Here is a 57,671-nt window from a genome sequence, read left to right on the forward strand (position 1 = left end):
GCTTTTTCTTGGGCAGTGAAATCGGCATGATTTGTGCCCTTGTCGACCCTGCCTTTTAAGGTTATTGCATTGGCGCTAAACAGTAATGCTTCGAGTAAAGAAGATTTGCCTGCGTTGGTGTGACCCATTACAGCCAAATTACGGATTTGCTCAGTGGTGAAATCAGCCATTGTGGCCTCCCTTTATCACATAGTTAATCAATCCATTTCGCTTTAAGCACTGTTAGCTTCACATGTTTAGCTGTAATAACTCAATCTCAGTAAAAGTATGCCGACAGGATTAACTGATTAGTCAGTGAAACCTTGCTGTTCACCTTTTAAGAGCCTGTCCGCCTTGCAAATCAAGTGAGATAATTCATGTCATTTAAAGCAAGTGCCTAGCGCTATTTAAATTCAGTATAGAACTGTAACTATGATTAAAAGTTGACCTAGATCAGGCTTTAACTCACCAATTAAATTTCATAACAAATACTCATTTGAGCTTACAACTGCTCGCTAGTTATGGTCTGATCTGTGAATAATCAGTCTCGGGTGATTGTATCGACCCGAAACCTCAGGTACTCTGCTTGCTCGATTGTGCTAAAACGATGATTATGAAGATTAACTATTGTTCATCTTTACTAGTCCCAACAGATTGTATTGCAAAAATACAGACCAAGGTTAAGCCTTAATGACAGTAGCATTATATAAATGACAGCAGAGCCAAGCGCAAAAGCTGCGATAAAGAAATCAGTGACGGCAGACACTAGCACGCCAGTGGTGCGTCACCGTAATGCCACCACCACCCCTGAAATGCGTCAGTTCATTCAAACGTCTGACTTTAGCGTGAGCCAATTAGCTAAAATCCTCAATATTTCAGAGGCCACCGTGAGAAAGTGGCGTAAGCGTGATTCTGTCAGCGATACCCCCACCACGCCACATCACCTCAAAACCACATTGTCGCCAATGGAAGAGTATGTGGTGATCGGTTTGCGCTACCAATTAAAAATGCCGTTGGACAGACTGCTTAAGGTAACCCAGCAGTTTATTAATAAGGATGTCTCTCGCTCAGGGCTTGCCCGCTGCTTAAAACGCTACGGGGTATCAAAGCTTGATGAATTCGAAAGCCCCTATGTGCCCGAGCGCTATTTCAACCAGTTACCTATTGTTCAAGGCACTGATGTCGCCACTTATACTTTGAACCCAGAAACCTTAGCCAAAACCTTATCCTTACCTGAAGCCACTCAAGACAATGTGGTGCAAGTGGTGTCACTGACGATTCCACCACAATTAACGGATAAAGAAAGTTACTCGATTTTACTGGGTGTTGATTTCGCAACTGACTGGGTTTATCTCGACATCTATCAAGACAGCCATACCCAAGCGACTAATCGCTATATCGCTTATGTGTTAAAGCACGGCCCGTTTCATTTAAGAAAATTACTCGTAAAAAATTACCACACTTTTTTAGCTCGCTTCCCGGGCGCTAAAACCATGCATGCTTCGGAAGCAGCACACTCTACAAATAATTCAGCTATGGATAGACTGAACAACGGAGACTCAAAATGAGCCAAGAACCGACCCCACAAGAGTTAGTTGAAGACAAACGACTCAATAAGCGTCTTAAAGATATGCCTATCGCCATTGTCGGCATGGCAAGTATCTTTGCTAATTCGCGTTACTTGAATAAGTTTTGGGACTTAATCAGTGAAAAAATTGATGCCATTACTGAAGTACCTAAGTCGCACTGGCGCCCTGAAGATTACTTCGATGCAGACAAAACAACCCCAGATAAAAGTTACTGTAAGCGCGGTGGTTTTATCCCTGACGTTGACTTTAACCCTATGGAGTTTGGCCTACCGCCAAATATCCTAGAGCTCACTGACACCTCACAATTATTATCATTGGTTATCGCCAAAGAGGTGCTTGCCGATGCGGGTGTAACACCTGAATATGACACCGATAAAATCGGTATTACGCTCGGCGTGGGCGGCGGTCAAAAAATCAATGCTAGCCTAACTGCGCGCCTACAATATCCTGTACTTAAAAAGGTATTTAAAAGTAGCGGCTTAAGTGATGCAGACAGCGATATGCTGATCAAGAAATTCCAAGACCAATATGTTCACTGGGAAGAAAACTCATTCCCGGGGTCTTTAGGTAATGTTATCGCTGGTCGTATTGCTAACCGCTTTGATTTAGGTGGCATGAACTGTGTGGTTGATGCAGCATGTGCAGGCTCACTAGCCGCTATGCGTATGGCATTAACAGAGCTGGTTGAAGGCCGCAGTGAAATGATGATCACCGGTGGTGTGTGTACTGATAACTCACCTTCTATGTATATGAGTTTCTCTAAAACGCCTGCATTTACCACTAACGAAACCATTCAACCATTTGATATCGATTCAAAAGGTATGATGATCGGTGAAGGTATCGGCATGGTGGCGCTGAAGCGTCTTGAAGATGCTGAACGTGATGGCGATAGAATCTACTCTGTTATTAAAGGTGTGGGCGCGTCATCAGATGGTAAATTTAAATCAATTTATGCGCCACGCCCAGAAGGCCAAGCAAAAGCATTAAAACGAGCTTATGATGATGCCGGTTTTGAGCCTCACACTGTTGGTTTAATTGAAGCACATGGTACAGGTACTGCTGCAGGTGACGTAGCTGAATTTAACGGTCTTAAGTCCGTTTTTGGCGAGTTTAATGACACTAAACAACACATTGCTTTAGGTTCAGTTAAGTCTCAAGTGGGTCACACTAAGTCAACAGCTGGCACGGCAGGTGTTATTAAAGCAGCCCTAGCCCTGCATCATAAAGTGCTGCCACCAACCATAAACGTGTCTAAGCCTAATCCCAAACTAAATGTTGAAGATTCGCCGTTTTTCTTAAATACCGAAACCCGCCCTTGGATGCCGCGCCCTGATGGCACCCCGCGTCGTGCTGGTATTAGCTCATTTGGTTTCGGCGGTACTAACTTCCATATGGTGCTTGAAGAATACACAGCAGAACATGCTCGTGATGCGAAATACCGTCAACGCCAAGTACCTCAAAGTGTGTTAATTAGCGCCGATAATAAAGCGGCACTTCAAACTGAAGTTAGCACGTTAATCGCTGCCATCGCTAAGCTAACTGATACTGACAACACCAGTATTGCTCAAGCTGAACTTACCCGCATTGCTAAGCAATATGCCGTTAGAACATTAGATGTAAACGCGCCACGTTTAGGCTTAGTTGCTGCGAATTTAGCAGAGCTAACGGCTCAATTACAATTGGCATTAAAACAGCTTGAAAGCCAAAACAGTGATGCTTGGCAATTGCCGTCTGGCACTAGCTACCGCTCTGCAGCATTGATAACTGCTGCTAAAGCTAGCAAGTCTGCTAATAGTCCAAAAGTCGCTGCGTTATTTGCAGGTCAAGGTTCTCAATACTTAAACATGGGTATTGAAGTCGCTTGTCATTTCCCAGAAATGCGTCAGCAGCTTAACAAGGCTGATAAAGTCTTCGCTAGCTTTAACAAAACGCCGCTTTCACAAGTATTATTTCCAATCCCTGCATTTGAAAAAGCAGGTAAAGAGGCTCAAGCAGCGTTACTGACGAGCACTGATAACGCCCAAAGCGCCATTGGTGTCGTCAGCATGAGTCAATACCAGTTATTCACTCAAGCAGGATTTGCTGCTGACATGTTTGCGGGTCACAGCTTTGGTGAGCTTTCTGCATTATGTGCAGCGGGTGTTATCTCTAATGATGACTACTACCAATTATCTTTTGCACGCGGCGAGTCAATGGCAGCATCTGCTGTTGATAAAGACGGTAATGCACTTGATAAAGGCACCATGTACGCCATTATCTTGCCAGCAAATGATGCTGACGCGGCCAATGCTGAAAATATCGCAAAATTAGAAAGCTGCATTAGTGATTTTGATGGCGTAAAAGTGGCTAACTACAACTCAGCGACTCAGCTTGTTATTGCAGGTCCTACTGAAAGTTGCGCAGCTGCGGCTAAAGCCATTAGCGCATTAGGCTTTAAAGCAATTGCACTGCCAGTATCTGGCGCCTTCCATACTCCGCTTGTGGGTCATGCACAAAAGCCATTTGCTAAAGCGATCGATAAAGCCAAATTTAGCGCAAGTAAAGTGGCCTTGTTCTCAAATGCTAGCGGTGAGCAACACCCAACAGATGCTAAATCAATTAAAGCGGCATTCAAGCAACATATGCTGCAATCAGTGCGCTTTACTGATCAGCTAAATAATATGTATGACGCGGGTGCACGGGTATTTGTTGAATTTGGTCCTAAGAACATTCTGCAAAAACTGGTACAAGCCACCTTGGGCGATAAAGCTGAGTCAGTTTCTGTTGTCAGCATAAACCCGAATCCTAAAGGTAATAGTGATACCCAGCTTCGCATTGCAGCAATACAGTTAAGTGTATTGGGCGCACCATTGACTGAAATTGATCCATACCAAGCTGACATTGCAGCGCCTGCTAAACCTAAAGGCATGAACGTCAAACTGAATGCATCGAACCATATTAGCGCGCCAACCCTTGCAAAAATGGAAAAATCATTGGCGACAGGTCAAGTAACATCACAAGTGGTTGAAACCATCGTTGAGAAGATTGTTGAAAAGCCAGTTGAGAAAATCGTAGAAAAGATTGTGGAAAAAGAAGTGATAAAAACTGAATATATTGAAGTGGCCTCAGCCAATGCCAACGCACCAGCTGTTAGCAATACAGTAACCACTGCGCCTGAAGCTGGCAATGCACTAGCGCAACCTGCTGCAGGAACTGGTAGCTTAGAAGCATTTTTCAATGCCCAGCAACAAGCTGCAAACTTACATCAGCAGTTCTTGGCTATTCCTCAACAATACGGTGATACCTTTACTCACCTGATGACAGAGCAAAGCAAAATGGTTGCGGCAGGACTCGCTATTCCTGAGAGCTTACAGCGCTCAATGGAGCTATTCCACCAGCATCAAGCACAAACACTACAAAGCCATACATTGTTCCTTGAGCAGCAAGCACAATCAAGCCAGTCTGCCCTTGCTATGCTAACAGGCACTTCGCTGCCAGTTCAGCCGCAGACAGTAGCAACAACAGCAGCTCCAGCAATGACTCAGGCTGTTGCAGCAACAGCGACAGTTCAAACGCCAACTCAAGTACCTGCGCCTGTTGCAGCGCCAGTAGCAAAAGCTCCGGTAACACAATCACAGATAGCACAAGAGCCTGCAGCAAAAGTAACAGCCCCATTAGCACCAGCAAGAACCGTTACTGCAGAACCTATTTCAGCGTCAGCAGCTCCAGTGCAATTAATGCCTGCTGGTTTATCAGCAGAAACAGTCTTGAACACTATGTTAGAAGTGGTTGCTGAAAAAACTGGCTACCCCACTGAAATGCTAGAACTTGGCATGGATATGGAGGCGGATTTAGGTATCGATTCAATCAAGCGTGTTGAAATCTTAGGCACGGTACAAGATGAGCTACCTGGTTTACCAGAGCTTAGCCCAGAAGATTTAGCTGAGTGTCGTACCCTTGGCGAAATCGTAGCTTATATGAACAGCAAACTGCCCGCCGCGGGCGCTATGAACTCTGCGCCACCAGCAATTTCAGTAGCTCAAGCCGCACCAGTAGCTTCAGGTTTATCTGCTGAAACCGTATTGAATACCATGCTCGAAGTGGTTGCTGAAAAAACTGGCTACCCAACTGAAATGCTAGAACTTGGCATGGATATGGAAGCGGATTTAGGTATCGATTCAATCAAGCGTGTTGAAATCTTAGGCACGGTACAAGATGAGCTACCTGGTTTACCAGAGCTTAGCCCAGAAGATTTAGCTGAGTGTCGTACCCTTGGCGAAATCGTAGCTTACATGAACAGCAAACTGCCCGCCGCGGGCGCTATGAACTCTAAGTTACCCGCTGAAGGCTCTAAGTTACCCGCTGAAGGCTCTAAGCTACCAGCGGAAGGCTCTAAGCTACCAGCGGAAGGAAACGTTACAGCTGCAGCTGCGCCAGTTGCTTCTGCTGTAGTTTCAGGTTTATCGGCTGAAACAGTATTGAATACCATGCTAGCAGTGGTTGCTGAAAAAACCGGTTACCCAACTGAAATGCTAGAACTTAGCATGGATATGGAAGCGGATTTAGGTATTGATTCAATCAAACGTGTTGAGATTTTAGGCACTGTACAGGATGAGCTACCAGGCTTACCTGAACTTAACCCTGAAGATTTAGCTGAGTGTCGTACTCTTGGCGAAATCGTATCTTACATGAACTCTAAACTGCCTGCCGCTGGAGCCGTTACAGCTTCAGTTGCGCCAGTTGCTTCTAATGTCGTTTCAGGTTTATCGGCTGAAACTGTATTGAATACCATGCTAGCAGTGGTTGCCGAAAAAACCGGTTACCCAACAGAAATGCTAGAACTTAGCATGGATATGGAAGCGGATTTAGGTATTGATTCGATCAAACGTGTTGAGATTTTAGGCACAGTACAAGATGAACTACCGGGCTTACCTGAACTTAACCCAGAAGATCTAGCTGAGTGTCGTACCCTTGGCGAAATCGTTTCTTATATGAACTCTAAGTTACCCGCTGAAGGCTCTAAACTGCCAGCCGCAGGCGCTATGAGCTCTGAATCACCAGCGATTTCTGCCGCTGCTGTAGCTTCTGGTTTATCCGCTGAGACAGCCTTGAGCGCCCAACAAATTCAAAGCACTATGATGTCAGTTGTTGCAGAGAAGACTGGTTACCCAACAGAAATGCTAGAACTTAGCATGGATATGGAAGCAGACTTAGGCATCGACTCAATCAAACGTGTAGAAATTTTAGGGACTGTTCAAGATGAGCTACCAGGCTTACCTGAGCTTAACCCAGAAGATTTAGCTGAGTGCCGTACCCTTGGTGAAATCGTTTCTTATATGAACTCTAAGTTACCAGTTGGTTCTGCTACTGCGTCAGCAACTGCAGCTCAAGTGGCACCTGTCGCTTCTGGTTTAAGTGCAGAACAAGTACAAAGCACCATGATGTCAGTGGTTGCTGACAAAACTGGTTACCCAACTGAAATGCTAGAACTTAGCATGGACATGGAAGCAGATCTGGGTATCGATTCTATCAAGCGCGTAGAGATTCTTGGTACGGTACAAGACGAGCTACCAGGCTTGCCGGAGCTTAACCCAGAAGATTTAGCAGAGTGTCGCACTCTTGGTGAAATCGTATCTTATATGAACTCTAAACTCGCCACAGGCGCTATAAACAGCAAGCTATCAGCTGATGTAGTTTCCAACACGACAACGACAACGGTATCTGATTTAGCAACTGACTTACCTCCACATCAGGAAGTCGCGCTAAAAAAGCTACCAGCGGCGGATAAGTTAGTTGATGGTTTTTCAAAAGACGCGTGTATCGTCATCAATGATGATGGTCATAACGCAGGCGTTCTCGCAGAAAAACTCACCGCAACAGGCCTAACCGTCGTCGTTATTCGTAGTCCAGAATCAGTCACTAGCGCACAATCACCGCTAAGCAGTGATATCAAAAGTTACAACCTAACGGCTGTAAATGATGACGCGATTAGTGATGTCATTGCACAAATCAGTAAAGCCCATAAAGTGGCTGGCTTTGTTCACCTACAACCACAACTTGCCACTGCGAACAATGTCATGCCGCTAAGTGATGCAGGTTTTGTTGCTGTTGAACAAGCTTTTTTAATGGCTAAGCACCTGCAGAAAAGCTTTACCGAATTAGCAAAAACTGAACGTGTAAGCTTTATGACGGTTAGTCGTATTGATGGTGGTTTTGGTTACTTAAACAGTAATGAACTCGCCACTGCAGAGTTAAATCAAGCAGCGCTTTCAGGTCTAAGTAAAACCCTTAGCCATGAATGGCCAACAGTGTTTTGTCGAGCATTAGATATCGCCCCAAGCTTTGAAGCTGTGGACCTTGCTGATGCCGTTATTGCTGAGTTATTTGATGTTAATTCTGCCAATCAGATTGTTGAGGTAGGTATTAGTAGCGAAGGCCGTCATACATTAACAGCGACCACAACCGCGAAAACGCGCTATCAAACTACTACCCTTGATAGCAATGATACTGTGTTAGTCACAGGCGGTGCTAAGGGGGTTACATTTGAATGTGCGCTTACACTTGCTAAACAGACAAAGTCTCACTTTATCCTTGCCGGCCGTAGCCAACACCTTGGGGCAAACTTGCCAACATGGGCGCAAGGCAAACAAGCTAAAGAATTAAAAGCGGCTGCAATTGGTTTTATTCAATCTCAAGGTAACAAGCCAACGCCAAAACAAATTGACGCGTTAGTATGGCCAATTACCAGTAGTTTAGAAATTGACCGCGCCTTAGCAGCATTCACAGAAGTGGGCGCAAGTGCTGAATATATCAGTATGGATGTCAGTTCAGATGATGCCATTAAGCAATCGCTTTCAGCTTTCAAATCAATTACCGGCATCATTCATGGCGCAGGTGTATTGGCTGATAAGCATATCCAAGACAAAACCTTAGCTGAATTAGGTCGTGTATACGGCACTAAAGTCACCGGCTTTGCAGGTATCATTAATGCCATTGATGCCAGTAAATTAAAGCTGGTTGCTATGTTTTCATCTGCTGCTGGTTTCTACGGCAACACCGGACAAAGTGACTATTCAATGTCCAATGAGATCCTCAATAAAACCGCATTACAACTTGCCAATAACTATCCGCAAGCCAAAGTAATGAGCTTTAACTGGGGCCCTTGGGATGGCGGAATGGTCAGCTCAGCATTGAAGAAGATGTTTGTTGAACGTGGCGTTTACGTTATTCCGTTAGACAAAGGCGCAAACTTATTTGCCCACAGTCTGTTATCTGAAACCGGTGTTCAAATGCTGATTGGTTCGAGCATGCAAGGTTCAGATTCTTCAGCACAAGCAACTGGTTCAGCTGTAAAAAAGCTTAATGCGGACTCTGCGCTAAATGCTGAGAGTTCGCTGACATTATCTTTTTTAAATACTGTATCTAACAGTGCAACTGCAGCAGATAAGCCTCGCAGCTTATCTGTTGTAAGAGTACTTAATCCGGTTGCAATGCCCTTCATTGAAGATCATTGCATCGCGGGTAATCCAGTACTGCCGACAGTGTGCGCCATACAATGGATGCGTGAAACAGCGCAAAAGCTATGTGGTTTACCTGTAAGCACCAAAGATTATAAGTTACTTAAAGGCATTATTTTTGAGTCGGCCCAGCCACAAGAGTTAACTCTGCAGTTAACTGAAACCGCTGAAGGCTTAAAAGCATTGATTTCTAGCCGGGTACTTGACGGTAACAGTGATGCTAACGCGTTATTAAGACCGCAATACCAAGCGAACTTAATCGTCAACAGTGCATTACTTAATGAAGTTGCCACTACAGCAACCGATAAAATGGCTCAGTTAGCGTCAATCATTGATAAGGTTAAAAACAACAAGGCCATTAGTACTGACAGTGAACTTTATTCAAACGGCAGCTTATTTCATGGCCCACGTTTACAAGGGATCAAGCAAGTATTGGTTGCAAATGATAGCCAGCTTATTTGTAAAGTGACCTTACCAGAAATTGAACAAACTGATTGTTTAGGTTTTGAAGCGCAACTTGAAATCGGTGGTAGTCAGGCATTTGCAGAAGATCTACTGCTACAAGCAATGCTAGTGTGGGCGCGAATAAAGCATGACGCAGCAAGTTTGCCATCAACCATTGGTGAGCTAACCACTTATGCGCCATTTGCATCAAATGACCAAGGTTATTTAGTGCTTAATGTCGTAAAAAGTACTAGTCGCTCTTTGACTGCTGACATTGCGCTTTACCATGAAGATGGTCGCTTAAGTTGCACCATGACAGCGGCAAAAACAACCATTAGCAAAAGCTTGAATGAGGCTTTTTTAGCCCCGGCTAAAGCACTTGCTGATTTGCAGGAGTCGGTGTGAGCAATCAATCAACTTCTGTGATGTCAAAGCCTGAGCCAACAAAAGTTGCATCAGTAAAAAGCATGCGCATCGCCTTAAAACTGATTGCCAATGATGCTGCATCATTGGCGCAAGCTGCTAATGGAGCTAATGGTTCCTTGCATACAAATAACAATGCATTTGCTGCTATCAAACCTTGTTCATTGGCTGAAACATTAGGCGCGACAGCCATCCCGCTTGAAATTGATGTGTCGTCATTAGATGGCACATCAAATACCGCCACAAACTTAAACATGAGTTTTCGCGACTATTTAGCTCAAGCGATTGAACGTATTGAGCAACAACAAACGGTATTGCTAAGCCATCCAGCTTTGCCATACCGCCTGTTAATGATGCCAGCCATTGTTGCAGCAAAACATCGATGTCATCCCCATGCCTATTTAACCGGTATGGGTGAAGGCCACGAGTTATCAGATGCCGTGCAACAAGCACTAACGCAAGCCAAACGGGCTCATGTTAGCCCAACTCAAATCGATGCGACTCATTGCACTAGCTATAAAGATAAGTTTTTTGAACTGATTCAGTTGATTGGCCACCTTGCGACTCGTAGCTTGCCAACAACGAATGACAGTAAGAATAACAGTACGAATAAACAGTATTGGTTTAGTGAAATGCACCAAAGCCGTGTAGCCAGTTTCAATTTTATTGAAGCCGAAATGCAACACGCAGTGGTATTCGTTCAGGGAACTGAACTTGCTCAGGCAAGCTCATTACTGGATAACACTAGGTTGTTTTTCCCAATATCTGCCAGCACAGTCTCAGGTATACAGCAGCAACTAACGCAGTTACAAAGCCAGTTAAACGCTATTATTAATACAAATACCAGTGCAGCAATCAATGTTAACCACAGCACGCTGTTAGCACTGATGTTGAACAATCTAAACCAGTTTGATCACCAAGCAGGTAAAGCTGCGGTGATCATGGGCAATTCAATTGAAACTGCATGCAGCGAGATTGAAACCATGTTGGCGATGCTAAGTACTTCAGATACATTAGCAAGCTCGCCATCGGAAGTTGAATACAAGACCCCATCAGGTAGCTGTTTGATACTCACGGCCAATGAGCCATTGGGCACGAATGGTCTTTGTTTCGTCTACCCGGGTGTCGGCACAGTATACCCACAGATGTTCAGTCAACTGCCACGCTTCTTCCCTGACTTATATGCTCAGTTAGAGCGTGATGGTGATGTAAAAGCCATGCTTCAGGCGGATAGCATTTATGCTGATAACGCTAAAGTCACTGATATGAGTTTGGGTGAGCTTGCAATTGCAGGTGTTGGTGCAAGTTATATCTTAACCAAAGTGCTTAGCGAATATTTTAATGTAAAACCTAACTTTGCCATGGGTTACTCCATGGGCGAAGCGGCGATGTGGGCAAGTCTTGGTATTTGGAAGCAACCCCACAGTATGATTGAGGCGACGCAAACCAGTACTATTTTTACTACCGATATTTCAGGTCGTTTAGATTGTGTGCGCCAGGCATGGCAGTTGAATCAAAGCGACGATATCGTGTGGAATAGTTTTGTGGTTAGAGCAACCCCAGCCGATATTGAAGCGGTTTTAACCCAATATCCTCGTTGTTATCTCGCTATCATTCAAGGTGATACTTGCGTGCTGGCAGGATGTGAAGCCAGTTGTAAAGCGCTGCTAAAACAAATCGGCAAACGCGGCATTGCAGCAAATCGCGTGACCGCAATGCATACTGCGCCAGCCATGCTAATTCATCGCGAAGTGGCTCAATTCTATCAACAAGCGCTTCACCACAATGAGCAGCTTGAACAAACTGCACAGATAAAATTTATCAGCGCAGCAAGTTCACAACCGATTAATGTCAGCAGCCTTGATATTGCAACCTCAATCGCTGACACCTTTTGTCAGCCGCTTAACTTTACTGAGTTGGTTAACAACGCACGTAAATTAGGCGCGAAACTTTTTGTTGAAATCGGCGCCGATCGCCAAACAACCACCTTGATTGATAAAATTGCTCGCACAAGTCCTACAGTTTCAGAGCCTTGCCAAGCCATTGCCGTCAATGCCAAAGGTGGAGACGATCAAACTGCGCTGCTTAAATGTATTGCCCAGCTTATCAGCCACAAAGCACCTGTTTCGCTGACCTGCCTTACACAAGGGTTAGCGAATTTGTTGGCTAGCACACTTAAGTTTGAAGTGAACAATCTTCAAGCGGATGCTACTTTAGCCCCACAATTAGAAGGAGAACAATCTTGAGTTCTCAATCGAATATGAAAAATATTGCCTCTAGCGATGCTAATAAAAATAACGCTGGCAGCGTCCCTAAAATCGCAGTCGTCGGCTTAGCCACCCAATATCCTGACGCTGACACGCCGGTTAAATTTTGGCAAAACCTGCTGGATAAAAAAGATTCTCGTAGCACCATTAGCAGTCAAAAACTGAATGCTAATCCGGCCGATTATCAAGGTGTACAAGGTGAGTCAGACCGTTTTTATTGTGACAAAGGCGGCTACATTCAAAACTTCAGTTTCAATGCTGAAGGATACCGAATTCCAGCGCAGCAATTTAGCGGCTTAGACGACAGCTTTTTATGGGCTACCGATACTGCCCGTAAAGCACTGGTTGATGCCGGCGTAGATATTAATAATGCTGAGCACAATCTAACGCTTAATCGCACCGGTATTGTCATGGGAACCTTGTCGTTCCCAACAGCAAAATCAAATGAATTATTTGTACCGCTATATCACAGCGCAGTTGAAAAAGCCTTGCAGCATAAATTGCAGCAACCCAACTTCAATTTACAATCATTTGATAGTGAAGGCTTTAATCAACAACCAATCCCAGCATCACTGTCAAATGGTGCCATTGCCCATAACGCGTCCAAACTGGTTGCTGATGCACTGGGTTTAGGCGCGGCGCAATTAAGCCTTGATGCAGCCTGTGCTAGTTCAGTTTACTCGTTAAAACTTGCCTGTGATTACTTACATACTGGTAAAGCTGACATGATGTTAGCGGGCGCTGTATCAGGTGCCGACCCATTCTTTATTAATATGGGTTTTTCCATATTTCACGCTTACCCAGATCATGGTATTTCAGCGCCTTTTGATAGTAATTCTAAAGGTCTGTTTGCTGGTGAAGGTGCTGGCGTATTAGTGCTAAAACGTCTTGAAGATGCAGAGCGTGATGGTGACCATATATACGCTTTAGTGAGCGGTATTGGACTATCTAATGACGGTAAAGGCCAATTTGTACTAAGCCCAAATAGCGACGGCCAAGTAAAAGCCTTTGAACGTGCTTATGCTGATGCGGCTATGCATGATGAAAGCTTTGGCCCTGCCAATATTGAAGTGATTGAGTGCCATGCAACGGGAACCCCACTAGGTGATAAAGTTGAACTGACCTCAATGGAGCGCTTCTTTGAAGATAAGCTTAATGGCACTAATACGCCATTAATTGGTTCGGCTAAATCAAATCTAGGTCACTTATTAACGGCTGCCGGTATGCCAGGGATCATGAAAATGATTTTTGCCATGCGCCAAGGCGTGTTACCACCGAGTATCAATGTCAGCGCACCCATCAATTCACCAAACAGTACTTTTGGTAACACTAACTTGCCAAGTGATGTACTGCCTTGGCCTGATAAGGCAGGGAATAATGCTCGCCATGCGGGAGTCTCGGTATTTGGATTTGGTGGTTGTAACGCGCATTTATTAATTGAGTCTTATCAAGGTAAAGCTCAAACGATTGATTCGAAGACTAATGCTTCTACGACTCAAGCTTCTACAATCAATGCCCAAGCGCCAATGCACATTACCGGTATGGCGGCTCATTTCGGGCCACTATCAAGTATTAATGCCTTTGCTAAAGCCATTGACGCTAAACAATCGGCGTTTACAGCCCTGCCAGAAAAACGTTGGAAAGGCTTAGATAAACACCCAGAATTATTATCACAGTTTGGGATCAACCTTGAAGGTGAAGCCGCGCCAAAAGGTGCGTACATCAATCAGTTTGATTTTGACTTCTTGCGCTTCAAAGTGCCGCCAAATGAAGATGACCGCTTAATCTCGCAACAATTGCTATTAATGAAAGTCGCAGATGAAGCCATTCATGACGCAAAGCTTGAATCTGGCAGTAAGGTTGCTGTGCTAGTCGCCATGGAAACAGAGCTTGAATTACATCAATTCCGTGGACGCGTTAACTTGCATACGCAAATAGCGGCAAGTCTTAAAGCTCATGGCGTTAACTTGTCAGAGTCTGAATACCAAGCCCTTGAAACCATTGCGATGGATAGCGTGTTAGATGCGGCGAAGTTAAATCAATATACCAGTTTCATTGGTAATATTATGGCATCGCGCATCTCATCACTTTGGGACTTCAATGGCCCTGCTTTCACGATTTCTGCCGGTGAGCAATCGGTTAACCGCTGTATTGATGTGGCGCAAAATCTACTGGCGATGGAGTCTCGCCAAGAGCCTTTAGATGCGGTGATTATTGCTGCTGTAGACTTATCAGGTAGCATTGAGAATATCGTCCTTAAAACAGCCTCGCTTGCTCAAGCGGGTGCTAATGATCACTTAAGTGCTCATACTAGTGCAAGTCAGTCGTTATCAATTGGTGAAGGTGCTGGTGCTATCGTATTGCAGGCTACTAAAGCAAACGCTTCCAATGTGGACTTGATTCATCAAGCCCTAGGCGCGCTTTCTGATCAAGATATGACTGATGAAGGTACAAGTGAATCTGGCTTTGCTGGCAGTTACGGCACCATTGAAAGCCTTGAATTTGGTTATAGTGAACAAATCGGCTCAATCGCTGATACCTTGCTGACTCAAACTGGATTAAGTAGTACGGATATTAAATTAGTAGAATTAAACCAAGCACCTGCTTGTTTAAACACGTCAAGCATCAAGGCTTCGCAAGCCTTATCGCAGTTGTTTAGCCAGTCCCTAAGCACTACTGCTCAATCTTGTATTGGCCATACCTTTGCTGCATCTGGAATCGCCAGTTTATTACATGGTTTGTTAGCACTTCCGAGTAAATCAGCTGCGCCTCAACATGCCGTCATAGCCACATTGAGTGAAAACCAATGTTCACAGCTATTGCTGAGTCAAACTTCACAGCAACAAGGTGCGAGTCAGCAGCGTTTAGACATCGATATCCAGCAGCAAACAGCCAAGAAGCTCAGCTTAGTTAAGCAAGTTAGCCTTGGTGGCCGCGATATTTACCAACATATTGTCGATGCGCCACTGGCTGAGATTAATAGCATCCGAGCTAAAACAGCCCAAATAAAACCCTTAGCGTCTGCTGCTGTCACAGCAATGACGAGCCGAGGACATTTTGAAGCACCTCAAATGAGTGAGCAGCAAAATACTTCAACGACTAAACAAGCGATGGTGAATTCACCATCAACAATAATAGAGTTCCCTATGCCGTTTTCAGATCGTTCTACCCAGTTCAGTCCTGCTAAACAGGAACCTGCATCTTCAGTGCAAACACCTTCGCTTGCACAAGCTCAAGCACAAGTTCCGCCAGCACATCTAACTGCTTTTGAACAAAACCAGTGGTTAGCACATCAAGCGCAACTGGCATTCTTAAAAAGCCGTAATGAAGGTTTGAAAGTTGCTGATGCACTGATGAAGCAGCAACTTGCGCAGGCCAATGGTCAGTCGTACGCTTTACCAGTACAAAGCGCCCCGACTCAAGCAGTAAACGTGCTAGCTCAGCCAGTTGCAGTTGCGCCGATACTTCGCCCTAACCATGCCAGTGTGCCACCGTATATCGCGCCTATCCCTGCGGATAAGCCATGTATCTGGAATTATGCTGATTTAGTTGAATACGCTGAAGGCGACATCGCCAAGGTATTTGGTCCTGATTACGCTGTTATTGATAACTACTCACGCCGCGTACGCCTGCCTACCACTGATTACTTATTGGTCTCGCGCGTCACTAAATTAGATGCCACCATGAACCAATATAAGCCATGTTCAATGACCACTGAATATGATATCCCAGTTGATGCGCCCTATTTAGTTGATGGCCAAATACCTTGGGCTGTAGCGGTTGAATCTGGTCAATGTGACTTAATGCTGATCAGTTACTTGGGCATTGATTTTGAAAACAAAGGTGAGCGCGTTTATCGTTTACTTGATTGTACGCTGACCTTTTTAGACGACTTACCACGCGGTGGCGACACGCTTCGTTATGACATTAAGATTAATAATTTCGCTAAAAATGGCGACACCTTATTATTCTTCTTCTCTTACGAGTGTTTTGTTGGCGATAAGATGATCCTGAAAATGGACGGTGGTTGTGCAGGCTTCTTTACTGACCAAGAACTTGATGATGGTAAAGGCGTAATTCGCACCGAAGATGAAATTAAACTGCGTGAAGATGCGTTTAACAACCCGAATAAGCCACGTTTTGAGCCATTATTGCATTGCGCTCAAACCCAGTTTGATTATGGTCAAATCCATAACTTACTGCACGCCGATATCGGCGCTTGTTTTGCGGGTGAGCATCAAAACCATCAACTGGCTTCAGGTAAGCAAGATTCATTATGCTTCGCCTCTGAAAAATTCTTAATGATTGAGCAAGTTGGCAATCTAGATGTTCATGGCGGCGCATGGGGCTTAGGCTTCATTGAAGGTCATAAAACACTGGCACCTGATCACTGGTATTTCCCGTGTCACTTTAAGGGCGACCAAGTCATGGCTGGCTCACTAATGGCTGAAGGTTGTGGTCAATTACTGCAGTTCTTCATGCTGCATATTGGTATGCACACCTTAGTTGAAAATGGTCGTTTCCAGCCACTTGAAAATGCCTCGCAAAAAGTGCGTTGTCGTGGTCAAGTTCTGCCACAACACGGTGAACTGACTTACCGCATGGAAGTGACTGAGATTGGTATTCACCCTCGCCCATATGCCAAAGCCAATATTGATATTTTGCTTAACGGTAAAGCTGTGGTTGATTTCCAAAATCTGGGTGTGATGCTTAAAGAAGAGAGCGAGTGCGCGCGATATATTAACGATACTGTTATTAACGACACTGCGACTGTTTCGAGTACTGAGACGAGTAAAGCTAGCGGCCAAGCATCAAAAAATGCACCGTTAATGTCACAAATACCTGACCTATCTGCAGCAACCAATAAAGGCGTGATTCCGCTGCAACATGTTGAAGCGCCGCTTATTCCTGATTACCCAAACCGCAGCCCTGATACGCTACCATTTACGCCATACCACATGTTCGAATTTGCAACCGGCAACATTGAAAACTGTTTTGGCCCAGACTTCAGCATTTACCGCGGCTTTATACCACCACGTACCCCATGTGGCGATTTGCAGCTCACTACGCGAGTGGTCGATATTCAAGGTAAACGTGGCGAACTTAAAAAGCCGTCATCGTGTATCGCTGAATACGAAGTGCCTGCAGACGCTTGGTACTTTACAAAAAACAGCCACGCTTCAGTGATGCCTTACTCGGTATTAATGGAAATTTCTCTGCAACCTAACGGCTTTATCTCAGGCTATATGGGCACCACACTAGGTTTCCCGGGCCAAGAGTTATTCTTCCGTAACCTAGATGGTAGCGGTGAGCTATTACGTGATGTTGATTTACGCGGTAAAACTATCGTCAATGACTCAAAGTTATTATCCACCGTGATTGCAGGTAGTAACATCATTCAAAGCTTTACCTTTGAATTAAGTGTTGATGGCGAGCCATTTTATAAAGGCAGCGCAGTATTTGGTTACTTTAAAGGCGACGCCCTTAAAAACCAATTAGGGATTGATAACGGCCGTATTACTCATCCTTGGCATATTGATAATAATGTCGCCGCTGATATTACTGTCGATTTACTCGATAAGCAGTCGCGAGTATTCCACGCCCCTGCTAACCAGCCACATTATCGCTTAGCTGGCGGTCAGCTTAACTTTATCGACAAAGCTGAAATCGTTGATAAAGGCGGTAAAAATGGTCTAGGTTACCTATCGGGTTCACGCACCATTGACCCAAGCGATTGGTTCTTCCAGTTCCATTTTCATCAAGATCCGGTTATGCCTGGCTCATTAGGCGTTGAAGCTATTATCGAGTTAATGCAAACTTACGCCATCAGTAAAGACTTAGGTAAAGGCTTTACCAATCCGAAGTTTGGCCAGATTTTATCTGACATAAAGTGGAAGTATCGCGGTCAAATTAACCCGCTGAACAAGCAAATGTCATTAGACGTGCATATCAGCGCCGTGAAAGATGAAAACGGCAAGCGCATCATTATTGGTGACGCAAACTTAAGCAAAGATGGCTTAAGAATTTACGAAGTAAAAGATATCGCAATCTGTATCGAAGAGGCATAAGGATTAATAATGACAATTAGCACTCAAAACGAAAAGCTATCTCCATGGCCTTGGCAAGTTGCCCCAAGTGATGCCAGCTTTGACCCTGCCGCTATCGGTAATAAATTAAAAGAGCTTTCCCAAGCTTGTTACTTGGTGAGCCATCCTGAAAAAGGCTTAGGGGTTTCTCAAAAAGCCCAAGTGGTCACAGAAAGCATTAGCAGCGGCCAAGACTTACCTGTCAGCGCTTTTGCACCCGCACTTGGCACCCAGAGCTTAGGCGATAGTAACTTCCGCCGTGTACACGGGGTTAAATACGCATACTATGCTGGCGCAATGGCTAATGGTATATCATCTGAAGAATTAGTTATCGCCCTCGGTCAAGCGGGCATCTTATGTTCGTTTGGCGCTGCGGGCTTAATTCCTTCACGGGTAGAGCAAGCCATTAACCGCATTCAAGCGGCGCTGCCAAACGGCCCATACATGTTTAACTTAATTCACAGCCCAAGCGAGCCAGCCCTTGAGCGTGGTAGCGTTGAGTTATTTTTAAAACATAAAGTACGCACCGTTGAAGCATCGGCTTTCTTAGGCTTAACACCGCAAATTGTTTACTACCGCGCGGCAGGTTTAAGCCGTGATGCTAGCGGCAATGTGGTTGTTGCTAACAAAGTTATCGCCAAAGTGAGCCGCACCGAAGTCGCGATTAAGTTCATGCAACCTGCGCCAGTTAAAATACTGCAAAAATTGGTTGATGAAGGCTTAATCACCCCCGAGCAAATGGAGCTAGCTCAGCTTGTTCCTATGGCTGATGATATTACTGCAGAAGCTGACTCTGGCGGTCATACCGATAACCGACCTTTAGTGACGTTACTGCCGACTATCTTGGCCTTAAAAGACAAGGTACAAGCTGAATACAACTACAACCCGCCTATTCGTGTCGGTTGTGGTGGCGGCGTGGGTACCCCTGATGCCGCGCTGGCGACCTTCAATATGGGCGCAGCTTATATTGTTACCGGCTCTATCAACCAAGCGTGTGTTGAAGCAGGCGCCAGTGAACATACTCGTAAACTGCTTGCCACCACTGAAATGGCTGACGTGACCATGGCACCCGCTGCGGACATGTTCGAAATGGGCGTGAAACTGCAAGTGGTTAAACGCGGCACGTTATTCCCGATGCGCGCGAACAAGCTTTATGAGATTTATAGCCGTTATGAGTCAATTGAAGCGATTCCAGCAGAGGAGCGTGAAAAACTTGAAAAACAAGTATTCCGTTCAAGCCTTGATGAGATTTGGGCAGGAACAGTGGCGCATTTTAACGAACGCGATCCTAAGCAAATCGAACGCGCACAAGGTAATCCAAAACGTAAAATGGCGCTTATTTTCCGTTGGTACCTTGGCCTTTCAAGTCGCTGGTCGAATTCAGGTGAAGTTGGCCGTGAAATGGATTACCAAATTTGGGCAGGTCCAGCACTTGGCGCGTTCAATGAATGGGCAAAAGGCAGCTATTTAGATGATTATACCCAGCGAAATGCGGTAGACTTAGCAAAACACTTGATGCACGGCGCAGCTTATCAAGCACGTATTAATCTACTGACCGCCCAAGGCGTAGCAATACCAGTAGCATTACAACGTTGGAGCCCGCTTGATCAGGTCAAGTGATTAAGTGCTGTAATCAAGCTAAGACAATTTTCATATAGGTAGCGGTAATGAGCGAAACACAAAAACTGGATTTTTCAGCGGTAAATGGCACCACACAAGAGTCATTTATCCAACAAAAGAACTTGATAAAGCGCATGCTGAAAGGCAACAGCGCAGAATGCAGTGAATGTAAAAAACCGCTCACGCTGCAATTACCGCCTAATACTAAAAAGGCGAAGCCGACAGACAAAGCACCAGGAATATATTGTGCCAAAGGTTGTACTGATATAGAACTGGATATGGAAGCAGTGGCGTTGTTGAAATAACCTTTAGTTATTTCGGGTTTAAAGCTAAAAAGAAAAGGCATCGAAAGATGCCTTTTTTGTTGGTTTTTTTAGGTTTTAACATCTGGCTGGAGTTGGGGATTGCATTTAAGCCCCAATTACCTGCCGTAGGGGCAGTATAAGATACAAATATCACGATCACATGGATGTGAAAGGTCAACCTTTCGTGTAAGCACAGCTGTGACATTTGTGTATTCATATCCATCAAATGACGAATCTAAGGCTGTAGTCCATTCGCTTATAATAATTAACTTTATTAAAAGCCATGATTTGAAGTAACTGATAATTGTCAAAAACGCACAATTATCCTTGTTGTTTAAATTAATGTTTTAAAAATTCAATGTGATTTAAGTACAGTATTCAACACTATTTTATGTTGCTGTGGGTGTACTTTATTAATAAAAAAAATAGATTCACAAGCGTGACAACATAGCTTATCCCACTCTTTATACTTAAAGTTTCTTTCCCAAAAAGTACGATGAATCTTATAAAAAACGGTTTCTTCTTTACAGCATGGACATAACTTTGAGTAATTCATCATGTTTACCTAAGGTTTAAAAGTATGTAGCCACCTCCTTGTTCTCAAGGTACTTTCACCATGGGGTGTCGCAGTTATTATCTTCTAGGCTCACATACATTATTTAGCTTGCTACAGCTATAAGCCGTAACCTACAGCCTTTAAAATAAGCTAATTCAGCTTACAAGTGGTAAATTTAAATGATTAAGTTGAATTTCAATACTAAAGTTTTAGCCATTGAATTACTGAGCACAATAACTAATTAGAAATAAAAGCATATTCAACTTATCTCAGGACGGGACAGTTAACTTAAAAAAAAGCCTGCAAATTACTGCAGGCTTTTTTAATAACAACTAAAAATTAAAAAAAGCTTTTATGCTTTAGCAAACTTATAGGTGCGGTAACCGCCGATAAGGTTTCGGGCTTTAAAGCCGTTATTCACCAGCTGACGATAAGCGACGTTACCGCGCAGGCCTACTTGACAATAAATGACGATTTCTTTGTCTTTTGGTAATTCGCTCATGCGTTGACGCAGTTGATCTACAGGGATATTAATCGCGCCAGCGATACAGCCACCCGCTTCAAGCTCGCCTGGGTTACGGACATCTAACAATAGTTGATCTGCCGATAAATCATCCATTTCTTCAAAATGTATCGCGCTTGCATCACCTTTGATAAGGTTATTGGCTACAAATGCCGCTTGGTTGATGACATCTTTAGCGCTGCCATAAGGCGGTGCATAGGTCAGTTCAAGGTCTTGTAGCTGTTCAACTGTCATACCGGCACGTTGGGCAACCGCCATCACATCAATACGTTTATCGACCCCATCTTTGCCCACTGCTTGAGCGCCAAAAATCTTGCCTGTTTTAGGGTCAAATAGCATTTTAAACGAGACAATTTCTGCGCCTGGGTAGTAGCTTGCATGGCTTGCGGTATGCACATACACTTTTTGGTATTCAACGCCATCACGCTTTAATTGCTTTTCATTTTGACCTGTTGAAGCAACTGCAAGGTCAAAAATCTTACAAATTGCGGTGCCTTGTGTACCCTTATAGGTTTCATTGCGGCCAAGCATATTATCTGCTGCCATACGCCCTTGGCGGTTAGCTGGCCCTGCTAGCGGCACTAAGGTTTGCTTACCAGTCACAAAGTCTTTGTCTTCTACTGCATCACCAACGGCATAAATATCTGGATCACTGGTTTGCATGTTTTCATTGGTATAAATACCGCCTAAATCGCCAATTTTTAAACCCGCTTCTTTAGCAAGTTTGGTTTCAGGTCGAACACCAATGGCCATAATAAGAATATCAGTCTCTAAGGACTCACCATTATTAAGGCTAAGGCTTAACTTACCTTGCTTGTGTTGGTGGGCTTCATTTTCGCCCGACTCAATACTTAAGATATGATCGCAAGGAGTAAACTCAACAGCTTCAAGTGCTACTCCAAGTTTTAAATCCACACCTTGCTGGCGAATTTCAGCATGAGCAAATCCTGCCATTTCACGATCAACAGGAGTCATCACCTGCTCGGCCATTTCAATTAAAGTGGTTTTTATCCCTAGTTGATGAAACGCTTCCATCATTTCTAACCCAATAAAGCCACCGCCAACCACTGTTGCGTGCTCGGGTTTATTGGTTTTGATGGTATTAAGAATGCGATCCATATCTGGGATATTGCGTAACGAGTGCGTCAGCGGATTATCAATGCCAGCAATAGGCGGAACAATGGGGCCAGCACCTGGGCTAAGTAACAGCTTGTCATAAGTTTCAGTGTATTCATTGCCACTGATCAAATCTTTTACCGTGACCGACTTAGTTACGCTATTGATTGCAGTTACTTCATTCATGACGCGAACATCAACGTTAAAGCGTGCCAAGAAACTTTCTGGCGTTTGTAGCAATAGCTTGCTTCTATCTTTGATGTCACCACCAATATGGTAAGGCAAACCACAATTGGCGAACGATACGAACTCGCCTCGTTCAAACATGATGATTTCAGCATCTTCACTAAGACGACGAGCACGCGCTGCAGCTGATCCGCCACCCGCTACACCACCGATAATTAAAATTTTTGACATGACTCTCTCCCGTTACAACCGATTGCTGAACTGAAATAACTGTAATGGCAACTTAGTGTTTTGCGACGATGTCGTCTGCCATACTTTTTATTCATCGTTCTATATAGTCCACATATTGAATAAAACACATTATCCATAAGTTTTTTCTAATGCACAACTAGTTAAACAAAATTTCATAAGATTAGATTTTATTAATATACCCGCTCTTGTATACTGCTCTAAAACCTTGCTTTAACAATGGCTTGTGTGAAATTAATGCTGCGCGATAGCGTTAATTGTTACCACACTGACAATTAGGTGTTACAGCCGTTAAATTATATTGGAGTGTTGAATGACAGAATTCACCCCTTGGAGTGCCTTATTTGGCGGAATGCTATTAGGCCTTTCGGTAACCATGCTCATGCTATTGAGTGGCAAAACAGCCGGGATCAGTGGCATTTTAGGCGGCATTTTTGGCGCTAACAACAAAGACAGAGCATGGCGAGTGGCTTTTGTTATCGCCATGGCTGCCAGTTTATTGTTTGACCCTTTAATGGGCCTTCACACTGCCGCTTTACCTGACTATTCATTAACTTGGTTATTAGTTGGCGGGTTAGCTGTCGGTATTGGTACCCAACTCGCTAATGGCTGCACTAGCGGCCATGGTATTTGCGGCATAGGTCGCCTATCAATGCGCTCAATGATTGCCACTGTGATATTTATGTTAAGTGCGGCGTTAGTAGTGTGGTTGTCTGGAGGTGTGCATGTTTAAGGTCTTAGTAGGGTTAATCACCGGGCTGTTATTTGGCTTAGGTATGAATATTTCGCAAATGGTAAACCCTTACAAGGTGCTTAATTTTTTGGATGTCACCGGCAATTGGGATGGCAGCTTAGCGTTTGTTATTGGTGGCGCACTATTGGTATTTTTGCCAAGTTATCATTTTTTAATCAAACCCCGTACTCATGCCGTTAATGGCGATGAAATGCCAACGACGCCACAGGGGCTTACACCTAAGTTAATTATTGGCTCAGTTATTTTTGGTCTTGGCTGGGGAATGGTAGGCATTTGCCCAGGACCTGCGGTGGCAAGTTTGTTACGCGGTGAGTCGGCGATTTACTGGTTCATGGCCAGTATGCTGCTTGGCTACTACGGTAGTAAGAAGATCTCTTGGCCAATGAAAAGCTAGTCCCCTTAAGAAACGCAGTAGGACCTTGCGCGATTAAGCTCAAGTGAGCGCTTAGCATTTTGCAGCACCAAAATATCTATCCCTTTTTGAAAAATGCCAGCGATATAATCGCTGGCATTTTTTTATCGCTGAAAGCTAACTGACTGAAGCATCTGGCAGCTTTTTCATATAAGCCATAACCACTAACCCTAGCCCCAATAGCACAAATGGCACGCTAAGCATTTGCCCTACACTCATACTCCAATCTTGGGCAAAGTCAGCCTGTCTTACTTTTACAAATTCAATTAAATAACGTGAGCCATAAACCAACGCTAGAAATAGCCCTAATAATGCCCCTTGTTTTTGTTTTATCTCAGTAAAGCGATATAGCAGCCACATTAGAATAAATAGCCCTAAATAGGTGATTGCTTCATATAATTGCGCCGGATGACGTGGCAGCATATCAATACGCTGGAAAATTATTCCCCAAGGTTTATCTGTTGGCACCCCGACAATTTCTGAATTGGTAAAGTTGGCCATACGGACAAAAAAGCAGAAAATCCCCGTAGCAATGGCAATGCGATCCATCAAGAATAAAAACGGTAACTGTACCTTGCGTTTATAAAGGTACATGGCTAATAACACGCCGACCGTGCCGCCGTGACTGGCAAGCCCGCCTTTCCAAATGGCAAATATTTTTAAAGGGTTGGCAAAGTAATAGCCTGGCTCATAAAATAACACGTGCCCTAATCGCGCACCTACAACAATGCCAACTACGCAATATATGACTAAATCATCCAGTGACTCGAGATCAAGCTCTTCAAGCACATAAATGCGCCTCATAACCAAAAAACCACTGATAATGGCGGTGGCAAACAACACGCCGTACCAATGAATTTTTAGCCCCATAAACGACAACATAACAGGGTCTAAATTCCAAACTATATGCTCCAAAATCGATGCTCCATATCGGATTGAACAATAAACATGCTAACAAGAGTATTACGTGCTTCTAGGTGGTAATTCAAGCAGTTATTATTCATGGCTTTGAGTTAGCAGCAAAATCATCCTTATCCCAAGTAAAGTTATTTTCCGTTACTGCTGTCATTTATCACCAAAAACCAACGATACTGCCGACTCAGTGATGCTAGCCCTTGTCCGTTAAGCTATGATGGTATATTGGGTGTATTTGATCCTCGTCAGTCCAAGCCGCTTAACAACTAGGAGCTATCGTTATGAGTATTACCACCATTGATACCCAAACAGCCTTGATCGTAATCGATTTACAACAAGGGCTGGTGACATTAGATACTTGTCATCCCATCGAAGGTATTATCGAGAATAGTTGTAAGTTAGTGTCGTTATTTCGCTATGCCAGTTTGCCCATTGTATTAGTTAATGTTGATGGCATCGCTCCTGGGCGCACCGAACAAGTCAGAGTGCAGCAACAAAAACCAGAAAATTGGAGCCACTTGATTGATGAGTTACAACCTCAGCAAGAGGATTTACAGTTAACCAAAAACACTTGGGGCGCTTTTGCTTCAACTGAGCTGCATAAGTACTTAGCATCATTAAAAGCCACCCAAGTAGTCATTAGTGGTATCGCCACCACCATGGGAGTAGAGTCAACCGCAAGACAAGCATTTGAGCTGGGCTACAATGTCACCATCGCTACAGATGCCATTACTGATTTTAATATGGATGTTCATAACAATAGCGTTAACTCTATATTCCCAAAGCTGGCTGAAACCGGTACCACTGCAGATATTGTCGCTAGAGTTTCTACTGACCACGCCTAGTCTTAACTGACCACGTATAGTCTTAACTGACAACGAGTAAGCACTAGGTTAATAATACAGTCCCATCGTTTTAACCGCTTTCAGCCCCCTAAATCCATAGGTGATTGTAGCGATTGACTGCGCTGCTTCACTAACGACCAACAAAATGGTGCCATCAAGGCGGTTCAATCAAGACAGTTCAATAAAACTACTGCTTTGTTCCACCCTTTCTGCACCAGTTCTGCACTTTAATTGATTACCCTAACCTGACAACAACCTTGTGTTAACAACAAGTATCATCATCAGGAGTTTCTTATGCTCAATATTGCTTGCTTTTCATCGACTCGATTAACCGGGATCCCCTTAAAGTTTTTATTACTCGCAAGCCTTAGCTGTGGTTTATTACTTTCAGGTTGCAGCGGTAACGACGAAACCACAGAGCCCGAAGACACCACACCTGAAACTGGCATTATCATTCCAGAAGAGGATTACAGTGACACAGATTTTGAGACCATTGATTGGACTGATGAGACTCACAGTAAAAATGTCGATCCTAATTTTGAAGAAGTATTCAGTGATACTGAAGTCAAACGCTTAGATTTTGTGGTTACCGAAGACCGCTGGAATAGCATGCTCGATGATATGACGAACACCTACGGCAGTTTTGGCACATCTTCAGGTTCTAATAGTCTTCTAGATAGCGATGAAAACCCAATAATGGTGCCTGCGGATATCTATTATGAAGGCAAGCAATGGTATCGCGTTGGGATCCGCTTTAAAGGTAACTCGTCGTTGCAATCAAGCTGGCAGAACGGCGTGCTTAAGTTGTCGTTTAAGTTAGATTTTGATGAATTTGAAGATGATTACCCCCAAATCGATAACCAACGCTTTTATGGTTTCAAAAAGTTAAGCCTGAAAAATAACTATGATGATGAGTCACTTTTACGTGAAAAAGTCGCTGCTGATGTCTTTAAAGATGCGGGCCTTGCAGTATCACATACCGCTTTTTACACCTTGTATGTTGATCATGGTGACGGCCCTGAATATTTTGGCTTATATACGCTGGTTGAAGAAGTCGACGATACTGTGATTGATAGCCAGTTTGCTAGCGATGATGGCAACCTATATAAACCAGAAGATGATGGTGCCATGTTTATTGAAGGCACATTTAGCCAAGACAACTTTGAGAAGAAAACCAATGAAGATGATGAGGATTGGTCAGATATCCTCGCATTATTTGACGCCTTACATGACGATACTGCCAGCACTGACCCACAAACCTGGCGCGCAAACCTTGAAGCGGTATTTGATGTGGATGTGTTCCTTAAGTATTTAGCCGTAAACGGGGTGATTCAAAACTGGGACACCTATGGCCTAATGCCGCATAATTTTTACTTATACAACGACCCAGATACCGCAAAACTCACCTGGATCCCATGGGACAATAATGAAGCCTTACAAGATGGCAAAATGGGCGGCGCTCTAGCGTTAGATTTTGCCGATATTAATTCAAACAGCTGGCCACTGATTGCTAAAATTTATGCCGATGACACTTATCGCGATACCTATAACCAATATTTACTCACTGTAATTAATGATGCCTATGAAACGAATAAAATGCAGGCGATCTACAACAGTTACTCAGCATTAATTGAGCCCTATGCCACCACTGAATTGTCAGGTTATTCATTCTTAGAAAGCTCAAGTGACTTCTATCGCGCTATTGATGAGTTAATCGAACATGCAGAAAATCGCACTGAGGCCGTGGTTGATTATCTTGATAAGCAATAGTGATTTCTGAAGCTTTAAATTGTTAATCTATTTATTGCAAAATTCGGTCTAAGCAACAAATTAGGGAATGACAAAAGACCTGAGGAAAGTAATTCCCCCTTTTGGCTGCTTAGCTGTTTTATCTCACTTGGTCATTTTGCCCTTGTAATAATAAGACACGGTGAAACAGATTAATTTTAAAGTTAACATATTGAAATGCTAATATTTAAATCTTAACAATAGATCATAAATACTTGACCGCTATCAATTTATCCATAATGCAGCTCAGGCAAAATGTAGCCACTTTTATATCCTCTAATGGTTACCATGCGTATAAATCAACCTATTATAAATAGTGAGCGAGCACTCACCAACAACTGCATTCTGTTGTCGACCACCGACCTTAAAGGAAACATTAAATACGCCAATCAAGAGTTCATCAACATCTCAGAATTTAGCGCAGATGAATTACATGGGCAGCCCCATAATATTGTTCGCCATCCAGATATGCCGCCCCAAGCATTCGAGTCTATGTGGCAATGTATTAACTCCGGAAAACCTTGGGTTGGTATCGTCAAAAACCGTACTAAAAGCGGTAAATACTACTGGGTTAATGCCTATATCTCGCCAGTATATGAAAATGGTGAAATACATGAATTTCAGTCAATTCGTCGTAAAGCAACCAAAGCCCAAATTGCGACTGCAGAAAAGGTTTATCAGCAACTCAATGATGGCATAGCGCCAAAAGAACTCGCTAGTCCCATCATGAGTTTTGTCGGCAAGCTAAGTTTATGGGCAATGTTTATCTTGTTAATCAGCACAATTGCCACCAGCATGATTTCAACTCCAGCCCTTAGCATTGCGGCCGCGACAATCTGCACTATTGTCGCAGCACTAGGCATAAACTACCTTTGCCACCCCTTGAAAGCGTTAATGGTTAAAGCCACTACCATTATTGACGACCCCATTGCCTGCGGCATTTTAACCGGTAGCCGAACTGACATAAGCAAAATCGATTTAGCATTAAATTACTTAATCACTGAAACCGGTGGCGTCGTTGGCCGCATGGCTGATTCAGCCACATCAATTAGTGAACAAAGTGAGCAACTTAATCAGACTATTATTGATACGCGTGAGCGTGCTCAAAGCCAATGCCAGCAAACTACTCAGGTCGCCACAGCCATGGAGGAAATGACCACCAGCTTTACTGAAGTCAGTGATAACACCAATAACACAGCTCAAGAAATTACCCGTAGTCATAACGCTTCCACATTAGGTCAGGAACGTATGGTGAATGTAGTTGCTGCCATTAGTAAGTTAAGACAAGAAGTGACCCATTTCTCAACCATTGTTGAATCAATTGAACATGACAGCCATGCTATTTCAACAGTACTTAGTGAGATAAAAGGCATTGCTGAGCAAACTAATTTGTTGGCGCTTAACGCCGCCATTGAAGCGGCTCGAGCGGGGGAATCTGGTCGAGGTTTTGCCGTAGTGGCTGATGAGGTGCGTCAATTGTCGATGCGAACTACTGAGTCCACCACTCAAATTGGTAGCATTGTGAGCAATTTTCAGCAAAGTACCCAAAGCGCAGCTAAAGCTATGGATGCAGGTCAGGCACAAGCAGATCTTTCAGTGAAATTAGCAGAGGATGCCGATAGCGCTTTTGATCAGTTACGCGCCTCGTTAGATAATATTCAGGCGATGGCAGAAATGAATGCCACCGCCATGAGCCAACAAGCCTCGGTAGCCGAAGATATCAGTCAATCCATCGTGGTGATTAATGAGTTATCCAATACCAGCTTAGCGCAAACAGACCAAGCTAAAATCAAATGTGAGCAAATGACTCGTTTATCCAATAAAACGGCCAACTTGTCGAAGCAGTTTTGGCAACAAAGCGTTCAAAGGGAGCATTAATTCCCATAGAGCAAAGTCGCTATTTAAAAAGCACGATGTGAAAAAGTCGCTAGAATTAACACTAAAGGGTCGAGTTTTCGCCCCTTTTTTCATTTAAGGTTTACATATGTTTAAGTCGGCGCGTCCCCATATCCAAATGCTATTTTTCACCTTCATCATTGCGATGACTTTTCCTGTAGGCAAGCAATTAATGCTTGAGGTTCCACCAATGATTGCCACTTGGCTTAGATACGTTATTGCTGCCTCATTATTTGTGGTCCTATTAATTGTTACTCGGCGCTTTAATTTACCTAGCGCTAAAAGCCTATTGCGTTATGCCTTAGTATCCTTGCCCGCACTGGGTTATTTTTCTGCCATGTTTAGTGCCTTAACTAAAACCTCGGCCTTTGCCACCAGTGCACTCTCCACTGCGCTGCCGTTAATTACGGCTGTATTAACCATGCTAATTTATAGAAAGGTGGGTAAGTTAAGCCATTGGTTAGCACTTATTGTCGGCTTTAGTGCGTCACTTTTTTTAGTCCTGCAGCAATCGAATGCTAACTTGGATTTTGAATGGAACACAGGTTACAGTCTGTTTATGCTGGGCTGCATTGCTATGGCAGCTAATCCTCTGGTCATAAAAGCCTGCTATCGACAAGAGAACTTTATGGTATTTACTGGCTGGAGCCTAATCGCTGCCGCGATTATATTATCGGTTTGTTTAACCCCACAGATAATCGACTTCAACTGGCAACAGGTCTCTGGCAATGCTTGGTTGGCGTGCTTATACCTTGCTGTTTTTGCCACTGCGATTAGCTTTTTCCTGTTTCAAAAAGCCAGTGTAAAATTAGCACCGCAACAAGTTTCAGCTTATATTTTTCTAATCCCGGTGTTTGTATTAATGACAGGTGGCAATATCGATGTTAACTGGATTTATACAACCATTGCCATGCTACTGCTTAGTGCGGCAATGTATTTACTGATGCGAAAGCAATAAGGCATCTTTATAGCGCTATTCGCGTTAAGTGTTGGCCTTAGGTCGTAGCACATTCCAACGTAGCTGTTTTTAGGTTTGTAAAAATGCCTGTGTTGTATTTCTGTGTCGCCATACTTTGTTGATAGCCGTTGTCTTGCAACAGCAGCACTTAGTTTGTGGAGTGGAGTCAGTAGTGTCATAGCTAATTTGGCCACCTAGTTAGAGATGATATCATCACCTCATAAGTTAACAGGTGACACTATGAGCAACGTACAAGAAGACTTTTTCGCGCAGGGTTCAAACTTGAATCTTCTCAATTTAGTGCTAGCTCAAAATTACTCAATTGTTGAAGCTGCTCAAACCATGAGTGTAGGCAAGCCAACCATGGATAAATGGATTCGTCAATTTAGAGAGGTTCGACATTAACACAAGTAGGCACACACCACACATAAAAATCACAACCACAACAATGGCTTAACCAATATTAAATGTCATTCATGTACTTGCCTTACATGTTTAAGCAGCGCTATTCTTACTGCCTAAGGTTATGGTTTTTTTGATGCCCCTCAATTTTAAACGTCGCACCAATCCTGAAAGTTAGCCAACGCTATATTCAGTTACCAGATCTACTTATTTTAATGTAACGGAGTTAGCCAATGAGAAATTTACAACTATTCAGCACCGCATCTGTCGATCACTTACTATGGTCAACCAAAGTTCAAGTTGCACATATGGACTCACCTGCATTAGATATTTTTACTGACTTTGATGTTGCCCGTCCAATCGTAGTTGATGCGTCAACCACTGCGGTAGGCACAGGTAAAATCATGGAAAAAACCCATGCTTATATGCGACTTGTTATTGATAAGGATGATAAATTCCTTGGTGTGGTTACCATGCAAGAGCTCTCACATCATAATTTATTAATGACAGCGAAAAAGCTAGAACACAACATTGATGAAGTGCTAGTGACTGATGTCATGGTAAAAAGAGAAGATCTTCAAGCGTTTGACTATGATCAAATTGCCACTGCAAAAGTCAGCGATGTGGTACGTATTTTAAAAGAAAACAGCTTGCACCATATGTTAGTGATTGATCACGAACTTCATCATATTCGCGGTATTATTGCAGCTAGTGACTTAGCAAGAAAACTAAGTGTGCCAATTGAAATTCATCAACGCCCTTCATTTAGCCAGATTTTTAACACTGCCGGCTAGAGAAATCTGCGGTGAATTAACTCTGAGAATGATACAAATTCAATCTATAAGCCTTACTCTACAGGCTTATAGATTTAACATTCTAGATCCATATATTCAGATAAACCCAAATTGTACTTATACCATCGCCCAAACCGTATCCAGTCAACCTAGTGAACTACCCCCGCAACTTTCGCTTCGCTCGGATCACGGGGATCTCGACAGATATTGATAAAGACACCATAATTAAGCCACTTCAAGTGTAAATTCAATGCAGCAATTTTTGCCCTGCTCTTTGGCGCGATAAAGCGCACTATCCGCTTTTTCAATAAACTCTCTGGCCGTTGTATCAACATCTGGCGTCATGGTAACAAAACCCACACTCATTGTGACTACGGGCTCTACCCCATGAAAATGAGGGATACTTAACTCAAAGACACTTTTACGAATATCTTCTGCCAGTGCAGCCGTATCTACATTTTCGCCATAACAAATAATGGCAAACTCTTCGCCACCATAGCGGCACACCACATCTGTCGAACGGCTGCATACTCGGGCAATACACTGAGCCACTTTTATTAAGCATTGATCGCCCTGATAATGACCCAAACTATCGTTGTAAGCTTTAAAGTAATCAATATCACACATGATTAAAGAGACATTTTGATGCTCTCTTTTGGCTAAGTTAATAACAAAATCTAATTGAGAATCAAATTCTCGGCGGTTATTAAGCCCAGTTAAACTATCTATTTTCAATAGTTTAAACAGTTCTGCACTGGTGCGTTCACACTCAATTACTCCAAATAAAATGATTGCGTTGCCTTTATCATCACGCAGTACCGCCCTTGCTTTACTGGTAAAATAAAGTACATCGTCAACGCGACTGTCGTAGTAAGGAAAACGATTATTAAACTCTTCGATGACACCGTTTGTTAATTTAAGATAATCATCGCGGATCTTGTTGGCTTTTTGGGAGTCTTTGATAGCAATATTTTGATTGTAATCACCAGCAATGGGACAGGTTTTTTTAACGCTGTGATGATTTAATTGTTTATCTAAAGCAAACATGTCACACATACTATCGTTGCAATAGTAGGTATTACTGTCTTCAGATAAATCGATTAACCACCATGACACACCAGAGAAATTGAACAAGTTTTGATATAAATGATAATACTTTTCTATACAGGAATTAGGAAATGTCATATTTAATTAGCCGCTCATTTATAGCTAATTTATTAGCCTGATAACAGACTAACTTTCCTTTTAGCAGGATTTAAGATAAAGGTCTTTCGCTAAAAGTATAGACCTTAAAATCAAAACTTCCTCTTTAAGCTTTCGCGGCTAAGCATCAGATTACTATCTTGAACAAAACTATTTAGCCAACCATTGCTGGGTTAGCAAAGGCGTATTGTTCGACATGTAAGCCTCAATTGAATGACTATCCTGGTACTCTTTTCCTGCCCATAGTTTAATGGTAAAAACATCACCAGCATTAACCATTCCCACACCTTTTGGGGTACCGGTCATCACAATATCACCGTCTTCTAAACTGATAAATTCAGTTAACGATTGCTTAATGGCAGATGTGCTATACATCATTAAGTCGCTGTGACCCACTTGGATAACTTTTTCGTTGATTGATAATTGAAAAGCCCACTTTTCGCAGGCTGATTTACCTAATGAATCAAGGGGAATAAAGTCACTGAATAGCGCCGAGCCGTTAAAGGCTTTTGCCCGTTCCCAAGGTAGTTGCTGGGTTTTGAGGCTAGATTGCAGTGCTCGTTTGGTTAAATCTAACCCCACACCTACAGCTGAAAATTGGTTATTTTTCATGACAAAACATAACTCAGTTTCGTAATGAATAGGCTCTTGTTGAAAGGCTATAAGCTCTGTTGAGATGGCCGAATTGGGTTTTAAAAATACCACCATATCTGCAGGCATCTCATTGCCCAGCTCTTGGATATGATCGACATAATTACGACCAATACAGACGATTTTAGAAGGCGTCATCTTTACAGGGCTTGTATTAGAAATAGCAGCTAAAGCCGAAGACGATGAGCTAACGGTTGGGTTGATGATTGATACGGAATGTAAAGCCACGATAAGTCCTTATTTTATGACTCAGTTTTGTGAATAAAAACCAATTTAAATTAAGCGCCAAGCAAGTATGATGCGGATGAATCTACCAAAAATCTTCCTGATAATGCCCTTCTGCCCAGCAGCATTCTAAATTGCATATTGTCACGAGCAGTCAATGTCAGCTCAATATCAAAATGATGCTCACCAATGATAATCGGCGTTTTTATCACATAACGGCTGGTTATATGTCCGCCAGAATCTTTGACATTACGACGATCAAACACCGCAAACTCACACACAACTTCACGCAGCGACTTTTGCTGAGGATGAAACCACACTTTAATCCAATCTTGGTCATTTTTTATAAAGGGTTCAATTTTAAAAGCATGTAAGCATGATGTTTTGGCGCCGGTATCAATTTTCATATTGACCCGTTCATTAGCAATTTCTGGAAATGTGGCCCATTCACACCAACCAAGCACTTGTAACGATGTCGTCATGGTAAACCTTTAACGTTTTCTGTTTAATCCCAAGGCTAGACTATCAATACTGCAATAATTAGCCTTTGACAGTGCATAGCGCTAGCTTAATATAAGCCTTTCTGATACTTAACCCTAGCTGTTAATAGATTGAATTTAACCTTAATCTATATGATTGAACAAGTATTTGAACTAATGGTTATCATATGCCGTTATGAGACAATGAATGATTAAGACTAATAAGGCAGCCAATGTATTCTCAACAAAGCTTTAATTTTTTAAGTCAGTTAGCTGATAACAACAACCGAGAATGGTTTAAGCAACATCAGCAAACCTATGAAGATTTGGTGCGCACCCCAACCCTTAAGTTTATCGAAGCCATGCAAGGGCCCATCCTCAGCTTATCGCCAAGGCTGACTGCAGTACCTAAAAAAGTCGGTGGCAGTATGATGCGCCCTCAACGAGACAGTCGATTCAGTAAAGATAAAAGCCCTTATAAGCTTAACGTCGGTATTCAGTTTCGGCATTTTCAAGCAAAAGATGTCCATGCCCCGGGCATATATTTACACCTTGCCAATGATGGTTGTTTTTTAGCGGCAGGAATATGGCATCCTGAATCAAAAGCCCTCAATGCCATTCGTCATTGTATTGATGAAAACCCTAACGGTTATAAAAAGGCTTCGGTACAATTAGCCGCAGCTGGGTTTGAGTTATCTGGGGACCGTTTAATAAGACCACCGCGTGGATTTGATAAAGATCATCCATTCATTGAAGAATTAAAGCGCAAAGATTTTATTGCCATCAAACCTGTCACCATTGAGCAAGTCTGCGCTGATAATTTTGTTGAGTTCTGCGCTGAAGAGTTCAAGCATACCATCGGTTTAATGAGCTATTTATGCTTTGCCTTAGACTTAGATTTTTAGTGATAATGACTTATATCATCGTGATAAAACGGCCGTGGATAGAGTTTGCTTTAAAGAGATAAACATTCGCCGCTAAACGAGACTAACCAAGACACTGAAAACCGTGTCGGTGAATTAGCGGACGACTATCCAAATTTCAACTAGTATAAAACTAGAGACTAACATCACCAGCAGGCATTTAATATGACAGCATTCTCGCGCCTATATTCTGCCATTAACCCAAAAGAACTCAGCAAAGAAACGATGATAGTGCTGATGGCGCTGTATTTTGCGCTGGTGATTAACTTTGGGCTTATCCAACGTATTTTTCAATTATCAGCTGATAGCCATTTAGTGTTCTCTCTTACGCCGGCGCTCGTACTCTTGGGCATTTTTATCATTGTTTTTTGCTTATTTTCGTCTCGGTTTATCTTTAAACCCTTACTGACAATCTTACTGCTCACCTCTGCAGCAGCCATGTATGGCACCATGAAATACCAGGTGTATTTTGATTACGCCATGATTGAAAATATCTTTGAAACCAATACTGGCGAAGCCCTGTCCTATATCAGCACCACGTCTATTTTATATATCGTGGTGTTTGGACTAATTCCAACCATATGGTTGTGGCGAGTGCGCCTAACGCCATCACAAAGCGTAGTTAAATCCTTAATGAGACGCTCAACATTAGTGGTTGTAGGCTTAGGTTTAATAGGAGTCGTGCTGCTAGGCTTTTATAAGGACTATGTGTCCATGGGGCGAAATAATACTTACCTTAAAAAAATGATCATACCCGCCCATGCTTTCAATACGGTAAAATATCTTTATAAAAACAACTTTGTCACCCCCTTGCCCTATACCGTTAGAGGCCAAGATGCACGCTTAATCGATACCAACCCAACTAAGCCAACTTTATTTGTACTGGTCGTCGGCGAAACAGCCCGCGCTCAAAATATGGCTTATTACGGCTATAGTCGTAACACCAATCCATACACTGAAAATTTAGACTTCATTATTGTTAATAACGTCAGCTCATGTGGCACCGCGACCGCGCATTCATTACCTTGCATGTTTTCCGATCTCACTCACGATAATTATAACCGTGAAAAAGCACTGGCCAGTGACAACCTACTAGACATTATTCATACAGCAGGCGCAGAAGTGGTGTGGCTTGACAATGATGGCGGTGATAAACATCTGGCAGCCCATGTGATTGAGTTTAATATTCCGACTGACTCAAGTGATGACTTGTGTGACGGTAGTAGCTGTTATGATCAAGTACTGGTGCGCGAGTTCGCTTCACATATCGAGCAGAGATTAGAAAACAAGCAGCAAACCTTAACCAATCAATTATTGATATTGCACACTATAGGGAGCCATGGGCCAACCTATTTCAATCGTTACCCTAAAGATAAGCAGCATTTTAGCCCCGCCTGCGAGCGCAGCGATCTTGAAAATTGCAGTGATGAAGAAATCATCAATGTCTATGACAATACCTTAGTTTATACCGATTATATTTTGTCAGAAATCGTAAAACTATTAGAGCTATATGCCAGCGATTATGAAGTGGCAATGATGTATATCTCTGATCATGGTGAATCACTAGGTGAAAGCGGCATGTATCTTCATGGCACCCCTTATGCCTTTGCGCCAGCAGAGCAAACCCATGTGCCTTGGTATCTATGGTTACCAGAAAGCTACACCCAGTCAAAGCAACTCGACCGTCAATGTATCATCACGCAAGTGAGTCAGGGGACACATTCCCATGACAATTTGTTTAATACGCTTATCGGCTTGTATGGCGTCGATACCCATTTACTCGATACTTCGCTTGATCTTAGCCATTCTTGCAAGCAAACAACTGAGCTTTTGGGGACAAAATAGCATTTAGTGATAGCGATTTAATCTCTGCTATCACTCGTCGCCCTCAAACTAGTCGCAATAAATATGGCCTAAATTAGCCGCCGAATTAGATTTTTAATCAACTTCATCTATATTTATCTAATAAATAAAATGATTAACTATCAGCCCGTTAATTACGTACTCACCGACAATGTTAAAGGCTCACGGATGATAAAAATGCGCTTTTCCCGAGCTTCGACTCGATACTATTTCACCGCCCTTTTGGCCTTTTCACTATTACTGACGCAATCTTTTGCCCATAGCGCGCCAAAGAATATCAAATCCATCGTTAATCGCGCTGAGTCCCCAAGGGTTGGTACCGAAGAGCTGATACTCCCCTTCGCTTTCAGCACTGACTCAATGGGATTAAACTTAGGCATTGGCACTATGGTCAGTGGTTATGGACAAGAACAAATGACGATTGGCGCTACTGTCTATGGTGGCGATGTCAGTTACGGTGTTGGCGCAGGAATTTGGAACTTTAAAATACCACGAACCGAACGCTTCTTTTTAAGTGCCGTTGGCTTTGTCGGTTATTATCCACAGAAAAAAGCCTACGCAGGGGGCACCTTAAATTATACCCCTGCAGGCACACCTATCCCTGGTAGTAATGACTCATCAAATGAACAGTTTTTACAAGCTGATGGCTCGTCAAACTGGTGGAATATACAGCTTGAATACACCCTACCCATTGGCGCAACACGTGATAAAGGCCAAGTACACTATGAACTAACCCGCGGCTTGCTGAGCTCAAAACCCTCTGGCGGTGACAGCTGGAATCCGCTTGAGTCTGGAGCCACAGTGGCGACACTGAAACAATTTAACCGCTTTGAAACCTTTGAATTTGAAGACGGAGAATTAGATGGAGCCGTTCATGCGATGAGTTTAGGACTGCTTTATGATAATACCGACTTTTCACGAAACCCCAGTTACGGCAGTAAGCAGTTTGTCGCCATTTCCCATGATGCGGCTTGGCTAGATTCTGATAATCAGTGGACATTTATCGAATTTGAAGCCAGTAAATACTTCTCTTTTGGCGCCTCCGACTGGGCATCCCAGCGTATATTAGCGTTAAATTTTTGGACAGGTTACTCGCCCTCATGGAAGCTTGAGTATAACGACGAAGGAGGCAGGCGGATCACCAATGATGCCCCTTACAGCGAAGGCGCAACACTTGGTGGTTTTTATCGAATGCGCGGTTATGACAACAGTCGTTTTCATGATAAAGCCTCCATATACGGCACTGCAGAATATCGCTATACCTTCAAAAACAACCCCATCGAAGATGTAAACTGGCTTAAATTTTTACGTCTAGATTGGTTTCAATTGGTGGGCTTTGTTGAAGCTGGCCGCGTTGGCGAGGCTTATACCGCCAATGAATTATTAACCGATTTGAAATTTGATTACGGCGTTTCTCTTAGAGCATTAACCGCAGGGATCATTGTAAGGTTTGATATCGCCCAATCAGATGAAGCCACCAATGCTTGGGTGATGGTAGACCACCCATTTTAATAGAGCTGTTTACTAAATTGTCTTTTATCCACAAAATGGAAGGCGACTAATCTAAGGATTAGTCGCATTTGAGGTCACATACCTTGATTTAACCGCTGTTGACCTTGCAACCACGGATTTAACAACAGTAGCAGTCATGGTAAACTGCAGCACTATTATCCCCATTGCGCTGCAAAGCCAACCTGAGTGAGTCATGGAACCAGTTAATCAACCCCATCTTCAAGCTAATACTCCCGCAGAAAAAAGAGCATTAAGCTACTCTGCCACCATCAAAAAGTTATTCGATGAAGTATTAGACACCAAAATGCCTGCTGATAGGATTGTGGCAAACTACTTCCGTGAGCACAAAAAGCATGGCTCAAAAGATCGCCGCGTGATCCGCGAAACCTTATTTGGGCTATTTCGTTGGTGGGGCTGGCTAAAACAGCTGGGTTCTCAGCATGAGCAACAAACTTGGTATCAAATGCTCAGTACTTGCGCCTTACTTGAGCAGCATCAATGGCGTCCGTTTGCAGATGCGTGGCAACAATTTGGCGGCTTAAGCCCCGAACAAGTCAGCTTGATAAATCAAACCATTGACGCTAATGATGTTGCTAACTCATCTAATCCGCAATCAAGTGCAAACTTTGATGTTAGCCATAAAAATAGCCTTATGGGCCAGTTATTCACGACCATTGAATTTGCTGAAACTCAACTATTACCCGATTGGTTTTGGGCGCTATGCACCATTGATGATCAGCAAAACAAACTAAAATTGATTGAAGCCATGAGTAGCCGTCCTCCCATTTGGGCAAGAGCGCAGCGCATTGATACAGCATCAGCTGTTACCACATTACAAGCAGCTGGTATTGATGCCCTAGCCAATGAATACTTTACTGATGCATTAAGCCTTGGCAGCAAAAGCATTAACCTCAATGACGTTGATTTATACAAACAGGGCAAACTTGAAATTCAAGATTTAGCCTCGCAAGTTATCGGCAATGTCTGTCAGCCTTTAGCAAACGAGCAATGGTGGGACACCTGTAGTGGCGCGGGCGGTAAGACATTACAGCTGCGCTCATTGATGCTGCAAAATGCCGCCTCAAACAACAATACAGCAGGTACTATTACCTCATCAGATATTCGTTCAAAAGCCCTAGAAGAGCTTAATAAGCGCGCTAAACGGGCAAACTTTGACAGCATTACTGTGACGCGCTGGAAAAGCGATGCTTTACCGGTAGCCAAAGCCCATTTTGATGGCGTACTGGTTGATGCCCCATGTAGTTGCACTGGCACATGGCGCAGAAACCCAGATATGCGCTGGATAGATGAGCCAAGCTGTATCGAAGATAAACCCGCACTGCAGTTAGATATTTTAACTCGCAGTTCAAAGGCGGTAAAACCAGGCGGCAAACTCGTCTACGCAACCTGCTCATTATCACCGCTTGAAAACGAACAAGTGGTGCAGCAATTTTTACAACACAATAGTGACTTTGAGTTGATCACCAGCGTACACCCATTTACCCAAGCTAAGCTTGAGCATATTACCGTATGGCCCTTTGAAGCCAATAGTGACGGCATGTATGTGGCGAGAATGATGAGAAAGTAATGTCCCTATTTATCAATAAACGATGACAATAACTATTATCAAAAAAGGCCTTCACAAATATTTGTGAAGGCCTTTTTAATTATTCAATGGCAGCACTCAATAGCAGTACTGTACGCCCGTATTAAAATTTTATAAAAATATGGTTATCATGAACGGTTACAACTCAATAGTTTAATAATTTTCTGAGGGCGGATATCGTTTTCTTATAATAAAGTTTGTTACTTTAGTGTACCGCACTTGTTCAAGCTCTCTGAATAGCAGGAATAATTTTTAGGCACACTTTGCATCCTTTATATTAATGCTTTTTGAGCCGCTTCAATATTTTTTACTCTAGCCATAAGCACCATAGGATCAAATGTGGATTCTTTGAAGCCAAACCTTGTGTAAAAATCTTTGGCTGAGAAGTGCTTTCTACCATGCTTAAAACCAAGCCTTACGATAAGTAACCGTTATCTGTTAAATAGCTAATCACTTGTAAAGCGCACTGCTCAATATCTTGCTCTGCGGTCTTCACATGAATTTCAGCATTCGTCGGCGCATCATAAGCTGAGTCAATGCCGGTGAAGTGTTTAATCTCGCCCGCTCTGGCTTTTTTATATAACCCTTTAGGGTCGCGTTGTTCGCAAATCGCTAACGGGGTATCAATAAAGATTTCGATGAATTCATCTGCTGCCAACAGGCTTCGCACCATGTCGCGATCAGCTAAAAAAGGCGAAATAAAAGCAGTAGACACAATCAGCCCCGCATCGACAAATAGCTTGGATACTTCACCAACCCTACGAATATTTTCAACTCTATCAGTATCAGTAAAGCTTAAGTCACCATTTAGGCCATGGCGAACGTTATCACCATCGAGCACATAGGTTTTACAGTTTAGATCATGAAGCATTTTATCAACTGCATTGGCAATTGTAGATTTACCAGAGCCACTTAACCCTGTGAACCATAAAACGGCAGGCTTATGACCATTTAGCTTAATGCGCTGTGCCCGAGACACACTTGCCAAGTGCCAAACAACATCTGTTGACTTGTCACCAAGCACATTAACGTCTTGGTAGGGTGTATTTGACATGATTATTCCTTGTTCACTTTTTAGTTCTGTTAATACTGACAAATATTATGTTTTTATTGTTTAAAGCTGCCCATTAAAACGGGAAAAATATTGGCACGCTGATGTTCACGATTAAGCCGTAAACAATACTGACGGGCAAACCGACTTTGACAAAGTCTTTTAGCTTATATTGCCCTGCATTAAACACCATTAAATTGGTTTGATAACCGTAAGGGCTAATAAAACTGCCACTGGCAGCAAATGCCACAGTCATCACAAAAGGTAAAACATCCACCCCAAAACCGAGCGCCAAACTATAAGCAATGGGAAACATTAGCGCTGCAGCAGCATTGTTGGTCACTAATTCAGTCATCAACCATGTGAGAATATAAACCATAATCAAGGCAATATAAGCATGCTCTTTATCGACACTCTGATTAACCACATCACCAATTAATTCGACAACGCCAGCATTAACCAATGCATGGGAAAGTAAAATGGCAGAGGCGACGATGAGCCAAATATTGACCGGTAATCGGCGCATCACTTCATTGACGTTAAGTGACTGACTAAACACCAGTAGCCCTAATAAAATCACTAAGCTTTCAAGTAAATCAATGACCCCAAATGCGGCAAGGGCTATTGAAGTTAAAAAGCCACCGACAGCTAACCATGCCCTCCAGCCGTTAAGGCGTATCTCAGTTTCGACGCCGCTAAGCACAATAAAGTTTTTGCTTAAATTACGTCGAGATTTAAAATCCTCACCGACAGATAACACTAAAAAGTCACCCGCTTGTAACTCGACTTCACCAAGTTTGCCAGAGACATTTTCGCCATCTCGGCGAATCGCCACCACGGCGGCATCAAATAGTGCTCTAAAGCCGACTTTCTTTAGTGTTTTTCTCACTAAAATACTTTCTTGCTTTACCACCACTTCAGTGAGATTTGAGCCTTTTAAATCATTTTTATGGGCAAATGTTTCAAGCCCTGAAAACTGGCCTAATTGTCCTAGTTTTGCAATATCACCACTAAAAATAAGTCGATCATCTTGTTGTAACACTTCTGTTGGCGCGACCGGGGTGATTAACCTTCCCTTTCTAACGACCTCAACTAAAAATAATGACTCTAAATGCCGTAAACCATTGGCCTCGACAGAGCGGCCAATCAGCTCTGAGTTTTCAATGATTTTTGCATCAATAAAATAACCTTTATTACCATCAAGTGTCTGTTCATTTTCTGGCAAAAACCTGACACACACAGCTAACACGGCCCCGCAACAAATCACCAGTATTAAGCCGATAGCGGTAAAAGAGAAAAAGGCTAATGAACGCCCTTCAACATCAATATACAGGCTATTAACAATCAAATTGGTTGAGGTGCCAATTAAAGTCAGCGTGCCACCGAGAATTGCCGCGTAGGATAAAGGCAATAATAATTTACTGGCAAAATGATGCGGGTTATTACGTATTGGCGACAAAAGCGTCGCCACCACCGCGGTATTGTTAAGTAGCGCAGAACAAATCGTGGTGACACCAAACAGCCGTAAAAAAGTGGCTTTATAGCCAACAACAATCACTTTTGAGGCAATAACTCTCAGCAATCGGGTTTTCTCTAACCCGAAAGAGCAAATGATTAATAGAATGAGTGTGATTAACCCAGGGTTAGCAATACTCGATAATAATTGCGCTTTAGACACCAGCCCAAGTGCAACTAAGGATAATAAGGTCACACCGCACACAGCAGCAGGTCGACTTTGAAATTTTAATAAACCACAAATCGTTAGTATGAAAATACTTATTGTTAAGTATGCATCTGTAGACATAAATAGAAACCAACCTCAAGGATACAAAGTCAAAAAAAGCTGCAAGCTAATCAATCGCATTGCAGCTTTTTGATAAAGCCTAGGTGCTAGGCTGTACTAGCTTAGCCTATGACTTTTGCGCCCCAATGAGGGTAATGTTTTCTAACCAATGCATTAAATTCGATTTCAAATGCTGAAGGTTTGGCTTCAGTGGTTGCTGCTTTGCCTTCTAATGAATTTCTTATCATCCCCGCGCCCACGGTGACATTGGTTAGGCGATCGATAATGATAAACGCACCAGTGGTTCGATTGATATCATAAGCATCAAACTGCACAGCTTCATTGACTGCAAAGTTACAGTTACCCATTTCATTAAGTTCAAGTTGATGTGCATCAAATGTCTCTAGGGTGTTCACATCGACTTTGTGATTCACATTCTCGACATAGCCATAAACTGATTTACTGCCCATTTTAATAGCATATTCACGATCGACATGTAATGGCTCTTCAGTCATCCACACCACATCGGCCTCAAAATTGCTGCTTGATAATGGCAGTTCATGAGGGCGAACTAGCATGTCACCACGGCTAATATCAATTTCATCTTCTAAGGTGATGGTAATTGCCATGCCGATAGTGGCTTTTTCAAGCTCGCCATCAAAGGTCACTATAGATTTAACTTTACTTTCTTTACCTGAAGGCAAGGTTTTGACGGTATCACCAACGCGGATATCGCCCGATGCAACCGTGCCACAAAAACCGCGAAAATCCAGATTTGGACGATTAACGTATTGCACTTGCATACGAAATGGGTGGGTTTTATCTTTGGCAACCGTCACGGTATTTAACAGTTTCATCATGGTTGAACCCGGGTACCAAGTCATGTTGGCACTCTCGTTGACAACATTGTCGCCCTTTAATGCTGAAATCGGCACAAAGCGAATATCGTTAAACTGCAGGTTTTCAGCAAACTCACGATATTCTTTCTTAATATTTTGATAAACGCTTTGGTCGTAATCCACCGCGTCCATTTTATTGATGGCAATGATGACGTGCTTAATACCCAACTGAGAGCAAATAAAGCTGTGACGGCGAGTTTGTACTTGCACCCCATGCCTTGCATCAATCAAAATAATCGCTAAATCAGCAGTCGAAGCGCCCGTTGCCATATTGCGGGTATATTGCTCATGACCTGGAGTATCAGCAATAATAAATTTACGTTGCTCGGTGGCAAAATAGCGATAAGCCACATCAATGGTAATACCTTGCTCACGCTCAGACTGCAGGCCATCAACCAATAAGGCTAAATCGAACGACTCATCTGTGGTATTAAAGCGTTTTGAGTCTTTTTCAATGGCCGCCATTTGATCTTCAAAAATCATTTTACTGTCATACAACAAACGACCAATAAGGGTCGATTTACCATCATCAACACTGCCACAGGTTAAAATGCGCAGCATATCTTTATTTTCATGAACTTTTAAATAAGCTTCAATATCTGAAGCGATTAAAGCGGTATTAGACATCATAAATTCCTTAAGCTAACGCGCTGCTCTGAGCGTATATTCAACTGCAGCAACACATTGGTAATGTAATGGTTCAAATAATCAGAAGTGCCAAACACTTCATAAAAATGAGGTTTTAAAAAGCTTAGAAATACCCTTCCATTTTTTTCTTTTCCATTGAACCGGATGAATCATTATCAATCACTCGTCCTTGACGCTCAGATGTTGTACAAAGCAGCATCTCTTGAATAATCTCAGGTAAGGTTTGTGCAACCGACTCAACTGCGCCAGTGAGTGGATAGCAACCTAATGTTCTAAAGCGCACCATCTTATGCTCAATGACTTCGCCTTCTTCAAGCTCCATTCGGTCATCATCAACCATGATTAAGGTGCCATCACGCTCTAAAACTGGTCTTTCTGCAGCTAAATAAAGCGATGGGATTTCAATACCTTCAAGATAAATATATTGCCAGATATCTAATTCAGTCCAATTTGATAATGGGAAAACGCGAATGCTTTCGCCTTTATCCACTTTACCGTTATAAATATTCCATAACTCAGGACGTTGGTTTTTAGGGTCCCATCTGTGCTTGTTATCGCGAAAAGAATACACACGCTCTTTGGCACGGGATTTTTCTTCATCACGACGTGCACCGCCAAAAGCAGCATCAAAACCATGCATATCTAACGCTTGCTTTAAGCCCTCAGTTTTCATGATGTCGGTGTGCTTAGCACTACCATGAACAAACGGGCTACAGCCCATTTCTAAACCGCGAGGGTTTTTATGAACGATTAAGTCAAAGCCGTACTTTTCGGCCATTTGATCACGAAAAGCAATCATCTCTTTAAACTTCCAGTTGGTATCAACATGCATCAAAGGAAATGGAATTTTGCCGGGATAGAAAGCTTTACGCGCAAGGTGCAATAAAACCGAGGAGTCTTTACCTACCGAGTAGAGCATGACAGGGTTATCAAATTCTGCGGCGACTTCACGCATAATTTGAATGGATTCTGCTTCAAGTTGCTTTAAATGAGTCAATTGTGTCGACATATCTATTCCAATAAACCTTTAATAATTCATACGCTTTAAACAGACAAATGATGATCCGTCTCATAACGATGATTGTTAATCCCAAGTTGCATGCAATCATATTACCAGTATCAACTGATAGTAAAAGTTATTAATGAAGGGTTGAATATAACAAAAAGGAATAAAAAGGATGAAAAGGTTTGTTTGGAATAATGATCTAAAAAGTAATAACTCACTCCTCCAATCATCTAAGTGGTAGAGAGTGACAACTGAAAAGCTAACTGCGAAAGGTTAGATGTTAACCAAAGACACTGGGAGGATTAGGCCGATTAATGAGTTAGCATTTGTGTAGCCGATTACTTAAGCTGAGCTTGAGCAAAATCTGTAAACCGTTATAAATACTCTTAAAAAAAGTTATAAAACATCAATATCGAGATTTCTAATCAAAGTTTTAATGGATACTTGCCAATCACAAGCATCGATACCCCAAGCCATTTTTATCTGCTGGCAATCAAGCACACTGTAGGGTGGCCGCTTAGCAGGCAAAGGATAGTCCTGAGTATCAATCCCCTTGAGTGTAGGAACTGTTAGTAACTTAGCTTGTACACTTGCTTCATCGACAATGGCTTTTGCTAAACCATACCAGCTGGTAGCTGTATCGCCGCAGTAATGAAAAGTGCCCCAAACTGTTTTACCCTGCTGAATTTGCGCAGCGATGTTTAATATCGCTTTGGCTAAATCCCCCGCATAAGTAGGACAACCTATTTGATCGGCCACCATCGCCAGAGTCGGTTTAGTTTTGGCTAATCTCAGCACCGTTTTAGCAAAGTTATGCCCAAATTCGCTTATCAGCCAAGACGTTCGAATGATAATGTGCTGCGGCAGAATATCAGTAATCAATTGCTCGCCGCGCCACTTAGACTCGCCATAAATATTCAGCGGATTTGGCACAGCAGTTTCAGAATATGGGCTTGGACTGTTTTCAATTGCAGTTTCAATAGCAGTGTTAGAGGCGGTTGCAAAGGTTGCTTCAAGGCCACCAGCAAGCTTGGGCTCATCTACAGGCAGCGCTGAACTTGCAGCTTGAGATGGCAGCCTGCCACTTTTGCCATCAAACACATAATCGGTTGAGATATGAATAAGTGGAATAGATGCTTTTAGCGCCGCTAAGGCAAGATTCTTCGCCCCTGTGGCATTCACATCATCAGCAAGCTGCTGATGTGTTTCAGCCTGGTCCACTTGGGTGTAGGCGGCGCAATTGATGATTAAATCGGGGTTAAGCCTATCAATCATTTCCATGACCGCATTAGCGTCACTGATCTCTAAATCTGATTTATCTGCCGTGAGAAGTTGTAGCTCATTTGGCATGCATTGAGATGACAAGTCGGTGTTAATTTTACAGTGGCTCTCTCTGTTGTTCTCTCTGTTAAGAGCTCTGCTAATAATTCTAGAATAGTTGCCATTATTCTTGGCTAAAAAGGCATTATGATCTGCAATGCAGCGCCTAATACTCAATCCTAACTGACCATTAGCGCCTGTTAATAACAGCTTCACTTTGTGATGTCCGGCTTTAAGGTTAACGCCTGCTCATTGTGCATTGCTTTTAACGCCTGAAAAGATAACCCTTGTTGATCTTTAGCAGATTGAATGACCTCCCTAATAGGCCAATTAATGGCTAAGTCAGCATCGTCCCAGCTAAGACAAGCTTCATTTTTAGGGTCATAATAATCGCTACATTTGTATTCAACATCACAACACGCTTCTAAAGCAACAAAGCCATGGGCAAAGCCTTCTGGCACCCACAATTGTCGCTGGTTGGTCTCAGATAACTCAACCCCAACCCAAGCGCCATAAGTTGATGACTGTGGGCGGATATCAACAACCACATCAAACACCTTGCCTCTAACGACTCTCACTAATTTAGCTTGCGGCTTCTGGGTTTGAAAATGAAGCCCTCTAAGCACACCATAAAGTGAGCGTGAATAGTTATCCTGCACAAAGGATTGATTGGCTTTTAGCAATTGTTGAAAACGAGCTTGTTGAAAGGTTTCCATAAAAAAGCCACGTTCATCTTCAAACACTTGAGGCTCAATGATTTTGACATCAGAAATGGTAGTATCAATAACCTTCATCAACGATGTTCCTCTACGAGTTGGCTTAGGTAAGTGCCATATGCCGTTTTTTGATGAAATTGTGCTTGTTGCGCTAACTCATCAACAGATAACCAACCATTAATGAAACCGATTTCTTCAAGACAGGCCACCTTTAAGCCTTGGCGTTTCTCAATGGTCTGCACAAAATGACTCGCTTCAAGCAGTGCATCATGGGTTCCGGTACCAAGCCAAGCAAACCCTCGCCCTAATATATCCACAGTTAAGGCTTTTTTAGCCAGATAAGCCATGTTCACATCGGTAATTTCAAGCTCACCTCTTGCTGACGGAGTAATACGCTTAGCAATGGATACGACCTCATTATCGTAAAAATAAAGCCCTGTAACGGCAAAGTTGGTTTTAGGGACGCTCGGTTTTTCTTCAATACTTAGGGCAATGCCATTATCGTCAAAATCAATGACCCCAAATCGCGCGGGATCGCTAACATGATAGCCAAATACGGTTGCACCAGACGCTTTGGCTGTAGCTTGTTTTAGCTTTTCAGTAAAGTTTTGCCCATAGAAAATATTATCGCCTAACACTAATGCCACGTTACTATCACCAATAAACTGCTCACCAATGATAAACGCCTGCGCTAAACCCTCTGGCGCTGCTTGCTCTGCATAACTGAGCTTAATACCAAAGCGTTCACCGTTGCCTAATAAGCGTTTAAAGCTGGGCAGAACTTCAGAGGTTGAGATCAGTAAAATGTCATTAATACCCGCCAGCATGAGTACCGATAAGGGATAATAAATCATCGGCTTATCATAGACAGGTAATAACTGTTTAGAGGTGCCAAGGGTTAGCGGAAATAAGCGACTGCCCGTGCCACCCGCTAATATAATGCCTTTATACTGTGCAGAAGTGATGGGCTGCACAGCGCTTAAACTACTCATTGATATTTCCATTAGCGAGCCCAAGTCTGTTAAGGCGGTAGTCACCAGTTAAGATCTGTTGCCACCAGCTAGGATTATCGATGTACCATTTAACCGTTGCAGCTAACCCCAAATGAAAATCATGTTCAGGTTGCCAACCTAATTGTGATTGAATTTTTGATGCATTAATGGCATAGCGACTATCATGACCGAGCCTATCGTCAACATAGGTAATTAACTCAGCATAAGATTGGCAGCCTAGCTTAGCCTCTGGTGCCAATTGCTCTAATAGCGCACATATGCTGTTAACCACATCAATATTGGTGACTTGATTGAGGCCACCAATATTATAGCTTTGACCTACTTCGCCATGTGTCAGCACTTGATATAAACCGCGAACATGGTCCTCTACATGTAACCAATCTCGCACTTGCAGGCCATTACCGTAAACGGTTAACGGCTTACCTGCTAAGGCATTCAAAATGGTGTGGGGGATCAACTTTTCAGGAAATTGATAAGGACCGTAATTGTTTGAGCAATGACTGACCACCACAGGCAAGCCGTAGGTGCGGTGCCAGGCGTTGACCAAATGATCAGAAGAAGCTTTAGAGGCTGAATAAGGCGAGCTGGGTTTATATGACGTCTGCTCTGAAAATGGCTGCTCATCACAGCCTAAGTCACCGAAAACCTCATCGGTTGAAATATGATGAAATCGAAACGCAGTTTTAGCATCAGCTGCTAGTGTGTTCCAATACTCACGGCACACTTCAAGCAGGGTCAATGTACCGATAACATTGGTTTGCATAAAAGCACTGGCGTTATCAATGGAGCGATCCACATGGCTTTCTGCAGCAAGGTGCATTACCGCTGTCGGTTTAAACTTATCAAAAACTTGGTTTAAACTCTTGGCATCGCAAATATCAGCATGAACAAAATGGTATCTGTGTGAATGCTCAACGTCCTGTAGAGAATCAAGGTTACCCGAATAGGTTAATGCATCAATATTAACGATTGTCTCATCGGTATGCTTAATGAGATGACGGATAAGCGTACTACCAATAAAACCTGCACCGCCGGTAATTAAAATCATACTCAAAAAACCTTAACAATAATGAACTAAAACGACTGACTTCAGCTGTAAACTTGTAGCGAAACATTATACCCAATATAAGCCTAAAGTTATTGTTTCGCTAAAAACAAAAATGCCAGAGTATCAATACTCTGGCATTTAATAGCATAGATAAATCTACCCTGATTGATAAGACAAATTATTAACTTGCCGCTTTAACCACATCCGCAATTGATTGCGCCTGGGTTTGGGTCATATCCGCATCGGTTGATTCAACCATTACACGGATTAATGGCTCAGTACCCGATTTACGCAATAACACACGGCCATTATCACCCATCACTTGCTCAGCAGCTGTTACTGCTTGCTGCACGGCATCAGAGGCAATAATTTCATCGGCGTTGTTGGCACTTAAGCGCACATTGATCAGCACTTGCGGCAGTTTTGTCATACCAGACTTAACTTCAGCTAAGCTTTTACCTGACTCAATTACAGCATCAAGCACTTGCAGCGATGCCACAATACCATCACCCGTGGTGGTATGTTTAAGGCTTAAGATATGGCCTGAGCCTTCGCCGCCAAGCAACCAACCGGTTTCTTTAAGCTGCTCAACCACGTAGCGATCGCCCACTTTAGCGCGAATAAAGGGAATATCCATTTCTTTAAGTGCCAGCTCTAAACCTAGGTTTGACATCAAGGTACCGACAACACCGCCATTTAACTCACCAGCTTGTTGAAACGCTTGCGCTAAAATAAAGATGATTTCATCGCCATCAACCACATGGCCGTTATGATCAACAAACAACACCCTGTCAGCATCGCCATCTAAGGCAATACCTAAGTCAGCCTCATGCACCATCACTGCAGTTTGCAGGCTATCAAGGTGAGTTGCGCCGCAGCGCTCATTAATGTTTAACCCATCTGGTTTATCATTAATGCTGATCACTTCAGCGCCGAGCTCAGCATACACTTCTTTAGCGATGTGATACGCTGCGCCATTAGCCGAATCAACGACGATTTTCAAACCTGCAAGGGATTTATTTTTATCAAACGTCCCTTTACAAAACTCAATATAACGCCCAGCAGCATCAGCAATACGGCGCACTTTACCCAACTTTGCCGAGTCCACACACGACATTGCGCCATGATTAATGGCTTGATCAAGTAAGTGTTCAATTTCTAATTCTTGAGCATCGTTAAGCTTGGTACCCGAGTTTGAGAACAGCTTAATACCGTTATCGTAATAAGGGTTATGGGATGCACTGATCACCACCCCTGCATCAGCTCTAAAAGTCGAAGTTAAATACGCGATAGCCGGTGTTGGCATTGGGCCAACCAAAGCAATATTAATCCCTGCTGCAGAAAAGCCTGCTTCCATGGCGGTTTCTAACATGTAACCACTAATACGAGTATCTTTACCGATAATCACTTCTTTGGTGCCTGCTGACGCTAAAACCGTCCCTGCAGCCCAACCTAATTTCATCGCAAAAGACGGGTTAATCGGAAACTCACCCACCTTTCCTCTTACACCATCGGTGCCAAAATATTTACGAGACATAACAACTCCAAAACCAACAGTCCATGTTGGTATAAAACAAAAATAAGGTCACACTTTTAAGTGGAGGCAAATTATATACGAAAAGCCCGCACAATGACTCATCTAATTGCGACATTTTTAAGCCACAGCAATCTTTATTGGATTTTGTGGGTTAAAGCAAAGCAGCAAAGTGATTTGGTGCAGCCATACTGGTATTTAAAGAGTTCAAATATATAAAATAGTGATTATGTAGTGCTGTTATCTTTAATGGATGAAGAAATCTGGGAGGGTGTAACAGTCTCTAAAAAGGCGTGGCTACTTATATGAAATATTACAACTAGAACGGCTACATTCCGCTAATGGTGATCTGTCATCAGTAGCGTTTGAAAATTCCCAACTAAAAGTGTCCAGTTTGGATTGACCAGTATGGCTCATATTCGCATACGTCCAAACGGGCGCATTCAGTTCGACATGCATCTTTATGGCTGCCGTTTTCGTGAAGGCAGTAAACTGATGGCAACCCCTAAAAACCTCACCCAAGCCAAAGCCATGCTCAAAAAAATGAACGCTGAGATTGATTTAGGCAGCTTTCAATATCGTGACTATTTTCCGAAAAGTAAAAAGGTCGCAAAATTTGAGCAGCTTCAGCGCGACAAACATCCTGACCGTGAATACCCTTTTTCAATGACTTTGCTAACCAATGGTTTGAACGCAAAAAAGGCGCTTGGAAAAACAGTTATAAATGCACCATCCGCAACACACTCGATAAATACCTTATACCCGAATTCGGTAATACCTTGGTAAATGAAATCACCCTGTCTCAAATAGATTATTTTCGTCAGGAACTTATGGAAATAATGAAAGACAGTGAGACACGTCAATTATCCAATCGCCGTATTAATTTCTTACTTTGGCCTGTTATTGCCATCATTAGCTTGGCCGCTGAAGAATTTAAATTTGAATATCCCTTAAGACGCTACAAAGCGCTTAAGGAAGAAAAAGCAGAGTCATACTCAATGACGATTGAAGAGGTGCGCAAGTTTTTAGACAAGGTGCCACAAGAGTGGAAGGATTACTTTATTATCCGATTTTGGACTGGCATACGCAGCTTTGAGATACACGGCCTTGAATGGCAGCATATTGATTTTGAACACCGTTTAATTCGTATCCGTCAGAACTGGGTAAATGGTGAAGTGTGTGATGTAAAAACACCTAAATCACGCCGAGACTTAAAGATGTGCGATACCATCTATGAAGCCTTTAAACGAATTAAAGATTCAAGTGAGGCTGGATATGCCCCCTATTCTGACTTTGTGTTTACCGGAAAAAATCCGGTGCGCCACTGGATACCCACTATGTGAGTAAAGCATTATGGTACCCCACATTAATCAAAGCAGGACTTAAACGCAGACGCGCTTACGAGACGCGTCACACTTCAGCTGTGCTTCATATAGCAGCCCTTGAGAATCCCTTGTACATTTCGCAAATGCTTGGTCACAGCGATACCCGCTTATTGTTTGACGTATATGCCCCTTATGTTGCCAATGCATCGCGTACTGATGGAAATGCATTTGATACGCTGATGCGAAGTGAAGGCTTTTCTTAAAGGTGTAGACGTTTTAATAAAATCCCCATTTTATAATTTTATCTCTAAAAGCAAAAAACCAACTCATTGTGAGTTGGTTTTATTGGTAATGCGAAAGTAATCTAATCTAGAGCAATGTTTTAATTACTTTAGCAAAATCATCACCGAGCTTTTTGTCGCGCAGGCCATATTCAACAAAGGCTTTCATGTAACCCAGTTTGTCGCCACAATCATGCGATTTACCGGTCATATTGAACGCTTCAACAGTATCTTGTTCAATTAGCATATCAATCGCATCTGTTAACTGAATTTCGTCACCCGCGCCCGCTGGTGTCTTAGCTAATAAATTCCAAATTTTTTCAGATAGCACATAACGACCAACAACAGCTAAGTTTGATGGAGCAGTCCCAATGACAGGCTTTTCAACCATAGCTTTGATTTTAGCTGAATCACCTAGGGCGATTTCTTCACCATTACAATCTGCAATACCGTATTTGTTCACTTCATTATCTGGTACTGGCGCAACCATAATCTGACTAGCAAAACTGGTATGGTAACGTGCCATCATCGCAGCTAAATTTTCAGTTTTTTGGTTTGCTGTATATTCATCCAAAATAACATCAGGTAGTACCACAGCAAAAGGTTCATTACCGATACAAGGTTTAGCACACAACACAGCATGCCCAAGGCCTTTAGCCTCACCTTGACGAACACTGATAACAGAAACGTCTTTAGGACAAATTGATTGTACTTCTTCTAACAGCTGACGTTTAACACGCTTTTCAAGCGTTGATTCAAGCTCGTAAGATTTATCAAAGTGGTTTTCAATGGCATTTTTACTGGCATGGGTAACCAGTACAATTTCTTTAACGCCAGCAGCTACACACTCATTAACGATATACTGAATAAGCGGCTTGTCCACGATAGGTAGCATTTCTTTTGGAATCGCTTTAGTTGCAGGAAGCATACGTGTGCCAAGGCCTGCAACGGGAATAACAACTTTCATGAAAAACCTTATTTAATTAGGTGACTGAAAAATAATGATAAAAATATACTAGACTAAATTAACCACATTTTGAACAGCTGGTTTGTTTTTTTCTGTTTGCTGATAAAGCAAATCACAAATACCATCCGTTGGCGCAAAGCCTGTCGGCGTGGTTAATAAAATGTCCCGTATTGTGGCATGGTCAAAAGCATGACAAGCGGAATCTAAGCGCTCAAGAATTTTCGAATACTCTGCCCATGACAGATGAACCTCATTGGCTGTCATAATTCTTTCGTGTTCAGTACCCGTGACATCATCACCAATTAGTAACTCTTCATAGAGTTTTTCTCCTGGGCGTAATCCACTATATTCAATCGCGATTTCACCTTCAGGGTTCAATTCATCACGGACATCAAAACCACTTAATCGGATCATTTTGCTGGCTAAATCGACAATTTTGACTGATTTACCCATATCTAATACAAACACATCACCACCTTTACCCATAGCGCCAGCCTGAATAACCAATTGCGATGCTTCAGGAATGGTCATAAAGAAACGGGTGATTTCTGGGTGAGTCACAGTAACTGGACCGCCATTAGCAATTTGCGTTCTAAAAAGCGGCACTACTGAGCCAGATGACCCTAAAACATTACCAAATCGAACCATACAAAAACGAGTTTGATGCTTCTCTTTTGAAAAAGCTTGTAACACAAGCTCTGCCATACGCTTGGTCGTGCCCATCACATTAGTTGGACGTACTGCTTTATCTGTTGACACTAAAACAAAGGTTTCGACTTTGGCTGCAATAGCCGCTCTTGCGGTATACAGGGTGCCAAAAACGTTATTTCGAATCCCTTCAACAACATTGTGCTCAACCAGTGGCACATGCTTATAAGCCGCTGCGTGATAAACCGTTTGAACACCAAAAGATTCCATAATCGCTTGGACACGATTCTCACGCTGAACCGAGCCCATCATCGGCAAAATGCGTACATTGAGGCCAAGCTCTTTTGCTGTTGCTGATAACTCTCTTTCAATGGCATAAAGCGAATATTCAGACAGTTCGAATAACACTAATTTTTTTGGTGATTTTTTTAAAATTTGACGACATAGTTCTGAGCCGATAGAGCCGCCAGCACCAGTCACCATAACCACTTTATCGGTAATATTGGCGGTTAATAAATCTTGTCTAGGCGCGACCGAATCACGCCCTAATAAATCATCAATTTCAACTTCTTTAATATCACTATAAAGTTTATTACCACTTACCAGATCGGCCATTGCAGGAATGGTTAACACCTGAGTAGATAGCGACTCTAAACGATTAAGAATTTCTTTACGTTTGGCTCTGGTTGCACTGGGTATTGCAAGCAACACTTTGGTTGCTGCTTTTTGAGTGATGAGTTTACGTATGATTGAGGGTGAATGAACATGAACACCTTGGATTACGCTGCCATGTAGCGCTTCATCATCATCGACGAAAGCGTAAGGGTAATATTCATGGCTTAGCACCAAAGAGTTCAGTAATTGACGACCACTGACCCCTGCACCATAAATAATCACTGGCTCACCGTGACGTTTAATACCTGAGCCAACTAAAGAACGAACAAGTGCACGCGTTCCCCCTACAAACACCAAAGCGAACATGGCATATATGATAGGAACAGTGCGAGGCAGATGCGCTTCAGTAAAATAAGAGACGAACACTAAAGTGACAGTTGACGCGACAATACCAAGTAAAATAGCCGTTATTGCTTGTAAGCTCATATAACGCAATACCGCGCGGTACAAACCAAGCTTGGCGAACGCTAAAATGCTGAAAGGAATACTTGTAGCAACCAAAGCCCAGTAATGCCCATTAAGCAACACACTGACATCATCAACTCTGACTAATAACGCAGCCCAAAAGGCAAAGCTTAGAAAAACAGTGTCAATTGCGATACTCACTAAACGTTTTTGACTACGCTCTAAACGAAACAACTTTTGCAAAAAATCCATTTTCCGCTCCATAAACTTAAAAATCATAGTGTATTACTTCTTTAAATACGAACGCCTCACCACTATACCATTTACAGGGTAATATGAGTAATGCGTACAACTAGCTTAGGATATTATATGTGAGAGCATGAAAGAACACGAAGAAAAAACTTAACTTGTGCACTACTCTGGAATTGTAGGAATAAATGTGAACAAAAAACCGATGAGACACATTTTTATAGACTTTTTTGATAATGAGACAGAAAAAATTAGCACTAGGTTAAGTAAATCAATACTCTAGCGCTAAAATCATAATAAATAGATAGCACTAGATGCTCTACTTTACAGCGTCACCTGAACCACTGCCTGTGACTGTCATAATGATGTACTTAAAGTAATCTTTAACAGTTAGACTATCAATCATCTGCTTATCAGTTTTGGCTAACAAAGCAGGTGTAGACATATCAATGTTCTGTACTTGAGCTAAACCCGTTACACCAGGTGGAACATCATAAACACCTAAAGCATCACGCTCTTTGATTAATTCTTCTTGGTTAAATAAATTTGGACGCGGACCAACCAAACTCATTTCACCTTTAACCACATTAATCAGTTGCGGCAACTCATCAATCTTAGTTTTACGCAGAAAATTACCTAACTTTGTAATTGAAGCATTACTCGCTAAGTGACTAGCCACTGATTTTGTCTCAACCGACATAGTGCGAAACTTAATCAATTTAAATGGCTTTTTATTACGGCCTACTCGAGTCTGAATAAAAACTGGTGAGCCAGTATCAAACATACCAATAATAGTAACAATTAGTAGAACGGGCCAAAGCAATAACAAACCCAAAAAGGCTGCAAAAAAATCAATAATACGAATCATTTATATACTCTATTTATTTTTATTGAGAAGAAAATACTCTGCGGTTTCTTTAAAGCCTTGCTCAAGCGTTTGCGGAGGAACCCAGCCTAACGTATCTTTGGTATGTGATATATCGACCTGTAAAGACCCAATAAGCCTATCTACTACATCGGACTTACCAATTAACTTACCAACTAAGCGATAGCACCACAAAGGCACCGGTATTAATCTGCTAGACTTCCCAAGTGCATATGACATATGCTTTACCATCGAGGCTGTAGACACATCATGATCATCAGAAACTAAGAATACTTGATTTGCAGCCTTTGGATGATCAACACAGGTCATAATCAGATCAACAAGGTTCTTCACAGAAACCAGACTACGCTTATTATGTATTATGCTGCCGAAAGGCAACGGTAAACCTTTTGAAACTAAATTCATTAGAGAAGCAAAATTAGCCTTAACTCCAGGTCCGTAAACCAATGTAGGTCTTATAATTACAACTTCTAGTCCAGTGTCTTTAGCAAGTTGCAACAACTGTTCTTCGGCTTCCGATTTAGACTTCCCATAAAAGTCTTCAGGGCTTCTTGCATTAGCAGCTGTAAAAGGCATACTACATAGCGTCGACTCACCATTAACTTTGATGCTACTAACAAATATAAAACGTTTGACACCAGCTGCAATTGCTTGCTTTGCTAGGTTTAACGTAGCAAATGTATTTACTTCTCTAAATTCCCCTAATGGATCAATTGATGAATCATCCATTACATGGACCCTCGCAGCACAATGAATAATTACATCTACTCCATCGAGTGCATCTCCATATTCAGAAGACGAACTTAACTCACCTTGGTAGAAAGTTCCGAACTGTGGTTTTCTTCTACCCAAGCATTTTATTGAGTCTGCTCGTTCCTTAAATAAGTCTAAAACATTTGAGCCTACAAATCCTGTGTAGCCTGTAAGTAGAACTTTATACATTTTTACTACCTACGGATATTATAGATTTAGCCATTTCAGACATAATATTCGAGCGCTGATATTTATTAATAAATTCACTTCTATCGTGTGCGTTCATATCGAGTCGTTCTAACGCTTCAATTGCAGCAATAGCATTGTTTGGATAAAACACTTCTGCATTAGGAACTTCATCGTGAATAAATGATGCTGAATAACCGCTAACACCAGCCA

The 57,671-nt window shown here is 42.6% G+C and carries 39 protein-coding genes and 3 pseudogenes (2 of these 42 cut by a window edge); 22 read left to right on the plus strand and 20 right to left on the minus strand.

The features are described 5' to 3' along the window. Nucleotides 1–170, minus strand: partial view of an elongation factor G gene (fusA, locus tag BCU57_RS10370; RefSeq protein WP_102437538.1) — the start only. The gene continues 1,861 nt to the left of window position 1, outside the view; the window shows 170 of its 2,031 coding nt (coding positions 1–170); the start codon lies at nucleotides 168–170; its stop codon lies off the left edge, out of view. 519 nt (nucleotides 171–689) lie between these two features. Here fusA and BCU57_RS10375 point away from each other — a divergent pair. Genes BCU57_RS10375 through BCU57_RS10400 form a run of 6 tightly spaced genes read left to right on the plus strand, consistent with a single transcriptional unit; the run spans nucleotide 690 to nucleotide 20,209 of the window. After that, the gene (locus BCU57_RS10375; RefSeq protein WP_241903489.1) at nucleotides 690–1,547 is read left to right on the plus strand and encodes a transcriptional regulator; all 858 of its coding nucleotides are present in this window, start codon (nucleotides 690–692) and stop codon (nucleotides 1,545–1,547) included. Next, complete coding sequence (locus BCU57_RS10380) at nucleotides 1,544–9,913, plus strand: phosphopantetheine-binding protein (protein ID WP_413211428.1); 8,370 nt, start codon at nucleotides 1,544–1,546, stop codon at nucleotides 9,911–9,913. Before BCU57_RS10375 ends, BCU57_RS10380 begins: the two co-directional genes overlap by 4 nt. After that, entirely contained in the window at nucleotides 9,910–12,177 is a 2,268-nt protein-coding gene (locus tag BCU57_RS10385; RefSeq protein WP_102437542.1) for a PfaB family protein, read from the plus strand. Before BCU57_RS10380 ends, BCU57_RS10385 begins: the two co-directional genes overlap by 4 nt. A 14-nt stretch (nucleotides 12,178–12,191) precedes the next feature. Continuing rightward, nucleotides 12,192–18,266 carry a beta-ketoacyl synthase N-terminal-like domain-containing protein gene (locus BCU57_RS10390; protein ID WP_102437544.1) on the plus strand — a complete coding sequence of 2,025 codons (6,075 nt, stop codon included), beginning with the start codon at nucleotides 12,192–12,194 and terminating at the stop codon, nucleotides 18,264–18,266. A gap of 9 nt (nucleotides 18,267–18,275) precedes the next feature. After that, nucleotides 18,276–19,904 carry an eicosapentaenoate synthase subunit PfaD gene (pfaD, locus tag BCU57_RS10395; RefSeq protein ID WP_102437546.1) on the plus strand — a complete coding sequence of 543 codons (1,629 nt, stop codon included), beginning with the start codon at nucleotides 18,276–18,278 and terminating at the stop codon, nucleotides 19,902–19,904. Nucleotides 19,905–19,951: 47 nt separating this feature from the next. Then, on the plus strand, nucleotides 19,952–20,209 hold the full coding sequence (locus BCU57_RS10400) for a hypothetical protein (RefSeq protein ID WP_102437548.1): 258 nt from the start codon (nucleotides 19,952–19,954) through the stop codon (nucleotides 20,207–20,209). A gap of 908 nt (nucleotides 20,210–21,117) precedes the next feature. Here the strand turns inward: BCU57_RS10400 and BCU57_RS10405 are convergent. Further along, a complete protein-coding gene (locus tag BCU57_RS10405; RefSeq protein WP_102437550.1) occupies nucleotides 21,118–22,821 on the minus strand; it encodes an FAD-dependent oxidoreductase in 1,704 nt (567 codons plus the stop codon). A gap of 331 nt (nucleotides 22,822–23,152) precedes the next feature. Here BCU57_RS10405 and BCU57_RS10410 point away from each other — a divergent pair, with 331 nt between their 5' ends. Both BCU57_RS10410 and BCU57_RS10415 read left to right on the plus strand, forming a co-directional pair. Continuing rightward, entirely contained in the window at nucleotides 23,153–23,572 is a 420-nt protein-coding gene (locus BCU57_RS10410) for a YeeE/YedE family protein (RefSeq protein WP_076537249.1), read from the plus strand. Beyond that, complete coding sequence (locus BCU57_RS10415) at nucleotides 23,565–23,987, plus strand: YeeE/YedE family protein (protein WP_198589356.1); 423 nt, start codon at nucleotides 23,565–23,567, stop codon at nucleotides 23,985–23,987. Before BCU57_RS10410 ends, BCU57_RS10415 begins: the two co-directional genes overlap by 8 nt. Nucleotides 23,988–24,122: 135 nt before the next feature. On the opposite strand, the gene lgt is transcribed toward BCU57_RS10415, so the two are convergent. Further along, nucleotides 24,123–24,920, minus strand: a complete 798-nt coding sequence (lgt, locus tag BCU57_RS10420) for a prolipoprotein diacylglyceryl transferase (protein ID WP_102437553.1) — start codon at nucleotides 24,918–24,920, stop codon at nucleotides 24,123–24,125. A 281-nt stretch (nucleotides 24,921–25,201) separates the two neighbouring features. Between lgt and BCU57_RS10425 the strand changes: the two genes are divergently transcribed. From BCU57_RS10425 to BCU57_RS10450, 6 genes and pseudogenes are all read left to right on the plus strand, one after another. After that, the gene (locus tag BCU57_RS10425; protein WP_102437555.1) at nucleotides 25,202–25,765 is read left to right on the plus strand and encodes an isochorismatase family cysteine hydrolase; all 564 of its coding nucleotides are present in this window, start codon (nucleotides 25,202–25,204) and stop codon (nucleotides 25,763–25,765) included. A gap of 294 nt (nucleotides 25,766–26,059) precedes the next feature. Continuing rightward, nucleotides 26,060–27,535, plus strand: coding sequence for a CotH kinase family protein (locus tag BCU57_RS10430; RefSeq protein WP_102437557.1), 1,476 nt, complete (start codon nucleotides 26,060–26,062; stop codon nucleotides 27,533–27,535). 306 nt (nucleotides 27,536–27,841) lie between these two features. After that, complete coding sequence (locus tag BCU57_RS10435) at nucleotides 27,842–29,431, plus strand: methyl-accepting chemotaxis protein (RefSeq protein ID WP_102437599.1); 1,590 nt, start codon at nucleotides 27,842–27,844, stop codon at nucleotides 29,429–29,431. Between the two features lie 106 nt (nucleotides 29,432–29,537). After that, nucleotides 29,538–30,407: a DMT family transporter gene (locus BCU57_RS10440; RefSeq protein WP_102437559.1), complete on the plus strand. Its 870-nt coding sequence runs from the start codon at nucleotides 29,538–29,540 to the stop codon at nucleotides 30,405–30,407. A gap of 204 nt (nucleotides 30,408–30,611) precedes the next feature. Then, a pseudogene (locus tag BCU57_RS10445) lies at nucleotides 30,612–30,806 on the plus strand (IS3 family transposase); the annotation flags it as partial. 236 nt (nucleotides 30,807–31,042) lie between these two features. Continuing rightward, a complete protein-coding gene (locus tag BCU57_RS10450) occupies nucleotides 31,043–31,603 on the plus strand; it encodes a CBS domain-containing protein (RefSeq protein ID WP_102437561.1) in 561 nt (186 codons plus the stop codon). Between the two features lie 225 nt (nucleotides 31,604–31,828). Here BCU57_RS10450 and BCU57_RS10455 read toward each other — a convergent pair whose 3' ends face one another. The 3 genes from BCU57_RS10455 to BCU57_RS10465 form a co-directional block, all read right to left on the minus strand. Next, nucleotides 31,829–32,788 carry a GGDEF domain-containing protein gene (locus BCU57_RS10455; protein ID WP_102437563.1) on the minus strand — a complete coding sequence of 320 codons (960 nt, stop codon included), beginning with the start codon at nucleotides 32,786–32,788 and terminating at the stop codon, nucleotides 31,829–31,831. Between the two features lie 168 nt (nucleotides 32,789–32,956). Continuing rightward, nucleotides 32,957–33,595 carry a fumarylacetoacetate hydrolase family protein gene (locus BCU57_RS10460; RefSeq protein ID WP_102437601.1) on the minus strand — a complete coding sequence of 213 codons (639 nt, stop codon included), beginning with the start codon at nucleotides 33,593–33,595 and terminating at the stop codon, nucleotides 32,957–32,959. A gap of 140 nt (nucleotides 33,596–33,735) precedes the next feature. Further along, nucleotides 33,736–34,164 (minus strand): ATP-dependent zinc protease, encoded by a 429-nt coding sequence (locus tag BCU57_RS10465; RefSeq protein WP_102437565.1) that lies wholly within the window; start codon nucleotides 34,162–34,164, stop codon nucleotides 33,736–33,738. 230 nt (nucleotides 34,165–34,394) lie between these two features. On the opposite strand from BCU57_RS10465, the gene BCU57_RS10470 reads away from it, so the two are divergent. The 4 genes from BCU57_RS10470 to BCU57_RS10485 all read left to right on the plus strand — a co-directional run bounded on the left by BCU57_RS10470 (nucleotide 34,395) and on the right by BCU57_RS10485 (nucleotide 40,047). Then, nucleotides 34,395–35,066, plus strand: coding sequence for a DUF2461 domain-containing protein (locus BCU57_RS10470; protein ID WP_102437567.1), 672 nt, complete (start codon nucleotides 34,395–34,397; stop codon nucleotides 35,064–35,066). A 183-nt stretch (nucleotides 35,067–35,249) separates the two neighbouring features. Beyond that, nucleotides 35,250–36,929, plus strand: coding sequence for a phosphoethanolamine transferase (locus BCU57_RS10475; RefSeq protein ID WP_102437569.1), 1,680 nt, complete (start codon nucleotides 35,250–35,252; stop codon nucleotides 36,927–36,929). Between the two features lie 129 nt (nucleotides 36,930–37,058). After that, nucleotides 37,059–38,459: a BamA/TamA family outer membrane protein gene (locus BCU57_RS10480; protein WP_241903490.1), complete on the plus strand. Its 1,401-nt coding sequence runs from the start codon at nucleotides 37,059–37,061 to the stop codon at nucleotides 38,457–38,459. A 193-nt stretch (nucleotides 38,460–38,652) separates the two neighbouring features. After that, nucleotides 38,653–40,047, plus strand: coding sequence for an RsmB/NOP family class I SAM-dependent RNA methyltransferase (locus BCU57_RS10485; RefSeq protein ID WP_102437573.1), 1,395 nt, complete (start codon nucleotides 38,653–38,655; stop codon nucleotides 40,045–40,047). A gap of 433 nt (nucleotides 40,048–40,480) precedes the next feature. Here the strand turns inward: BCU57_RS10485 and cysC are convergent, their stop codons facing one another. From cysC to glmM, 9 genes are all read right to left on the minus strand, one after another. Further along, complete coding sequence (gene cysC, locus BCU57_RS10490; RefSeq protein ID WP_102437575.1) at nucleotides 40,481–41,119, minus strand: adenylyl-sulfate kinase; 639 nt, start codon at nucleotides 41,117–41,119, stop codon at nucleotides 40,481–40,483. A gap of 73 nt (nucleotides 41,120–41,192) precedes the next feature. Further along, nucleotides 41,193–42,920, minus strand: coding sequence for an SLC13 family permease (locus BCU57_RS10495; protein ID WP_102437577.1), 1,728 nt, complete (start codon nucleotides 42,918–42,920; stop codon nucleotides 41,193–41,195). Nucleotides 42,921–43,021: 101 nt separating this feature from the next. Then, complete coding sequence (gene cysN, locus BCU57_RS10500) at nucleotides 43,022–44,428, minus strand: sulfate adenylyltransferase subunit CysN (RefSeq protein ID WP_102437579.1); 1,407 nt, start codon at nucleotides 44,426–44,428, stop codon at nucleotides 43,022–43,024. A gap of 121 nt (nucleotides 44,429–44,549) precedes the next feature. Continuing rightward, nucleotides 44,550–45,455, minus strand: a complete 906-nt coding sequence (cysD, locus tag BCU57_RS10505) for a sulfate adenylyltransferase subunit CysD (protein ID WP_076537299.1) — start codon at nucleotides 45,453–45,455, stop codon at nucleotides 44,550–44,552. A 393-nt stretch (nucleotides 45,456–45,848) separates the two neighbouring features. After that, a complete protein-coding gene (locus BCU57_RS10510) occupies nucleotides 45,849–46,988 on the minus strand; it encodes an SDR family oxidoreductase (RefSeq protein WP_102437580.1) in 1,140 nt (379 codons plus the stop codon). Continuing rightward, a complete protein-coding gene (gene rfbC / locus BCU57_RS10515; RefSeq protein ID WP_102437581.1) occupies nucleotides 46,985–47,566 on the minus strand; it encodes a dTDP-4-dehydrorhamnose 3,5-epimerase in 582 nt (193 codons plus the stop codon). Before rfbC ends, BCU57_RS10510 begins: the two co-directional genes overlap by 4 nt. Continuing rightward, nucleotides 47,566–48,480: a glucose-1-phosphate thymidylyltransferase RfbA gene (rfbA, locus tag BCU57_RS10520; RefSeq protein ID WP_198589913.1), complete on the minus strand. Its 915-nt coding sequence runs from the start codon at nucleotides 48,478–48,480 to the stop codon at nucleotides 47,566–47,568. The genes rfbC and rfbA overlap by 1 nt, the downstream gene beginning before the upstream one ends. Then, nucleotides 48,473–49,549, minus strand: coding sequence for a dTDP-glucose 4,6-dehydratase (gene rfbB, locus BCU57_RS10525; RefSeq protein WP_198589914.1), 1,077 nt, complete (start codon nucleotides 49,547–49,549; stop codon nucleotides 48,473–48,475). Before rfbB ends, rfbA begins: the two co-directional genes overlap by 8 nt. A 181-nt stretch (nucleotides 49,550–49,730) precedes the next feature. Then, nucleotides 49,731–51,086, minus strand: coding sequence for a phosphoglucosamine mutase (glmM, locus tag BCU57_RS10530; protein WP_102437583.1), 1,356 nt, complete (start codon nucleotides 51,084–51,086; stop codon nucleotides 49,731–49,733). A gap of 450 nt (nucleotides 51,087–51,536) precedes the next feature. Here glmM and BCU57_RS10535 point away from each other — a divergent pair. From BCU57_RS10535 to BCU57_RS10550, 4 genes and pseudogenes are all read left to right on the plus strand, one after another. Beyond that, nucleotides 51,537–51,626: pseudogene (locus tag BCU57_RS10535) on the plus strand (hypothetical protein); the annotation flags it as partial. Between the two features lie 110 nt (nucleotides 51,627–51,736). Further along, nucleotides 51,737–51,856 (plus strand): annotated as a pseudogene (locus BCU57_RS10540) (integrase); the annotation flags it as partial. Between the two features lie 57 nt (nucleotides 51,857–51,913). Next, nucleotides 51,914–52,426 carry a tyrosine-type recombinase/integrase gene (locus tag BCU57_RS10545; RefSeq protein ID WP_241903491.1) on the plus strand — a complete coding sequence of 171 codons (513 nt, stop codon included), beginning with the start codon at nucleotides 51,914–51,916 and terminating at the stop codon, nucleotides 52,424–52,426. After that, nucleotides 52,423–52,671 carry a hypothetical protein gene (locus BCU57_RS10550; protein ID WP_241903492.1) on the plus strand — a complete coding sequence of 83 codons (249 nt, stop codon included), beginning with the start codon at nucleotides 52,423–52,425 and terminating at the stop codon, nucleotides 52,669–52,671. The genes BCU57_RS10545 and BCU57_RS10550 overlap by 4 nt, the downstream gene beginning before the upstream one ends. A 106-nt stretch (nucleotides 52,672–52,777) precedes the next feature. On the opposite strand, the gene galU is transcribed toward BCU57_RS10550, so the two are convergent. The 5 genes from galU to BCU57_RS10575 form a co-directional block, all read right to left on the minus strand. Next, nucleotides 52,778–53,656, minus strand: coding sequence for a UTP--glucose-1-phosphate uridylyltransferase GalU (gene galU / locus BCU57_RS10555; protein ID WP_102437584.1), 879 nt, complete (start codon nucleotides 53,654–53,656; stop codon nucleotides 52,778–52,780). Between the two features lie 48 nt (nucleotides 53,657–53,704). Continuing rightward, nucleotides 53,705–55,636 carry a polysaccharide biosynthesis protein gene (locus tag BCU57_RS10560; protein WP_102437585.1) on the minus strand — a complete coding sequence of 644 codons (1,932 nt, stop codon included), beginning with the start codon at nucleotides 55,634–55,636 and terminating at the stop codon, nucleotides 53,705–53,707. Nucleotides 55,637–55,952: 316 nt separating this feature from the next. Then, entirely contained in the window at nucleotides 55,953–56,501 is a 549-nt protein-coding gene (locus BCU57_RS10565; RefSeq protein WP_102437586.1) for a sugar transferase, read from the minus strand. A gap of 9 nt (nucleotides 56,502–56,510) precedes the next feature. Beyond that, on the minus strand, nucleotides 56,511–57,461 hold the full coding sequence (locus BCU57_RS10570; protein WP_102437587.1) for a UDP-glucose 4-epimerase family protein: 951 nt from the start codon (nucleotides 57,459–57,461) through the stop codon (nucleotides 56,511–56,513). After that, nucleotides 57,454–57,671, minus strand: the final stretch of a protein-coding gene (locus tag BCU57_RS10575) for a glycosyltransferase family 4 protein (protein ID WP_102437588.1). Its footprint extends 949 nt past the window's final position; the window shows 218 of its 1,167 coding nt (coding positions 950–1,167); its start codon lies beyond the right edge, outside the window — the gene reads right to left on this strand; the stop codon is at nucleotides 57,454–57,456. Before BCU57_RS10575 ends, BCU57_RS10570 begins: the two co-directional genes overlap by 8 nt.

Origin of the sequence: Shewanella sp. 10N.286.48.B5 (genome assembly GCF_002874355.2) — a bacterium.
Taxonomy (GTDB): domain Bacteria; phylum Pseudomonadota; class Gammaproteobacteria; order Enterobacterales; family Shewanellaceae; genus Shewanella.

Coding starts and splice junctions, on each gene's coding strand:
- galU (WP_102437584.1), bottom strand. CDS start 53,656: ATGAAAGTTGTTATTCCCGTTGCAGGCCTTGGCACACGTATGCTTCCT.
- BCU57_RS10405 (WP_102437550.1), bottom strand. CDS start 22,821: ATGTCAAAAATTTTAATTATCGGTGGTGTAGCGGGTGGCGGATCAGCT.
- cysN (WP_102437579.1), bottom strand. CDS start 44,428: ATGATGTCTAATACCGCTTTAATCGCTTCAGATATTGAAGCTTATTTA.
- BCU57_RS10465 (WP_102437565.1), bottom strand. CDS start 34,164: ATGACGACATCGTTACAAGTGCTTGGTTGGTGTGAATGGGCCACATTT.
- BCU57_RS10565 (WP_102437586.1), bottom strand. CDS start 56,501: ATGATTCGTATTATTGATTTTTTTGCAGCCTTTTTGGGTTTGTTATTG.
- rfbB (WP_198589914.1), bottom strand. CDS start 49,549: ATGATTTTAATTACCGGCGGTGCAGGTTTTATTGGTAGTACGCTTATC.
- BCU57_RS10435 (WP_102437599.1), top strand. CDS start 27,842: ATGCGTATAAATCAACCTATTATAAATAGTGAGCGAGCACTCACCAAC.
- BCU57_RS10495 (WP_102437577.1), bottom strand. CDS start 42,920: ATGTCTACAGATGCATACTTAACAATAAGTATTTTCATACTAACGATT.
- BCU57_RS10570 (WP_102437587.1), bottom strand. CDS start 57,461: ATGTATAAAGTTCTACTTACAGGCTACACAGGATTTGTAGGCTCAAAT.
- BCU57_RS10415 (WP_198589356.1), top strand. CDS start 23,565: ATGTTTAAGGTCTTAGTAGGGTTAATCACCGGGCTGTTATTTGGCTTA.
- BCU57_RS10475 (WP_102437569.1), top strand. CDS start 35,250: ATGACAGCATTCTCGCGCCTATATTCTGCCATTAACCCAAAAGAACTC.
- cysC (WP_102437575.1), bottom strand. CDS start 41,119: ATGTCAAATACACCCTACCAAGACGTTAATGTGCTTGGTGACAAGTCA.
- BCU57_RS10380 (WP_413211428.1), top strand. CDS start 1,544: ATGAGCCAAGAACCGACCCCACAAGAGTTAGTTGAAGACAAACGACTC.
- BCU57_RS10560 (WP_102437585.1), bottom strand. CDS start 55,636: ATGGATTTTTTGCAAAAGTTGTTTCGTTTAGAGCGTAGTCAAAAACGT.
- pfaD (WP_102437546.1), top strand. CDS start 18,276: ATGACAATTAGCACTCAAAACGAAAAGCTATCTCCATGGCCTTGGCAA.
- BCU57_RS10410 (WP_076537249.1), top strand. CDS start 23,153: ATGACAGAATTCACCCCTTGGAGTGCCTTATTTGGCGGAATGCTATTA.
- BCU57_RS10425 (WP_102437555.1), top strand. CDS start 25,202: ATGAGTATTACCACCATTGATACCCAAACAGCCTTGATCGTAATCGAT.
- BCU57_RS10545 (WP_241903491.1), top strand. CDS start 51,914: ATGGAAATAATGAAAGACAGTGAGACACGTCAATTATCCAATCGCCGT.
- BCU57_RS10430 (WP_102437557.1), top strand. CDS start 26,060: ATGCTCAATATTGCTTGCTTTTCATCGACTCGATTAACCGGGATCCCC.
- BCU57_RS10460 (WP_102437601.1), bottom strand. CDS start 33,595: ATGACGCCTTCTAAAATCGTCTGTATTGGTCGTAATTATGTCGATCAT.
- BCU57_RS10480 (WP_241903490.1), top strand. CDS start 37,059: ATGATTAACTATCAGCCCGTTAATTACGTACTCACCGACAATGTTAAA.
- BCU57_RS10400 (WP_102437548.1), top strand. CDS start 19,952: ATGAGCGAAACACAAAAACTGGATTTTTCAGCGGTAAATGGCACCACA.
- rfbA (WP_198589913.1), bottom strand. CDS start 48,480: ATGAGTAGTTTAAGCGCTGTGCAGCCCATCACTTCTGCACAGTATAAA.
- BCU57_RS10455 (WP_102437563.1), bottom strand. CDS start 32,788: ATGACATTTCCTAATTCCTGTATAGAAAAGTATTATCATTTATATCAA.
- cysD (WP_076537299.1), bottom strand. CDS start 45,455: ATGTCGACACAATTGACTCATTTAAAGCAACTTGAAGCAGAATCCATT.
- BCU57_RS10470 (WP_102437567.1), top strand. CDS start 34,395: ATGTATTCTCAACAAAGCTTTAATTTTTTAAGTCAGTTAGCTGATAAC.
- BCU57_RS10485 (WP_102437573.1), top strand. CDS start 38,653: ATGGAACCAGTTAATCAACCCCATCTTCAAGCTAATACTCCCGCAGAA.
- BCU57_RS10450 (WP_102437561.1), top strand. CDS start 31,043: ATGAGAAATTTACAACTATTCAGCACCGCATCTGTCGATCACTTACTA.
- BCU57_RS10440 (WP_102437559.1), top strand. CDS start 29,538: ATGTTTAAGTCGGCGCGTCCCCATATCCAAATGCTATTTTTCACCTTC.
- rfbC (WP_102437581.1), bottom strand. CDS start 47,566: ATGAAGGTTATTGATACTACCATTTCTGATGTCAAAATCATTGAGCCT.
- glmM (WP_102437583.1), bottom strand. CDS start 51,086: ATGTCTCGTAAATATTTTGGCACCGATGGTGTAAGAGGAAAGGTGGGT.
- BCU57_RS10390 (WP_102437544.1), top strand. CDS start 12,192: ATGAAAAATATTGCCTCTAGCGATGCTAATAAAAATAACGCTGGCAGC.
- BCU57_RS10375 (WP_241903489.1), top strand. CDS start 690: ATGACAGCAGAGCCAAGCGCAAAAGCTGCGATAAAGAAATCAGTGACG.